We start from the raw sequence: 56,460 nt of genomic DNA, 5'->3' as shown, positions 1-56,460 counted from the left end.
CGGACACAGCCGTCAGCAAAAACACCGGCGCCACAGCCAGCTGTATGCCGTGCGTGACGGTCGAAAGGTCGGTCGCAAAAATCATCCCGGGCTCCCTTTTTGCATGTTCATCAGGCCGCTATTGTCATGCGGCACACAGGCTGGCCCGTAATGGCGGGTCGCCACTCTGTCGCCCCTGTCTGACACGGGCAAACCCTTTGGTGACCGGACAATCAAAAACATGCAGTCGGCAGCAGGCATTTAAAGCGCCTGTCAGCCCGTCCTGCCCTTTCGCCCTGACCCTGACCAACCCTCCAAAGGATTTCCCATGCTCCCAAACAAAGAAGGCCAGCAAGTTCCCGACGTGACATTCAAAACCCGCAAGGACGACCAGTGGGTAGATGTCAGCACGGCAGACCTGTTCAGCGGCAAGACAGTGGTGGTCTTTTCGCTGCCGGGCGCCTATACCCCGACCTGTTCGTCGACCCACCTGCCCCGCTTCAACGAACTGGCCAACACCTTCAAGGCCAACGGGGTTGATGACGTGGTCTGCATCTCGGTCAACGATGCCTTCGTCATGAACGAATGGGGCAAGGCGCAGGAGGCGGAAAACCTCACGCTGATCCCGGACGGCAACGGCAAGTTCTCAGAAGGCATGGGCATGCTGGTCGACAAAAGCAGCCTGGGTTTTGGCAAACGCTCATGGCGCTATTCGATGCTGGTGAAAGACGGCGTGGTGCAGAAGATGTTTATCGAACCCGAGCGCGATGGCGACCCGTTTGAAGTCTCGGACGCCGACACCATGCTTCAGTATGTGGCACCCAATGTGAAAGCGCCCCTGCCTGTGACCATCTTCACCAAGGCAGGCTGCCCTTTCTGCGCCCGGGCCAAAGCCATGCTGAACGACGCCGGGCTGCACTACGAGGAAGTTTTGCTCAGCCATGGCGTTACCTCGCGCACGCTGCAGGCCGTGGCCGGTGCGGGTACAGCGCCACAGGTATTTGTGGGCGGTGAAAAGATAGGCGGCTCTGAAGCGCTGGAAGCCTGGCTGGTCAAAAGCGGCAAGCGCCAGGCAGCCGTCGCAGCCTGAGGCAATAGCCGCCAGCCTTCAACTGAACTTTCTCGCAGCATCCAGCGCCAGCCCCGCGCCAATGCTGCCAAAGCGGTCGCCCTCCACGGCACGCGCACCCGGCAGCAAGGCGGCGATCCGCTCACGCAAGAGCGGCACGCCGCTTGAGCCGCCGGTAAAAAACACCGTGTTCACCGCATTCGCCGCAATGTCCGCATCGCGCAGCAACGTAATCACGGTGCCCTCAACCTTTGAGACCAGGCCATCAATCGCGGCATCGAAATCCGGCCGGTGCAGGGTCAGGAGTTCACCGGGCGCAATGCGGCCCAGGTCCATCACGGCTTCAGGTGCATCAGACAACGTAATCTTGGCCGCCTCAACCTGCATCGCCAGCCAGTGCCCTGCCCGTTCGCGCACCAGGTTTTGCAGGCGTTCGAGTTTGTCTTTTTCAAGCGCGCTGCGATGCAGCTCGCTCAACTGCGCCCAGGCTTTTTTGGTATAGGCCAGGTTGATCGTGTGCCAGGTCGCAAGGTTGAAGAACAGCGCCGACGGAATCTCCAGCCCGCCCTGCAAACGGCTGCCCAGGCCCAGCGTGGGCATGACGCTGGCCAGGCTCAGGTACTTGTCAAAGTCCGTGCCGCCTATATGCACGCCGCCGCTGGCCAGGATGTCATCGCGCCTGTCTGCCTTGCCTGCCAGCCCCGGGCCCAGCCGCACCAGCGCAAAGTCTGAGGTGCCGCCACCAATGTCAACCACCAGCACCAGCTCTTCACGCGCGCCGGGCGGAATCTGCGATTCATAGTCAAAGGCCGCTGCAATAGGTTCGTACTGGAAGGCGATGTCTTTCAGGCCCACCGAATGGGCGATGCCGGCCAGCGTGTCTTCGGCACGCTTGTCGGCTTTGCTGTCATCGTCGACAAAAAACACCGGGCGGCCCAGCACCGCGCGCGTGAACGGCTGGCCTGCAGATGTTTCAGCGCGTCGCTTGAGCTCGCCTATGAACTGCGCGAGCAACTCACGAAACTGCAGCGCGCGGCCGGCGACCTCAGTGTGCTCGTCCATCATCGAGGTGCCCAGCAGGCTTTTGAGTGAGCGCATGAGTCGCCCCTCATGGCCGGCAAGGTAGTCGGCCAGGCCTGCACGACCATAGCTCACATGGTCATGCCCCTCTTCAGGTTCTGCATGAAAGAAGACCACCGATGGCAGGGTCGGCTTGCCGTCTTCAAGCGGCAGCAACAGCGAGGAGCCAGCAGCCTGGCCGGGCCCGAGCCAGCCCGCCGTGGAGTTGGACGTGCCGAAGTCAATGCCGCATGCGGCGGCGTGCGTGCCCACCGCTTAACTGCGGTCAGCGGGTTTGGCAAAACCGCCTTCAGCCCAGGCGGTGGCGCTGGCGCGGCTCAGCTTGAAGGACGCCGCCACGCGCACCTGCGCAAGTTCTTCACCGGCCTCGTCCTGTGCAGTCAACAAGGCGTGAGGATTGTCTTCATCGGGCACGATATCGAGCGACACCGTGACGCGCGCCGAATGGGCTGTCACTTCAATACTCTGGTGCAGCGAGGCATGCAGTTGCTGCTCGTGACGGCGCACAAATTCAGAGGCAGTTTTGACCAGCGTGCTGAAGGCATTGCCATCGAGCGGTTTGGGGTTCTTTTTGTCGCGCCCCATGGTCCACGGGCCGACCAGCGCCGGCTCGGGTTCGCCATCCTTGATCATGGCGACCGCCCAGCCATCATCGTCTTCGTTCTTGATGACCTTGGCAGTCCAGCCATCGCCCGTCCACAGCCTGGGTTCCTGAATGGGGGTGTCGTCTGTGGCGATGTCTGAATCGGTCAAATGAAAATCTCTTTGCGGCTAGGGAGGCGAGATTCTAATCGCCGCCCTGCCGCCACTGGTTTATCCAGATTACAGCTCCAGATCGCTCAGGCCGGGGTGGTCGTCAGGCCGTCTGCCCAAGGGCCAGTGAAACTTGCGGTCAGCTTCCCTGATCGGCAGGTCATTGATGCTGGCGTGGCGCACGTCCATCAGGCCGTTGTCATCAAACTCCCAGTTTTCATTGCCGTATGAGCGGAACCAGTTGCCCGCATCGTCATGCCACTCGTAGGCAAAACGCACGGCAATGCGGTGGCTGGCAAAGGCCCAGATTTCCTTGATGAGCCGGTAATCAAGCTCGCGCGTCCATTTGCGGGTCAGCAGCCCTGCGATTTCTTCACGGCCGGTAACGAACTCGGCCCGGTTGCGCCAGCGGCTGCCCGGCGTGTAGGCCATGGACACACGCTGCGGCTCGCGTGTGTTCCAGCCATCTTCGGCGGCGCGGACTTTTTGTCTGGCTGTTTCAAGGCTGAAAGGGGGAAGCGGCGGACGGGTTTCCATGGTGGCTCCTGCTGGGGTGGGAAAGCTGTCAAAGTAGACAGATCTGTCTACATGCACAGATTCTGGCACAGGTAGACAGACCTGTCTACAATGCCTGCTATGGACGACACGACACTTTCCGCGCGTGACCGCATCCTCGTCACGGCGCACGACCTTTTCTACGCTGACGGCATCCGTGCGACGGGGGTGGACCGCATCATTGCCGAATCAGGCGTGGCCAAGCTCACTTTCTACCGGCACTTCCCCAGCAAGGATGAACTGGTCATGGCGTATTTGAACTACAGGCATGAACACTGGATGGCATGGTTTGTCGATGCCCTCGGGCGCCACGGCGCGACAGCGGGGGGTGGCCTGCAGCCACTTGTGAAAACAATGCAGGAATGGTTTGAGAACCCGGTGTTTCGCGGCTGTGCCTTCATCAATGTGGTGGCCGAGATGGGCGGCAGCCAGCCCGGCATGGTGGCCCTTGCCCAGGCTCACAAGGACGCCATGCTGCGCGTCATTGAAGGCCTGCTGCCTGACCGCGATGCGGCAATCGCCAGCGCAGCAGCCCTGGCGGTGGACGGGGCCATTGTGAGGGCACAGACAGACGCGGGAAGCGCCATGCTGACAGGCCAAAAAAAATCAGCACTTGACGGTTTGCGTCAGGTGCTGATGGCCCTGGAGAGAGCTTGAGAGAGCTTTAGAAAGGGCGTCCGGCACGCCCGCCTGAATAACCGGATCCGTTGCCGCGTCAGAAGACGCCAAGCAACATCAGAATAAGGACAACGCTGAGTGGCACACCGAGTAGCCAGGCAATGATGGGCATTAAGTTTCTCCGTTTGGAATGTTGAAGCCTTGAAGTTACCCAAACAAGGGCGCGGGCATTGCGGGATGACAACCCCATCAACGGTAAGGCTTGGCTTACATGCCCCATCAGCCAAATACCCAGCCCGGGCGCACCAGGAATCAGGTTAGAGTGACGGCCAGCACACGCTGCATCACCACCCATTCAAAACACAGGAGCACACATGATTCTCGAACTCGTTGACATCCGCATTCACCCCGGCCAGCAGGCGGCTTTTGATGAAGCACTGCAGCGCGGCATTCGCGAGGTCATCTCAAAGGCCAAAGGCTTCAGGGGGTTCAAAATCTACAAGGGCATTGAAAGCGCCGAGCGCTATGTGGTCAACATCTACTGGGACACGCTTGAAAACCACACGGTGGACTTCCGCGGTTCGCCGGCCTTTGCCGACTGGCGCGCCATCGTCGGACCGTTTTTCAACGGCGCACCCGCCGTCGAGCATTTCAATCTGCTGGTTGAATAGAGCCCCCACGCAGGTTATTGGGGTCAGACACCAATTTCACTGCGGTGCAACGCACCGCACCCGAAGGGCGAGCCAAAGGCTCGGTGAATTTGGGCTCTGACCCCAAAAACCTGCTGCCCCCCGAGGGGGCCGCCCGCCTATGGCCCGGCAAAGCCGGTTCAATGGCTTGAGCTCGCGAAGACCTCTCTTCGCTTGGCCACGCGGTGGCTCGCTACGTGTAGCTCTATGCGCCCTAAAAGGAGCGCCCCCTGTGGCCCGGCAAAGCCGTTTCCACGGCTCGGAATCGGTCTGAGCTGCTCAAAAGGACCGTCAGGCCTCGTCAGCCGCGCCCTGGTGCGCGGCGACGATCTTGCTTAACAGCAAGGACAGCTGCTCCTGTTCTGCAGGCTCCAGCGGGCTGACGATGCGCTGCTGGGCACGGCCCACGGCGCGCTTCATTTTCAGCGCGACCTCGGCGCCTTCTTCTGTCGCCCATAGCAGCTTGCGGCGTTTGTCGCCGGGGTCGGCAGCACGCCTGACCCAGCCCTTGGCCTCCAGCCGGCCAATGACAGAGCCGAACGTCGCCGGGTCAAACGCCACACGGCCCGACAGGGTGATCTGGTCTTCACCGGGGTCGTCCATCAAGGCGTTCAGAATGGCAAACTGCACCGGCGTGACATCGAAACCGGCGGTTTCTTCCATGAAGATGGCCACAGCCAGTTGCTGCGCGCGACGGATCAGGTGACCGGGGGCCTCAATGAAATTAAAACTTTTTGCCATGCGCGAAGTTTAAGTGAGGCCTGCCTCGCCCATCCCCATACATGGCGCAAACGCGGCACCGGCCCGCAAGTCAGGGTATGTACCAAGGTCAAATATAATAAGTATACTTATCATTAATCAACCGGTTACTGGCCGGGCATGACATTCACCAACCAGGACACAGAGACATGGCTGAAAAATCTCCCATCATCATCTCAGGCGGCGGCATAGGCGGGATGGCGGCGGCCATGGTGCTGGCCAAAGACGGGCATGCAGTGACGGTGCTTGAGCAGGCCACGGAGTTCGGCGAGATTGGCGCCGGCATACAGCTCGGCCCCAATATCTTCAAGATGTTTGAATACCTGGGCCTGACCGATGTCATCAACAAGGTGGTCTTCTTCCCCGAAGGCCTGGGCATGAACGACGTGCGCACCGGCGAGAAGGTCATACGCGTACCGCTGGGCGATGTGGCGCGTGCGGTCTACGGCTTTCCCTACGGCGTCATTTACCGTGCCGACCTGCACCAGGTGTTCCTCGATGCCTGCCGCGCACTGCCCAACGCCACGCTACGCACCAATGCCAGGGTCGAATCGTATGAACAGTCCGCCGATGGCGTGCGTGTGCACCTGGCGGGCGGTGAAGTGGTTGAAGGCCAGGCGCTGATCGCAGCCGACGGCATGTGGAGCAAGATCCGTGAAGCCGTGGTCGGTGACGGCAAGCCCCGCGTCTCTGGCCACATCGCCTACCGCGCGGTGCTCAAGCGCGAGGATGTGTCAGAACATTTGTGGAGCAATGACGTGACGCTGTGGGGCGGCGAAAAAACCCACCTCGTGCATTACCCGCTGCGGCGCGGTGAGCTGTTCAACATGGTTGCCGTCTTTCACAGCAACAAGTACGACGAAGGCTGGAACACCTTTGGCGACACCACCGAATTGAACGAACGTTTTGCCGAGGCCTGCCCCCAGGTCAAGGAGCTGCTCGCCAAAATCGAAACCTGGAAGATGTGGGTGCTGTGTGACCGTGAGCCGGTGAAGAACTGGACAGACCGCCGCGTCACCCTGCTGGGCGATGCCGCCCACCCGATGCTGCAGTACCTGGCACAGGGCGCCGGCCAGGCGATTGAAGACGCGGTCGTTTTGCGTGAGGCCCTGCGTTTTACCAAAGGCGATATCCAGGATGCCTTCCAGAAGTACCAGAAGGCGCGCTACCTGCGCACCGGCCGCGTGCAGCTGACCGCCCGTTTTTACGGTGATATTTACCATGCATCAGGCGTGCAGCGCGAGCTGCGCAACCTGATGTTCCAGGGCGGCAAGGAGAGCGCAGGTTTTGCCGGTTTGAAGTGGATGTACGACGGTATCGAGCCGTCAAAACTGTTCCAATAAGGGTTTTCGTACTTCGGAGACCTTCATGACAAAGACCACAAGCTCTTACCGCACGGCAAGGCGCAACGCCCTGGCACATGCCGCTTTTTTGATGGCTGCCTGCGCCCTGCCCTTTGGCGCTGCAGCGCAAAAAAACACAAAGGCGGCAGATGCCGCATGGCCGACAAAACCAGTTCACATCCTGGTCGGCTTTCCCGGCGGCTCCACACCTGACCTGGCAGCACGCACGATTGCAGAGCCGCTGTCGCGCGCACTCGGCCAGCCGGTCATCATCGACAACAAGCCCGGCGCTTCGGGCAACATCGCAGCAGACCAGGTCGCCAAGGCTACCGATGACCACACGCTGGGTGTCGTCATCAACGGCAACCTCACCTCGTCGAAGATGCTTTACTCGAAGCTGCCTTACGACCCGGCCAAAGACTTCACCCCCATCACGCTGATTGCCACTGCACCGCTGGTGCTGGTCGCACCCACCAACCTGCCAGCAGGCACTGCCTTCTTCACCGCCGCACGCAATGGCGGCGACAAATGGAACTACGGCTCGGTCGGCAATGGTTCTGTCGGCCACCTGGGCATGGAGCTGCTCAAGTCCAAGGTCGGCGACATGTCTGCCGTGCACGTGCCCTACGCCGGCAACCCGCAGGTCGTGACCGCACTGCTGGGTGGTCAGATACAGATGGCGCTGATACCGCCTGGCATTGCGTTGCCACAGGTCAAGGCCGGCAAGCTGCAGGCGATTGGCCTGACCAGCAGCCGCAGCTCTCTCGCACCCGAAACCCCATCGCTGTCAGATGCGGGGGTGCGTGACTTCAACCTCGAAGTCTGGACCGCACTGGTCGGCCCGGCCAATTTGTCGAAAGCCGCACGCGCCCGCCTGGACACCGAGATCTACAAGATCATGCGTGATCAGGACACGCGCCAGAAATTGTTCAACCAGGGCTGGGCGCCCGTGGGCACGTCAGCCGACGGCCTGCTGAGCCGCATACGCAGCGAGACCGCCATCATGGGCGGGATCATCCGCATGCGCAATATAAAAATAGAGTGACCGTCTGAGGAACACCTTGACCACGAACAGACCCCCATCCATCACCGAGCCATCGCGCCAGCTCTCCGTTTACGGTGAGTTCGACGTGGTCGTGGTTGGCGGCGGGCCTTCGGGCCTGGCAGCCAGCGTCAGTGCGGCAAAGCACGGCGCAAAGGTGTTGCTGGTTGAGCGTTATGGCTTTCTGGGCGGCATGGGCACTGCGGGCGGCGTGACGAACTTTGCAGGCCTCTATGGCCGCAAGAACGGCGAGATGCAGCAGGTGGTGCATGGCGTGGTCGATGAGTTGCTGGCGCGCATGGAGGCCCTTGGTGGCGTCAATGCGCCGCAGGACGGAATGCAGGGGCGCATCCGCGTGCGCTCTTACGATGTGTCTGCCCTCAAATGTGCCGCTGACCAGTTGCTGCTGGCGTCCGGCGTCGGGATTTTGTTTCATGCCCTCGCCGCTTCCGTCATCATGCAAGGCAGCCACATTGAAGCGCTGGTGATTGAAACCAAATCCGGCAGACAAGCAATACGGGCCCGCAGCTTTATCGACTGCTCGGGCGATGCTGATGTAGCCGCATTTGCAGGCGCGCCCTTCGAGCTGGGCGACGGCCATGGCAGCGGGCTGTTCCCGACCACCATGTTCCGCGTCGGCCACGTTGATGCGCCCAATGCGCTGGCCGCTGTGGGCGAGTTCAAGGCCATCAACACCTTTATGGAAGCCAGCCAGGCACGCGAGCCCGGCCGCTACACCTTTCCGCGCGCAGGTGCCATCCTGCGGCCGCAGAAGAACCCGACTGAATGGCGCGCCAACGTGACTCAGGTAGCCAATGCCGGCGGCACCGCGATGGACGCCACCGATGCAAAGCAGCTCAGCGATGGCGAGATCGAAGGCCGACGCCAGATCACCGAATATTTCAGCTTTCTGCGCAACGAAGTGCCCGGCTTTAAAGACTCGGCGATTGTTGATATTGCCGCGCAGATCGGCATACGCGAAACCCGCCGCATCATGGGCGACTATGTGTTGACGGGCGAAGACATCCTTTCATCAGCCCGCTTCGACGACGCCATAGGCATCAACGCCTGGCCCATGGAGCTGCACGCCGCTGGCCGCATCGACTGGCAGTTTCCGCGCAACTGGGACTCAAGCACGGGCCGCGTCTACAACGACCTGCCCTGGCGCATGCTGGTGCCCAAGGGCGTCGGCAACCTGCTGGTCGCGGGCCGCTGTGCCTCGATGACGCATGAAGGCCAGTCGGCTGCGCGTGTAAGCGGCGGCTGTTTTGTGATGGGCCAGGCTGCGGGCACTGCCGCAGCGGCGCTGTCAGCCGGGCAGACATTTGCCGACACCGACATCAAAAAGCTGCAAAAAAATCTGCGCCAGGACGGCGCGTATTTCGACGATGAACTATGAAGCCCCCACGCTTGTCACTTCGTGTACTGCGCTGCCCCCCGAGGGGGCTGCACTTGCCTGGGGCGGCCCGGCGCTGCGTGCTTTCCCATAAGGAGTTCCCATGGACATGACACCCCCCCCCCCCGCCGGCCAAGCCCCGGCACCGACCGACAGAGCAGCGCGCAAGGCCTTCTACAACGACATCTCAGCCTTCAGCATGTCCCCGCTGTGGGAAGTCCTGCACGCCCTGGTGCCAACATCGCCCAACACGCCCTGCGTACCCGGCCTCTGGAGATACGCCGACGTCTACCCTTACCTGATGAAGTCGGGCCAGCTCATCACGGCCGAAGAAGCCGTACGGCGCGTGCTGATTCTTGAAAATCCCGCGCTGCGCGGCCAGTCATGCATCACGCAGTCGCTGTACGCCGGCCTGCAGGTCATCATGCCCGGAGAGATCGCCCCCAGCCACCGCCATACACAAAGCGCGCTGCGTTTCGTCGTTGAAGGCCATGGCGCCTACACCGCCGTCGATGGCGAACGCACGCACATGAAGCCGGGCGACTTCATCATCACGCCGAGCTGGACTTTCCATGACCACGGCCACGAAGGCCGCGTCGAAGCAGACGCCCCCGTGGTGTGGCTCGACGGCCTCGACATCCCGATGCTGAAGTTCTTCGATGCAGGTTTTGCAGAAAACCACGCCGAAAAATCACAGCCCGTGACCAAGCCCGAGGGCATGACCAACTACAAGTACGGCGCCAACATGCTGCCGGTGCGCGGCGCCTCGCCCTTCGGCCAGACCTCGCCCATCTTCAGCTACCCCTACGACCGCACGCGCGAAGCGCTGCATGAACTTGAGAACCATGCCGACATCGACGCCTGGGACGGCGTGAAGCTGCGCTACGTCAATCCGATCACCGGCGGCTCGCCCATGCCAACAATGGCCACCTTCATGCAGCGCCTGCCTGCCGGCTTCAAGGGCAAGCCTTACCGCCAGACCGATGGCGCGGTCTACAGCGTGGTCGAAGGCCACGGCAGCGTGGACATCGAATTCAATGGCAAGGTCACGACGTTTACGTTCGGGCCGAAAGACCATTTTGTGATTCCGTCGTGGCACACCGCCACATGGAATAGCGCGCCCGGCAGCGTGCTGTTCAGTTTTTCAGACCGCCCGGTGCATCAGGCACTGGGCATACACAGAGAAGAGAGGTTGTGATGAGTTTTGTATTTACCCCACCGGCAACGGTGTCAGTGCCCGTCGTAGGCTCGAAAGACCGTTTCCCGGTTCACCGCGTTTACTGCGTGGGCCGCAACTACGAAGAACACGCCAAAGAGATGGGCTTCACCGGCCGCGAGCCACCCTTCTTCTTTTTGAAACCCGCTGACGCCATCGTCGTGGTCGATGCCGGCACCACAGGCACCATCCCCTACCCCAGCCTGACCAAAAACCTGCACCACGAAATCGAACTCGTCGTGGCCATCGGCACCGGCGGCAAGAACATCAAGGCGGCAGATGCGCACAAGCACATCTTCGGCTACGCGACTGGCCTGGACATGACGCGCCGCGACCTGCAGAACGACATGAAGAAGCAGGGCCGCCCCTGGTGCATAGGCAAGGCCTATGACCACTCCGCGCCCATCGGCCCCATCACACCCGCAGCACAGGCAGGCGACATCAACAACGCCGAGCTGTATGTGCAGGTCGACGGCAAGGACCGCCAGCGCAGCACGGTGGCCAAGCTGATCTGGAACATCGCCGAAACCATCGAGCACCTGTCAGCCGCATGGGAACTGCAACCCGGCGACCTGATTTACACCGGCACGCCTGAAGGTGTGGCCGCTGTCGTCTCTGGCGACACCATGGTCGGCGAGGTCAAGGGCCTGGGTACGCTGACGGTCAAGGTTGCCTGAGCTTAGTTCGTCATCATCCCGAAGAAGCCGGCTCAGCGCCGGCTTTTTTATGCCCGAATCGCTTGAGCCGGAAATGGAACCGACCGCTACACTCAAACCGTCCATCCCCCTGTCATGGGTTGAAAAAAACAACGGAGACCATTTTTATGACATACGCAACCCGCCAGGCCTGCCTGCGCATCTTCTCAACGCGAACGCCCATCGCCCTCATCGCCGTACTTGCAGCAGCCGCATTTTCAAGCGCAACCCTCGCGCAAACCTACCCGACCAAACCTGTGACGCTGGTGGTGCCCAATCCCCCTGGCGGCTTTGTCGATGCATCGGCACGCATCCTTTCCGATTCACTCGCCAAAATAACCAGCCAGCCGGTGGTGGTCGACAACCGCGGCGGCGGCAGCGGCAATGTGGCCTACCAGTTTGTCGCCCGCGCCACCCCTGACGGCTATACGCTGCTCAACTCCTATTCGGCCTACCACGTCGGCAACCCCAACCTCACACCAAAACTGCCGTGGGCGCAAAAGGACTTTGTGCCGGTCGCGCTCATCACCGTGGCCACCAACGTGATTGCCGTTCATCCGTCGATTCCTGCCAAAGACCTCCGCGAATTTATCGCTTACCTCAAGGCCAATCCCGGCAAGGTCAGCTATGCATCGCAGGGCAACGGCTCGCTGTCGCACATCGGTACGGAAATGTTCAAGGCACAGACCCAAACCAGCATGGTGCACATCCCCTACCGCGGTTCCGGCCCGGCCTTGCAGGACGTGCTCTCAGGCCAGGTACAGGTTTTCATCACCACGCCGCCGTCCGTGATGGGCCAGGTGCAGGTGGGCAAACTAAAAGGTCTGGCAGTCGCCGGCAAAAGCCGCCACCCGGGATTGCCATCGGTGCCGACAACCGCCGAGGCCGGACTCAAGGGCTTTGAGCTGGAAGCCTGGGTCGGCATTTTTGCGCCGGCCGGCACGCCGCCAGATATCGTGAGCAGGCTGAGCGGGCAAATCAAGGCAGCACTGGAATTGCCCGAAACAAAAACCCGCGCCGATGCAGCCGGTATCGAGCTGCGTTACCTGTCGCCTGCTGCACTGGATGAGCTGGTCAAAAAGGACACCGACTTCTGGGCCAAAACCATCAAAACCGCTGGCATCAAGGCTGAATGAGCTATTTCCATCCTTGCTGACAAGCCGGCGTTCTTGAGCCAGGCGTGGCGGGCACGCCGGGCGCGGGGTTTTGCGGTCCGCAGGCGACAGCCGCAAATACCAGCGGCTACACTCAAATAATGCATCGCCCTCCCCTCAATCACTGCCGGGTTTGCGGCACTTCCGTGGTGTACCGGCTGCCCGACGACGGCGATACCAAAAAGCGCGCAGTCTGCCCTTCATGCAACAACGTGCACTACGAGAACCCCCTCAATGTGGTCGGCACCGTGCCGGTCTGGGGTGAAGACGGCGGCCATGTGCTGCTCTGCAAACGCAACATCGAGCCCCGCAAGGGCTTCTGGACGCTGCCGGCAGGTTTCATGGAACTCGGCGAAACAACAGCACAGGGCGCAGCCCGCGAGACCGTCGAAGAAGCCGGTGCCCAATTTGAAATGCAGCCCATTTTCACCATCATGAACGTCGTGCGCGCCGGCCAGGTTCATATCTTTTACCGCGCCCAGCTGCTCAGCACAGAGTTCGATCCCGGCCACGAAACCATGGAAGCACGCCTCTTCACCGAGTCGGAAATCCCCTGGGACGACATCGCCTTCCGCACCGTCAAGGAAACGCTCAGGCTGTATTTCGCCAACCGCAAGGCTGGCGACTTCGGGTTTCACACTGTGGATATCGAGTAGGCCGCGGGCAGGCGGATAGCGCAGCACCCACCTGTGAAAACCCCCATCGCATCCATCGTGCATCAGGCCCCCCTCATTCAGCGCGTAGAGGCCTACTTCTCTGCCGTCGACCGCAAAGACCTTGACGCAGCACTCTCGTTCTTTACACCCGATGCGGTCTTCACCATCGCAACCTACAACACCGTCTACCAGGGGCGCGATACGGAGATCAAGGGCATGTTCGAGCGGCTTTTCGGGCGGTACACCCACATCTGGCATGGCGACTTCCACCACGTTCTGCAACTGCCCGACCGCATAGCGACCCGATTCAAGGTCGCCAACGGCACCCCGGGCCAGGCCGTCATTCACAAGAACAACTGCAACTTCTTTCATGCAAGCGGTGAGCTGTTTGACGAAGTCTTCGTCTACATGAGCGGGGACAACGCGCTTCGTTGACAGGGCCAAATCAGGCCGGTGGCGGCGTGCAGGCAGAAAATTTAACGTACACGTTAAATTTTTGACGTGTACGGCAAAACTCCGGCTTTCCATGCATCAAAAAGCGCTCTGAGCAACGCAAAACAGCCTCAAAAGTGCCGTTTTTTAGCATCAAATCGGCTGTAGCCCTTTAAATACGCACGTGAGCAGCTATTAATTATGTAGCATCACCTATTCTCGAGGCAACGGTGCGCGCGGCGCCAAGACGCTAACTGGTGGCACGCTCCGGGCATGACGGCACTGATGTTTTTCGCAATTGCGGATCACCCTGGCGGACGCGACACGAAAAAAAAAAACGCTGCCCCGTCAAGGACCAACCCATTGCATACCTGTGAACACGTTTCAATGAAAACCTGGACCTCCATGCATCCTGAAATTGAAGGCGTCGACGTACCGTTTATTGGCCTGTGACGTCTCTGTAACTCAATCTCTGGCAATACGGCCTGGAGGTGGAGCAACATCATCGCCCCACTTCTCGCTGGCATGTTGGACAAGCCGGTCATGCCGTCAGTCACCAAATAGTCATTTGCCAGGATCAGACCGGCTCAAATTACCGGAAAGTCCTTTTCCGACTTCAATAGAACCGAACTCTGACAGATGCAATTCGTCCCGATAAAGCGTATCGCCACCTTTCATCGAACGGCAAAACTGGCCGTCGCAGAGCGTTGGTTTCGGATCCCACACGATGATATTTGGGCGTTTGTTAAAGAAACTATCAAAGCTTGACTTGTATTGATCCAGATAACGATCAACACGAGCCACTGGCGTTAAACATTGGGGATTTCTGGCCGCAAGCGAAAACGGACGGGGCGGAAGGCATATTGAAGGCAAGTAATTCAACTCGGGAATCTGCTTGATGACTATCAGCTTCTTTCCTGCCTCCTGAAGCTTCTCCACTGTTTTGGCCATTTGGATCGCAAAAACTGCGTTGTTATTTTCAACAAGTGGCGCATCGGTACTGCGTATTTCCCAGAGCGGCCACGTTTTGGACTCATCGCTGAACCTTGTTCCCTGCAGATACAGATGCCAGTTGGCGGCCAGGATTACCGTATGTATTCCGGGGTCCTTGACAACCATATCAACCACCAAATCCATGGTCTGCATTGCAATGGGTGTCTTTCCCCTATATCTGCTGGTTGTACCGATGAGAGGGGGGCATGCCCCGCAGCCCAGATTAACCAGGTTTTCACCGACGTCCAGATACTGCGCCGCAAGTCCGGGGAAAAAATGATTTGCCTGGCTGTCGCCAATCAATGCAACAGTGGCGGGAGCATCTTTCGCAAGTGTGCAATAGCCACTCCCCTTGAACCTTTTAATGCATGTCGCTTCGAAGTTGTTGTGCCCCGGCCAGCTTAACGATGCTCGGGCAGCGTTAAATCCCCTGATCGTTGCGCGCGATTCGAAGCCGTCTCCTTTTTCTGTGACGAGCCCCACAAAAAACATTCCAGACATCAACACACAAAGAAGCAGTGCGAGCCTGCCATGTCGTGCAAACCTTAAAGGCCTTTCTACAAAGACGTATGTCAACCATGCAAGTACCCCCGCAAGCACAACTGCCAGCAAGCGCCACATTCCATTGCCAGCATTCAGGATGTGCAGAAACGACAGCAATGGCCAATGCCACAGATACAGCGGGAAACTGATCAGCCCGACCCACACGAGAAGGCGGTTGGATAGCAACACCCTGTTTATCCATGCCGCACGGCCTGCCGAAATAATCAGCACTGTTCCCAGGACGGGCAACAAGGCCAACCAGCCCGGAAAAGCCTTGTGCTCTGAAATCACAACGAATCCACCGGCCATCAACAAACTGCCTAGCGCAGCCTGCATGTTTTTGACTTGAGGCGAGGAAAAGACAAAGCGGACAAAGTGCTCGCTGTTGAAAAACGCAGGGCAAATTGACCGGGCTTTCAACGGAGTTCCCGCCTGTCCATGGTGGACGTATGCAAGAAGGCCTCCAGCAAGCAACTCCCAGAATCTCGTAAGCGGAGAATAGAACGTCGTCGTCTGGGCATCACGCACGCCGGCCAGATTCAGGGCGAACGACACCAATGCCAAAACGGCAGCGCACACAAAGACGTTAAAACGGGCTTTCCAAAAGACCCAGAGCAAAAACGGCCAAAAAATATAAAACTGCTCTTCGATGCCTAAAGACCAAAGATGCAGAAGCGGCTTTGTCTGCGCCGAGGTATCAAAATACCCGCTTTCATACAGCAGGACGATGTTTGAAACAAATGCGGCTCCAGCTGCCATATGTTTGCCCAAACGCGCAAACTCATCAGGGAACAGGACGAACCATGAAAACAGGTAGCAGGAAAGCAGCACGCACAAAAGGGCTGGAAATATCCTTTTGATGCGCCGCTTGTAAAAATCCAGGACGTTGAACGAGCCTTTTTTGAGACTGTCAAAGAGGATTGAAGAGATCAGAAAACCGGATATGACAAAGAATATGTCTACTCCGATAAAGCCACCCGGAAAATAGCCTGGAAAAGCATGAAAGGCCACAACGGATAAAACCGCTACAGCTCTTAATCCGTCAATGTCTGCCCGATAGGACGAAGGATTCAACTAGGGACTTGATGAAATTGCTCATACCAAAGCAATCGTCAACAAGGCCCCATGCCCGATTATTGTCCCAGGAATGACCCATCGTAACTCAATGGACATCCATCGTTGCAGCACTCCGCCGCACGTGCATCGGGCCTCGCCGCCATCACGTCACGAAATAGTCAATCTCCGGCTCATAACCTGGCGTCGTCAGGTATTGGTCGAAAGAAGTCATGCCCGCGCCGCGAAGCACCTCTTCATCGAGAAAGAACCTGCCGTTGTTGCTGCCCGCCGCCTGGCTGAAGATCCAGTGGGCCGCGTCGGCCATGATGTCGGGCTTGCGCGAGCGATCCACCATGCCGGGCGCCGCCAGCCGCAAGGCCGACGTTCCGATCAAGGTTCGTGGCCACAGCCCGTTGCACGAAATCCTGCCTTCACCATATTCAGCGGCGATGCCCAGGGCGACCATGCTCATTGCATACTTTGACGCGGTGTAGGCCGGGTGGGCCTTGAACCACCCCGGGCTGAGATCTATGGGCGGCGACAGCGTCAGGATGTGCGGGTTCACCGAATCGAGCAGGTAGGGCATGCACGCCTGGCTGCAAAGGTAGGTGCCCCGGACATTGATATCCATCATGAGGTCGTACTTCTTGACCGGCGTGTCCAGAAGGCCATGGGGATGAATCGCACTCGCGTTGTTGACAAGGATATCGATCCCGCCGAAGCGCTCGGCCGCCTGCCTGACGGCACTGGCCACCTGCGCCTCGTCACGAATGTCGAGCACCACCGCCAGTGGCCTGCCACCGGCCGCTTCCACCTCGGCTGCGACCGAATGAATGGTGCCCGGGAGCCGGTCGTCCTGCACGGTTGTTTTCGCTGCGATCACCACGTTGGCGCCGTCCGCCGCGGCGCGCAGCGCGATGGCTCTGCCAATGCCACGGCTGGCGCCGGTGATGAAGAGGGTTTTGTTCTTCAGGGGAGCGTCCGGTTTCGTCGTGTTCACACCGTATCTCCATGCACACTGTATGGCGGGACTTTCATTTTTCTTCTCCTTCATGCTGCGATGACGCGTTGGTAAATGCCGGGGCAATGTGTCTGTGCGCAATGCGCCAGTGGCCGTCATCGCCCCTGCGCAGCCGGTCGGCGATATCGAAAATGGCCACCGGGGGCACATGCCCGTCGGGCCGCTCCGTCCGGTAAAGGGAAAGCGTGTGATGCATCACCACGGTGTGGCTGTTGTCCCAAACCGGCCGGAAGTTGGTATGCACATGCCGCGAAGCGATCCGCGCCCTGGCGCGAAGAACCATCGCCTCCCTGATCGCATCGATACCCGTTCGCGCAGGCAGCACGCCATCGATCACCGCATCTGCCGTAAAGAAACGCGGCGTCTCGTCGGCCCGGCCGTGATCGATGAGCCATGCAATCTCGTTGAGCAGGCGCACCATGCGCGCCTCCCCGGCAATCTCGTCATCCGTCAAATTCATGTTCAGTGCTGCTCAGCGCACCTTGATCGAGTCCAGCCCGCGCGCACCGCTGTCAGGCCTGAGCTTGATGGAGGCCTCGTCTTCGCCGGAATGAAAGCGCCGCGCCAGTTCGGCCGGGTCAAAGTCCACCCCGATGGGGTTGGTTGCGAATGCAGGGCTGTAGAAGAACCAGCCGGCCTCTTCTACCGTGTCGTAGTTGTCCACCTGCAGTTCAATCAGGTTGCCGTCCGGGTCGGCGTAGTACATCGATGTTGTCGGCCCGTGGTTGACGCACATGGCCGGCTCCATACCCACCTTGCCCAACCGTTCCCAGGTGGCCACAAGGTCGCCCAGCGATGCGTAGGTAAAGGCAACGTGGTGCATGCCCACCGTAGCCTGCGTCTGCGGCTGCAGGCCGGGAACCTTGAGCACGGCAATGCGGTGGTGCTCCTCGTCGTAGGTCATGAAGGCCAGCTCGCTGTTTGCAAAGGCAATCGTCGCTCCCAGCACCGTGCAATACCACTCCACCAGCGCGTCAAGCTGCGAGGTGCGCAGCACCACATGGGCGAGCCGCGCCGGAGAGACGGCGGCAGACGCGGGAACAAGCTGCGGACGTGATTCAAGAACCTGACTCATGGACTGTCTCCTCTTGTGGTTGGGAATCTTTTGGGTGGGTGTTCAAGGCGGCAACCGGCAACTGCCCGGTCGCCATGGAAAACACATCCAGCTCGTGCGTGTCGGGCCAGGTGTCGCTCGCCCACGCAATGTGCTGGTCTGGCCGGACAAGCGTCAGGCGGCGCCTGTACAAACCCGTCACCGCCGGGTTGTCTGACTTGCACACTGTGCAAGGCACGCCCCACCGGTGCGCGTCCCGCATTGCCTGCTGAATTGACGCGTCGGACGCACCCGGCAATGCCAGCAGGGTGAAGCCCTGGCCGAAGTGGTCATACAGTGAACTCCCGTCGTGCAGCCACGCGTGGGGCGCCCGCCCGCCAGGGGCCGAGCTGGGCAGGTAGTTGAGAAAATCGCGCGGCGCATCCGTAGTACCTCCGCCCTGCTGCACCACGGGCGAGGCGCTGTAACGGTCACCCAGTATGGTGCCCAGGGTGTAGAACTCCGACAGCTTCTCAGCCTGTATGCGCCTGCCAACCCGCACGCGCGTCGCAGCGCCTTCGGGGGTGCCGGCTTCAATGCCCTCTTCAAACAGGGCGTTGCTGAACCTGGCGTGGTTGCCGGCGGCCTCCGCCAGCACGTGCAGATGCACGGGCCGGCGTTCGCATTCATAGCTGTCAAGAAGCGCAGCGCCACCCCAACCCTGCAGGGTGGCGGCCAGCTTCCAGCCCAGGTCCACCGCGTCGCTCACACCCATGTTCATGCCGAAGCCGCCGTAGGGTGGGTGCAGGTGGCAGGCGTCCCCGGCGAGAAACACCCGGCGGTCACGGTAGCTGCTGGCGACCACCCTGTGCGCCACCCATTCGTCAATGCTGAGGACTTCATACGGCAGGTCAATGCCCGTGGCGCGGCGAATCAGCGCGGCGGCGGTGTCAAGGCTGACCTGCACATCTGGCGCCAGCCCGGTAGGCATAAAGAACCAGCGGTCGCCAGTGTCCATGGGGCCTATCAGGCTGGGCACATCATCATTGATCTGCCAGTACATGATGGCCTTGCCATGCGCATGTGCCTCTGCAAGGCCAGGCGCACGAAAAATAATGTTGTAGTTTCTCGAAAGCCCGAAGTTGCCCTCCATATGAATACCCAGTGCTTCGCGCACCAGGCTGCGCCCGCCGTCACACCCGGCGAGGTACAGGCACTGCACGGTGTGCTCGGCCCCGGTGTCCAGGTTACGCAGCAAGGCCACCACGCCGTCATCGCCCTGCGTGAAGCTGATGAGTTCGGTGTTCAATTCAACCTGAACGCTGGGCAGCGATTCCAGGTGCTGGCGCATCACACGCTCAACCGTGTACTGGGGAATCCACTGACCATGCTCTGCGTAAAGCGGGTTTCGGCCCGGCGCACAGTACCCGGCGTTATGAAACCGGGTGAGCTCGTGGCCCGACAGGCGCGTGGTGAACACCACGGTTGAAGGGTAGTCCACCCCGAAAGGCGCCGCGTCGCGCAGTGCATCGGCAATGCCCCAGCGCCTGAAGTGTTCGCGCGTGCGCACGTTGGTGGTCTTGGCTCGCGGGGCCACGCCTATGCGCGGGTTTTTGTCGATGATGAGACAGTCAACGCCCCGGTGCCCCAGCTCGATGGCCAGGGCCTGGCCTGCGGGCCCTGCACCCACGATTAGCACCTGTGTACTGGTTTTCATGACAAGCCTCCAGCGTCAGTCAACCGAAGCACCGGTGCGCTTCACCATCGCGGCATAGAACACGGCTTCACTGTCAATCAGGCTGGCCAGTGCTGCGGGAGTCATGAGAAAGGGAACAAAGCCCAGCCCTGTGAACTTTTCAGCCACCTCGGGCAGCGCCAGCGCATCGTTCAGGCTTTTGTTGAGAAAGGCGACCCTGGCCGCCGGCGTGCCCCGGGGCGCCAGCACGGCAATCCAGCTACGCACCACCACGCCCCTGGGCCCGCCCGACTCTTCAATCGTCGGCACATTGGGCATGACAGCAGAGCGCACGCTGTCGCCGACTGCAAGCAGCCTCACCTTGCCCGCCTTGAGCAGCGGCCCGGCACTGGCCAGCGTGCCAATGGCCCAGTCCACCTCCCCCGTGGATACCGCCAGATAGAGCTGGGCGGTTTCCTTGTAGGGCACATGAACCATTTTTGCGCCCGAAGCCGCCTCTACCTGCGCCGCACCCAGGTGCAGGGGGCCACCCACCGAGTTGGAACCGTAGGTCACCTTGCCCGGGTTGGCGACGGCCGCCGCCACCAGGTCTTTCATCGACTGGTAGGGGCTGTTGGTGCCCACCACCACAAAAAGTGACCCGCGAAAAAGCCCGCCCACAGGCACATAGTCACGCTTGGGGTCGTAGGGCAGCTTCCTGAACAGCGACTGGCTGATGGACAGGTGGCCCACGTCGGCAATCAGCAGCTGGTAGCCCGTGGGTGCGGCAGTCTTGCCTGCGATCATGGCGATGAAACCATTGGCGCCAGGTTTGGACTCGATGACCACCGGCTGCTTCCAGGCCGCGCCCATGCGTTCACCGACGACGCGCACCATCACATCCGGCCCGCTGCCTGAGGGGAAAGGCGAGGTGATGTGGACGGGCTGCGCGGGGAAGGTCTGCGCCATGCAAATGCTGCCCACGCTTGCCGCCATCAGGAAACCGGCAAGCAGTGCGCGCGCCAGAAATGGCGTCTTTTGTTGTTTCATGTTGTCTCCAGTGTTTTTAGCGAACTACCGGGCGAATGCTAGGCGCTGCAGCCACGCGGGGGCAGACCGCAAATCCGGCTTGCTGATCACAATCCAGCATCGCCCCGCGCAGCCGCCAGGTATGCGCATCCATCACCAGCGATGAACAAGGACTACCAAGGATTGCCCGGGTATCTCTGGCGCCAAACATGGGTAATAATTTTTGACTGCCCATGTCCGACGACCATCACCCCCCTTTTCTGCCCGCACCCGCCCCATGAAGCTCAGCGCCCTGCAGGACTTCGTGGCCGTTGCCGAAAGGGGCAGCCTGCGCGCCGCCGCGCGCCACACCGGCAGCAAGCAGTCGGCCATCAGCCGCAGCATTCAGGAGCTTGAACGTGAACTGGGCGTGGTGCTGTTCGAGCGGCTGTCGACCGGCGTTCGCCTCACGCCCATTGGCGTGGTGTTTCTGCGCCGCGCCAGTACCGTGGGCAATGAAGTCCGGCTGGCGCAGGAAGAGGTCAACCAGATCCGCGGTGAAACGCATGGCCAGTTGACGGTGGCCCTTTCAAGCCTGGCGCACATCGCATTGCTGCCCGACGCCTTTGCGCCTTTCAGAGCCAGTTACCCCCATGTGCGCATACACATCATTGACGCCGGCTACCCCACCATAGAGGCTGACCTCAAGGAAAGCCGCATCGACTGCTACATCGGCCCCATGCCCGAGGAAGTCCCGCCGGAGCTGCACATGGAAACGCTGTTTCACAGCACCCGCATCATCGTCGGCCGCAAGAACCACCCCCTGGCGCAGTCGCGTTCACTGCGCGACCTGGTAGACGCCGAGTGGATCACCGCCTCTCTCACCCACAAGGCCGAAGAAGAGCTCGGCCCCCTGTTTGCGTACCATGAATTACCACCGCCCAAACTGGTGCTGCAGGGCCATTCGATGTTGACCTACCTGTCAGCCCTGGTTCACTCCGACCTGCTGATGATGGTGCCCCGGCACTGGACCCAATCGCCGCTTCTGCGCGACTTCATTCAGGCCATCCCGGTGCGCGAAACCCTGCCCGCTCCGCCCGTCTGCCTGGTCAGGCGCAACGGCCTGCAACTGACCCCCGCCGCCGAATATTTCTGCGACATGATGCGGCGCGCCATTCCCTACATCGACACAGTCAGCGCACGAAACGGCTGAAGGAGCCGGGGCATCCACGCAACCTTGGCCAGCGTGATTTTTTAACGTACACATTAAATTTTTGCCGTATACAGCAAAATTCTGATCCAGCAGTGCCTGAAGGCCCGGAAACAGCCCGAAATGGCCCAAAAAATGCCAAAAAAGTGCCATTTTCAGGCATTAAATCGGCCGTAGCCCTTTAAATACGCACGTGAGCAGCTATTGAATTCATAGCAATTTGAAGCAAATAATCCCTTTGCCACCCTCTGCTACCTGAGCGAGGGCACGGGGGTCGCTCAGGCCAGAGCCTAGTCAGCCTTGATGTTGTGATCCTTGACGAACTTCGCGAACTTCACTTTCTCCTCAGCCACAAACTTCGCGAGTTCATCGGGCGTGCTCGCAATCACCACAGCGCCCTGATCAGCCAGGCGCTTTTTCATTTCCGGCGAATTGACGAACCTGACGCTTTCGGCGCGCAGTTTTTCGACGATGTCTTTGGGCAAGCCCTTGGGCGCATACAGTGCCTGCCACTGCCCCGCTACAAAACCGGGGAATCCTGATTCGGCAACCGTCGGCACATCCGGCAGAAAGCTGAGGCGCTCCTTGCTCATCACACCCACCAGCTTGAGTTTTCCGGATTTCACAAACGGGTAAGTCGAGAGCATTGCAATCGACAGCGCCTGGGCCTGCCCAGCCACCACGTCGGTCAAGGCAGGTGCCCCACCCTTGTAGGCGACGAAGGTAAACGGCACGTTGGCCCGGGTGGACAGTTCAAGGCCAGCCAGGTGAGATGCACTTCCGTTGCCAAGAATTGCGTAGTTGAACAGCTTGGGATTGGCTTTGGCGTAACTGATCAGCTCGGGCACCGAATTGACGGGCAGGCTGGGCGTGACGGCAAGTGCGTAGGGCGATCCGATCAGCAGGGTGATGGGGGTGAAATCCTTCAGCGGGTCGAAAGGCAGGTTCGGGTACAGGGCGGGGCCACTGGTGAAGGTGCCGAGATCCTGCAACAGCAAGGTGTATCCGTCGGGCGCAGCCTTGGCGACAAAATCGCTGCCGATATTGCCATTGGCGCCAACCTTGTTTTCCACAATAAAAGGCTGGCCCATCACCCCCTGAAGGTGGGTGGCCAGCTGCCTTGCAAACGAATCGGTGGCACCGCCTGCGGAGAATGCCACCACCACCTTGACGGGTTTGGCGGGGTAGGTTTGGGCCATCACCGCCTGGGCACAAAAAATTGCTGCTGCTGCGGTGACGATGCGTGAGAGTGTGAAGAGTCGCATTTGAAGTTCCTTATGCTGATTTAGTGACCAGAAAATCTCGGGGCGCGTTGTTCATGATGGGCGGCCATGCCCTCATCTACATCTGCGCTCCACTCCAGCGCCGTGCGCAGGGCATCAGACAGGCCTCGGGCGGCCGCAAAACCGGGCTCCTGCCGGGTATGGACGATGCGTTTCGCCCCTTTGACGGCAAGCGGGCCGCAACTGGCCATCCGGCGGGCGATCTCGCCCACGGATGCCGCCAGCGCCTCGGGCTTGAAAAGTTGCTGCACCAGGTCGATGCGCAGCAGCTCTGCGGCGCCTACCTCGCGGCCGGTGCAGATCATCTCCAGCGCCCTCGCCCGCCCCACCAGTTCCGGAAGCCTGACCGGGCCGCCCGCCCCTGGAAACCCGCCCCATGCCGCCTCGGGCATGCAGAGCACGGCCTCGTCCGAGGCATAACGGATATCGCAGGCCAGGCACAACTCCACAGCGCCGGCCATCACGCGCCCGTTAATCGCGGCAATGACAATCTGCGGCAGCGCCTCCACCGCATCAAAGCAGCGGTTGGCAAATCGCACCAGGTCAACCACCTCCTGCTTGCTGTAGCGTGCGCGAATTTCAGGGTTGAGGATGCCGGCCGAAAAAAGCTGCTGACCTGCCCCGGTAATCACCACCACATGCGCGCTGGCATCGTCCCTGAGTGATGCGGTGAGGTCCAGCAGGTAGCCCATCAGTTTCGGGCTCAGGCGGTTCTGTTCGTCAATGCGGTTGATGGTGAGCGTCACCACGCCCCCTTCCCTGTAAACATCCAGCCCCTGGCTGCTGGTCGTCAGGCCCTGGGCAATCGGTCGGTTTTGCTGGTTCATCGTTTGAAGGTGTCGAAAAATAAAAAAGGAGAAAAACCGGGTGCGCTACCAGGGCAAACTTTTGCCCGAATAGTCAAGAAACCGCCCGGTGGTATTTTTGTCGGCGTCGTGTATGACGCGGCGCATCTGGCCCACACTTTCTTCCTTTGAAAGTTCAGACTCAGGGCTGCCCATGGCGGTTCGAACGCGCCCCGGGTGCAGCACAAAAGAAATCACGTCAGGCTCGTCAATGGACAGTGTTTTCCACGTCGCATTCAGCGCTGCTTTAGAGGCGCGGTACATGATGGTCGAGCCGGTGACGTTGTTGCCTATCGATGCCCGGCCGCTGGACAAGGCCACAAGTTTTCCGTTGAAGCGGCGTTTGAGCGGTGTCACCAGTTGCCCGGCCCACAGCGCAGGCGCGATGCAGTTGACAAAAAAAGACTCTTGCCAGTCCCGAACGTGTATGTCTGCAAAACCCATGTCGCGCCCGCGCATGATCCCGGCGTTCAGTATGGCCAGGTCAAGCGTCCTGTCTAGCAGCAAAGCCGCCGTCTTTAATATGCCGGGCGCGTCCTGCATGTCGACGTTAAAACACTCGGCGCCTGCGTCACCGAGTTCAGCAAGATGAGCGTCCTGGCGGGCGGTACAGACGACAGTCCAGCCGTCAGCCAGGTACTGCTGCACGAACTCGCGCCCAATGCCGCTTCCTGCGCCTGTGATAAATACCGTCGACATCGTTTTTTTGTGCCTCTTCGTCGCGTCCGGAGGCTGGTGCTTTGCCGGCCGCGTTGTCTCTGTGTCATGTGAGGCGCCGAGTATGGCCCGAAACAAGCCACCACACGAGCAGCTTTATCGGACGCATGTACGGCAAAAAATCAGCCCTTGCCAGAGGGCATGCGCCCACGCTGGCTAACATCAGTTTTCAAAAGTTCGTGCGCCGCAAGGGTGCACCAGTCATCCATAAAAAGGCCGCAGCATGCCATTCAAAAATATCCGGGGCGTAGAGATTCACTATGAGGTTTTTGGCACTGACGGGCCCTGGGTAGCGCTGTCACCGGGCGGGCGGCGGTCGCTTGATGAACTCGTCAGCATCGCCACAAAACTCTCGCGCAGTGGCTACCGGGTGCTGCTGCACGACAGGCGGAACTGCGGGTTGTCGGAAGTCGAGATTTCAGGTTCAGACGCTGAATACGAGATCTGGGCCGACGACCTCCATGTGCTGCTGACAGGACTGGGGGCCCGGTCGGCCTGGGTTGGCGGAAGTTCTTCGGGCGGCCGGGTGGCACTCACTTATGCCTTGCGGCACCCCGAAGCGGTTAGCGGGCTTCTTCTGTGGCGCGTGACCGGCGGCGGCGTATTTTCTGAATGGCTCGCAAAGCAGTATTACACCCAGTACATCCCGGTCGCCGAAGCTGGCGGCATGCAGGCCATCTGCGAAACCGAAGAATTCGCCGCCCTGATCAGGGCACGCCCGGCCAACAGGCAAAAACTGATGGCGCTGTCTGCCGCGCAGTTCATTGAGGTCATGTCCAACTGGGCCAGCTACTTTTTGAAATCCGTTGACCTGCCAGTGGTGGGCGCGACAGTGCAAGACCTGGCAGGCATACGCAAGCCTATGCTGGTGGTGCCTGGTAACGACAACAGCCACCCCAGGGTTGCCGGCGAAAAACTGTCTACCCTGCTGCCGCAGGCAAGCCTGCGGCATCTGAATATCAAGGACCGGGATGTCGCGCTCAGCCCCAAATCGGATTGGGATGAATGCGAGGACGAGTTGCTGGGCTTCATCAGTGCGCAGCTGGCAGGCGAACAAGGCAAGGTGAGCACCGCCAGCTGACACGCCCGCGCCCGGCCACGCGGCTGCCCGGGCCATCATGAACACCCGGGCAGTATCATGGACAAGTTGCGCTGCGCCACGACCTTCCTCAATGCGGTCAGCAGCCAGAATCCGCAAGCACATCCATGAGCAAAGAAGAGAACATCGAAGAAGTATTGCGATGCGCCCAGGCCTTGTTCAGCAAACGGGGTTACGACAGCATTGCCCTTCGCGAGATTGCCGACGCGGCGCACCTGTCGCTCGGCACCGTCAGCTTTTATTTCAAGGCCAAGGAAGACATCTTCCAGACGCTGGTCCAGCGCGCGGTACGCACGATAGGCACGGAAAGACTGGCCCTGCTGGCGCAGTCGCCGCGCCAAGGCTTTACGCCGCTGGAGCACATCTTGTTTGCCATCATCTGGCCGGTGCTCCGCCGCCTGGAAGACCCGAACCCGATAGAGCAATCCATCCCGCGGCTGATCAGGTGGGCGCTGACGGGACCAGAACGCGTTGAACAAAGCCTTCGCAAGGAGTTTGACGCAACAGCCGCTGACCTGATACGGACCGTGCAAATCGCCTGCCCCCAGCTCAGCCGCACGCGGGCGATCTGGGCCTATTCATTCACCATTTCAATGCTGTATTCGCGGCAGGTTTTCGACAACCGTTACGCCGACCTGATGGAAGACCAGACCACAGACAGGTCACTGGAAGACCGCGCCATGCTGCTGGTCAGGTTTGCCAGCGCAGGTTTTTTGGGTCTGCGAAGTGGCGGTGAGAGCTGAGCCTGCTCGAGGTCAAGGCCATGGACTGGTCTTGCGGCGGCAGCAAATACCACCCCGGCGTTCTCACGCAAGACGCACCCACGTCGACAGCCTGCGAGAGCGCATAGACGTCATACGCGTACGCGGCTACTGAATTCATAGCGCCATACCACACCGCCCGCCTTCATGCGTCTGGCCAGGCTCACAACTCTTCCGAAACCACCTGCGGGCGCAACATCATCGCGGTCAGGGGTTGATCACTGGCCAGTGTCGGGAAAACATTCTCCGTGCGGTCAATCAGCAGGTCGACAAAAACCAGGCTGTCGGTGTGTGACATGGCTTGGGCAAGCACCCCCGGCAGGTCACGGCTGTTGTCGGCACGCAGGCCCTTGTGGCCATAGGCTTCGGCCAGGCCGACGAAATCCGGAAGTGAGTCCATGTAAGACTGCGAGCGCCGGTTTTCATGAAAGAACTCCTGCTGCTGCTTGACCATCCCCAGGAAGTTGTTGTTCAGGCAGATGATCTTGATGGGAAGCCGGTACTGCAGACAGGTTGACAACTCCTTCGTCGACATCTGTATGCTGCCGTCACCCGTGATGCAGATCACTGTTTTGCCCGGGTTGGCCATGGCTGCGCCCATCGCCGCAGGAAGCCCGAAGCCCATGGTGCCCAGGCCGCCCGAGTTGATCCAGTTGCGCGGTTTGGTGAATTTGAAATACTGCGCAGCCCACATCTGGTGCTGCCCGACATCCGAGGTGACGATGAAGTCCTGCGCCCCCCGCATGCGCGAGAGCAGTTCAATCGCGTGCTGCGGCTTGATTTTGTCCGAGCTGGCGTAGTCCAGGCAGCGCAGCCCCCGCCACTCGTCGATCTGCGCCAGCCAGGGCGCCAGGCGCGCCGGGTCCGGCGCGTGAACGGCCAGCTCCTCCGTCAGTCTTTCCAGGGCCTGGGCGCAATCGCCCACGATGGGAATCTGCACACTGACGCGTTTGGAAATCGACGACGGGTCTATGTCGATGTGAATGATTTTTCGCTGGGGCCGCATGAAGTCTTTGGGCGCGCCAATCACCCGGTCATCAAAGCGCGCACCCACGGCCACAAGAACGTCGCAATTCTGCATGGCCATATTGGCCTCATAAAGGCCGTGCATGCCCAGCATGCCAAGGTAGGCCGGATGGGTAGACGGGAAGGCGCCCAGCCCCATCAGGGTACTCGTCACCGGTGCACCGCTGGCCAGCGCCAGTTTGCCCAATGCTGCCGAAGCCCCGCCCTGCACGACGCCGCCCCCGTAATAAATCAGCGGCCTTTTGGCCTCTGAAAGGGCCAGGGCCGCACGCGCCACCTGCTTGTGGGGAATGCTGCTGCCACTGTTGTAGCCGCGAATTTTGACGTCACCGGGATAGGCAAAGGGGCGCGCCATGCGTGCAGCGCTGATGTCTCTTGGCAAATCGATCAGCACCGGGCCGGGCCGGCCGGTACGCGCCAGGAAAAATGCCTTTTTGACCGTCTCCTCAATTTTGTCGGGATCAGACAGGCGGAAGCTGTGCTTGACACAGGGCCGCGTGATGCCCAGCGCGTCAACCTCCTGGAAGGCGTCCTGGCCCAGCATGTGACTGGGCACCTGCCCCGTGAGCACCACCATGGGAATCGAATCCATGAAGGCGGTGGCAATGCCCGTGAGCGCATTGGTCACACCTGGCCCCGAAGACACAAGGCACACACCTACCCGGCCACTCGACCGCGAATAGCCGTCCGCCGCATGCGCCGCACTTTGTTCATGCCGCACCAGGATGTGCGTGACAGCGCTGTTTCTGTCCAGGGCGTCATACACAGGCAGGGCCGCACCGCCCGGGTAGCCGAATACATGGGTGACGCCCTCGGCCTGAAGTGACTGAACCAGGTAGTCGGCTGCGGTGCTTTGGGGAGGTGGATTGTTCATCGGTAGCGGGCCAGTGAAAGTGCAGGACCGCATCTGGCAGGCCTGGGCAAAGTTGTTTTTCTACTGATGACTATAGAAAAAACAGGCCGGAATTTGGATTTGAAATGTGGGCATCCATCTCAAATATTCGGCATTTAATGCCGTCGAATCAATTACGAGAGATATTTATCGCCCGCATTAAGCAGAAATGAAAAATATCATCAGTCATGTGCCCCGGCCAGGTCCACCTCTTCTGCAGCGCCCAGTTGCTCAGCACAGAATTCGACCCCGGCCACGAAACTATTGAAGCCAGCCTCTTCACCGAGGCAGAAAATCCCTGCGACGAGATCGCCTTTTGCATCGTGAAGGCATCTGGAACAGCGCCGCGGACGGATGGGCCCTCCGTTGGTTTTGACAGCCCTGCTTTTGCTTTTTGACTCAGTAGTAATCGTCTTCCAACTGGTGCCGCACCGCCAGTATGTTGACGGTGTCAGCGCCCGCAATCTCAAACAACGCCACATAGCCTGCGTTGCCGAACGGAATGATCAGCTCGCGCACAAATGCGCTGTCGCCCGCCTTGCGGTAAATGAACGGGGTACGGCTCAGGTGGCTTTGCACTGCGGTGCGTAGCGCGTCGATGGCGGCCTGCGCAGCGTCAAAGTCTTCAATGGTTTGCGCCCGCTCCAGCAAAAAGTCGAAAAGGCGCAGCAAATCTTCACGCGCCGCTTCGGTGTAACGGACTTCAAACTGCCCATTCAACCCAGCACCTGTTTGCGCCGGGCATCCAGCCGCTGGGCCAGTTCGTCGTGTACGGCCTCGGCTGCGTGGTAAATGCCGGTCTGTTTGGCGTTCTGGGCAGCCCGCAGCCCACGCGCCAGAAACTCGCCCTGCGTGCGCCGCCGCGCAATCGTCTCGCGCATGGCGGTTTCCATCAGGCTGGTCAGCGTCTCGCCCTCGCGCAGCACGCTTTCGGCTGCGGCGCGCAGCTGCGGTTCAACACGAAGTGAAGGCAGCGTGGCAGTTTTCATGGTGGCGGGTATTGCGTTGCAGTTGCGATGCAGTCAGTTTAACGGTTTTGCCGTGCAGCGCCACTCCTCCAGTTATGCCTCGGCGTTGCGAAGGTCCATCGGGCTCGGGGCTTCGGGTTCCAGGGCAGCGTGTTTGAAGGCGTGGCCTCGGTGTCATTCCCCTTGAGGTCCAGCGAAGACCACTGCATCGCCACCATCACGATAGAAGGCCCACGTTTTCAGTTTGATGTGGAGGACAACCCGCTGCTCGCGGATTGGATCAGCACGGTGGCGCTGCTGGAAGCTGAAGTGCAGAAAGACCCTGCGCGGTTTGCTTCGCCGTTTGCTGAGTTGGCGCCTTCGGGGTTGCGATTTCCTTGAGGCAGTGCCGCTCATGCGCTGCTCAGGCTATTTTAACGTACACGTTAATTTTTTAATGTATACGTTAAATTGTTGCCGTACACGGCAAAATCGATTTTCGCAAGCACTGGAAAGCTTCGAAAACGGTCCAAAATGGCCAAAAAAGTGCCGCTTTTAGGCATAAAACGGCTGCAGCCCTTTAGATACGAGCGTGACCAGCTATGAAATATGTAGCACATTTGACCAACTAAGGGCTGCAAGTGGATCTCGCTGTTACAGTGTGAAACAAGGGCAAACGTGACAGCACGCGACATTGTGAGGGGTTGTTCGACGATGAAACTAGAAATTGCAGTCGCAAACTCCATCAAGGAGCAGCCGCCGAGATGCATCACTGTCGATATCGAATCAGACGCGACTCTCGGCTACGCTTTAAAGATCCAGAGCCGCTCGAGATGCTGCAAAAAGGCGCCGCAGCCGCCAGCAACACCTCCGCCCGCAACAACGTGGCCAAGGAAGTGGAAAAACTCAATAAGAAACACGTAGAGCTACTGGCCTACGACGAGCACCTCCGCTACTACGCCGACATGCACATCACATTGAATCTGGATGATGGGTGAAGGCGAACTATGGCAAGTTCGGCGATTTGTTGGCGGAGGTTAAAGCTGAAACGGGAGGGACGGGGGATGAATAAACCACTTCATCTGCTGTGCAGCTCTAGCAACACAGTAAGTGATGCTGCGCCATTCGGTTGATCTAGATTCGGAGTCGATTGAAATCAATTTTCAAGAATTTAGGGATTTAAATAATGAAAATAACCTATCTATGTGCCGAGGGTGTTCTCGATGTTGAGCAGGGAGCATTTAGGGAGATTGAAAAAGGGTTGCCCGCGAACTGGTTCGGGTTTGCCGGATTCCAACTATTGCAGCGCGGTTCAACTGATCCCCGTGATTTAGACCTCGTAATTTTTGCAACCAACAGAATTTTTCTGGTGGAACTGAAGAACTGGCGTGACGAAATTGAATATTCCAATCGCCAGTGGTTGCACAAGGGGAAATTCAATAGGTCCCCTGTCGACAAGACGAGACAAACTGTAAAAGTGTTGGGAGAGTGCCTTAGGGCAAAGCTACAGAATACGTCCATCCCCTACATAGAGCACCTTGTAGTTCTCTGCCATCCGACATGTCGACTTAAGAATTTCCCAGACGAAGAGCGTCGTTTCGTAATGAATTTGCCGGATTTTGTAAAGACCCTTGGCAAAGTCGATGAATACCGAAAGAAGTTTCCTCAAATACCACTAACCTGGCAATACCCATCTGCAAACCCGTTGCCGGATCGAAACCGATATGAACTTTTCTTTTCACTGACAAATCCACAAATTCTTGAGCGAAAGACCGAATACCAAGGCTTTCTGCAAGTCACCAGCGTTGCGGATTACATTCATCCAAAAATAATTTGGTCGGAATTCAGAGCGGAGCATAGAGAAAATCGGCGATCAAGAGCGCTAATTCGGAAATGGAATTTTTCGAATTTGGCTGGTGGTAACTCGACGGCGGCTGAACGCGCATCCATCGGGCTTCGGGAACTTCGTCTAAACGAAATGCTGCGGACAGAAGCGCCAGACCTGCATGATGACCTGCTCGAACCAGTTGGATCGGCCACACCAGAGGATGTGACAACGAACTTTGTAGAGGCTTATCGATTACCGGCGCAGGTTGAACGGCTTGCTGAACTCATCTCCAGAAAGCCTGAGATGGATGACAGCGAGCGATGTGCATTGGTGAAAAGCGTGCTGGCAAGGTTCGCTAAGCTCCACTCACTAGGTATCGCTCACAGGGACATTACAACAAGGACTTTATGGGTGGTTGAACCCTCCCGAATTATTTTGTCCAGCTTTGCAGCGGCCAGAATTCCAGAGGGCCGCACCGTCGGTGCCAATCGAGTGGAACTGGAGACAGGATCAATCCGCCTGCCGGAAGACGATGGCAGTGCAGATAAGTCAGTTGCGCACTCTGCCTTTACTCGTGACGTGTTTCTGCTGGGCGTTCTCTCATTTGAAATCTTTGAAGGGACAAGACTGGAGGACCTAGATAGTGTGCCTCTTTACGACGAGAACAACGCCATTAGGTTTCCGGTGCTGAATATCTGGTTCCAGACTTGTATCAATTGGGATCCAGCGAAGCGCTATCAGTCTGCATCGGAGGCACTTGATGCATTGAACATCGCGCTTGCAAAAGATGTTGAAGCTAGTGTTTCAGAAGCAGACATCAGTGTCTACAAGACGGATGCCAGTCCGATGACATTGTTACCGACGGAAATCCTTCCTTCATTGCCTGGCAAGAATGTTTACATCTCTCAGAAGGAAGGTGAAAAGGTATTGGTGAAGTGTTGGCCCAATTTGAGGTTTGACATCAAACATCCAAGCCGGAACCGCAAGCTTCTGGAGTTTCTCCAAACAGCTCGTTCGCTCAGGCAATCAGCCTTCAATGCGGCCCCAGAGGTTGTAGATTTCGGAGTTAGCCCATTTGGCTTGATATTGGTCACCAAATGGGCACCAGGCGAAGATTTCCATAAGTGGTTAGAGGGATGCTCTTCAAAAAAGGCGCGTGCCGAAGTGGCGCTGTCGCTGCTAAATTCAGTTCGCCGTCTTCATGCAATCGGAATTACGCATGGCGACATTAAGGAGGCAAACATTGCGGTATCACAGTCGGACGATGGAAGCGTTCAGGTGGTACTTCTCGATGTCCTTGACCTTACCGCAGACGGTGATAGCTGCATAACCGTTGACGACCTGCCTATGCACTTGGAGGGGGGGTCCGCTTTGCAGAGAGACCTCTACTTAACCTTACTACTGACACTTAAGCTCCTATCAGATGTGGAGTTCCCCACGACCCATTCCGAAGCCAGTCGAGCAAAAGAACTCACGGAAATCAACATTCCAATTGATCTTCTGGCCGAAACCTTGCAGAAGGAACTGTATCCGCCGAAGGACATTCACCCAGCTTTTGTAATCAGCATTTGGCGGACAGTGTCGGAACAGGGGAAATTTCAAGAGTTAGAGGGTGATAACGGAATCTTCCCCGTTGGTGTCCAGCCAATTCCAGCGGAGAGACGCGTTATCTTCTTTGTGACAGGCTTGCGGCAGCAGGTTGTCATCAAGTACGACCTGCAAGCCGAACGGGTAATCGATATTTCCCTAAAGGAAATCGGACATGACCTCTATGTGTCCAACGCACGACGCTCGGTATTTCGGCTGCATGCCCACATTGGGATCGATTACGCCGCAGTGTCGGATGCACATGAATTGGTTGACTTGCTTTACGAGAGATACCGCTCTACGAGAGACGACCATGACTTAGAAGAGAGCTCCGCTACTGGGTCAGGTGCGAAAAACCCATACGACATTTCAGAGGCACATGAGGCTGGCGAAACTCTGATTTCCGCGAAGGCGCTTTGGCAAGCGTTAGCAGAATCTGACGAACTGAACGCTACAAGAATTACCGTTCGATCAGGCGCTCAAAGAGTACCTCATGAGCAGTATTCCTGGCTGGTGCCCTACGAGCTTGAGGAGGGGGTTCTCGACTTTTCAGAGGGTGAAAAGATTGAGCTGCACGAACGTGGGACCGACCCGATGAAAGGAACAGAAACCTGGTTTCGTGTGGGTCTGATTTCACCCGATATTGGTAAGGATGTTTTGCGCGTTTCTCCGACAAGCAATCGTCTAAAGATAACTGAGGGAAAAACATTCTTCGTCAGAGGTTCTTTTGAGACCAGCGCATCAGAACGTCGGGTAGCGGCAATGAGACGTGTCTTGGGCGGTGGTGCTTCAATTCTCAAACTGCATGAGTACTTTGACCCTCATCTTTCGATTCAGGCACACCAGTTTCCAATGACTGCGTTGGATTCAATCGGCAGCCTTGGTTTAAATGACCAACAAAGGGACGCACTGCTTCAGAGTTTCAGGAACGGTCCGATTTCGTTGCTACAGGGACCGCCTGGAACAGGAAAGACAAAATTCATATCGTCCTTCGTCCATTTGGCAATAAGCAGAGGACTTGCCAAAAACATATTGCTTGTAAGCCAGTCTCACGAGGCAGTGAACAATGCACTTGAAAAGGTATCGGACCTTGCTGTTTCCAACCAAGTAGCTCTGTCGATGGTGCGGGTCGGCTCGGCAACCATGGTTTCAAAGAAGCTGCGGCTAGTTCACGAAGACGCTAGGCGACAGATTTACCGTGAAAAATTTGACGCTGAGATACGTGAGCGAATAAGGGCGGTTGGATACCAACTTGGATTGCCTAGGCTGTATGTGGACGTAGCAAGTGATGTGTTCATGAGTCTAGGGCAACTGCTCGGTCGCATTGAGTTTTTGCAGAGTGCAGATTATTCGAACAGGGACATCGATGAAGGTAAGCAGAGCGCTCAGATTACGAGGCTAAAAACGCGGTTTTGTGAAATAGCACGTTCACGTTTTGACCTCGAGGTGAGCGAGGAATCTAACCTGCGTGATGTCATGGAAGGACTGCTGAGCAAGGTTACGGAGTCAAACGGGTCTCCAAGTCCAGAAAAGTGTCAAAAGCTCGAAAGATTATTTTGGCTTTCAAAAGAATTCTCAGATGTGCTCCGTAGCCCACATTCAAATTTCACTTCATTTTTGTCTCGTACTGCTCGAGTCGTTGCGGGAACATGTGTAGGAGTCGGGAAGCACATGCTCGGTATCGTCGATCACGTATACGACTGGGTCATCGTTGACGAAGCCGCCAGAGCGTCACCTATGGAACTTGTTGTCGCCATGCAGGCAGGTAGGCGAGTTCTTTTGGTTGGTGACCATCTTCAGCTGCCCCCGATGTACCCTAGGGCGGTGGAAGAAAAAACTTCACAACTCTTGGAAATCGGCAGGGCTAATTTCCGAAAGATGAATAACTTTCAAAGGGCATTTTCATCCGAATACGGACGATCAGTAGGACGCACTCTTTTGAAGCAATATCGGATGGCAAGTTCGATAAACCGAGTTGTCTCTAATTGTTTCTATGAGGGCGCTCTGACGGTTGATCGGGACGTTCCAATTGCCGCATATGAAAAGCTTCCACCCTATCTTTCCAAAGAAGTCGTATGGATTGATACGGCCGACCAGGGTCGAGCGAGTTTCCATAAGGACCTTTCAGCTGGGGATGGTGCGTTAGTCAATGAAGTTGAGGCAAACATCATCGTTTCTGTTGTACGTGAAATCGTATTGTCTAAAGAGTTCGTTGAAGCGATTCGAATTAAGGTGCATGAGTCCGACTCTGCGCCCATTGGAATTATCACGATGTACGCAGCCCAAAGGGATTTAATTCGACGCAAGCTGGACCAAGCGGACTGGGCGGGAGACTTTAGGGACCTATTTACAGTTGGCACGGTGGACAGTTATCAGGGTAAAGAGAACTGCATCATCATCGTGTCAGTGGTCAGAAATGACACTTCAAGTGTTGTCGGTTTCTTGTCCGAGCCCGAGCGTATTAATGTTGCTTTGTCCAGAGCCCAGGACCGATTGATTGTTGTTGGTTCAACGACGATGTGGTCTGGTCGTGCTGGAACTCCATTGAAAATGGTTTTGGACGAAGTGACTTTGATGGCGAAGGAAGGCCAAGCTCAACTCGTCCCATCGCGTACGGTTAAAGGAGGAGCTTGAAATGCTTGAGAAATTTAACTCGGTAGCCCTCGGTGTACCTGCGCAGCAATATTACGTGCGCTGTCACGTGTCGGTCGAGCGACAAGTTCCGGTCATGACGGACTTTGCAGTCCGACTTATTCACTTGGCAGAGAAAATCGAATTTGAAGTATTCAGGGAATATTTTGGACTTGCAGGACATGAGGCAAATGAACTTGTTGAAGTCCTCAAGTCCGAAGGATTAGCTCAAGACTCTGAGGGCGTCTTATCCCTTACCTCATACGCCCTGGCTCGATTTGTGGCGTCAAATGATGGGGTTCCCAGATTCACCAGAATCGTAGAGCGCCAAAGCCATCCGATTTTTAATTTGCTGACTTTTTCACCTTTAAAGCGGGCGCGAAATGGTGGATATTGGGACAACACCCTTGACCTGAATTGGGAGACTGCAGAAAACGGTTCCGCTCACACGCTAGACCATGCTTCTGAAGCCTTTCATCGACATTTCAATGACATTGAAAGGATTGATAAGGATGATGAAAATAAACGAGCCTTCAGCGTATACAAAATAGAAGAAATTTCCTCGGGAAAGCGATTTAACGTTCCCGTTCCGATGGATTTCTATATTGGTATGGACGGGAACATTGAGTATCAGCTCGAAGACAACGCACTATTGCCAGATGACCTGAAATCAAAATTGACCCAATTGACCGCCGACCGAGTTGGGAAAATGGTCACCCATCCGGACTTTTTTTCAGAATTTCCAGCAGTTTTTGATGACTCTGTTCTAAGGCGGTATATGCGCGAAGTCACTCAATCAGGTGCTTCAATAGGCGGCACCATGACGCTGAAGACATCAACACACCTTGAGTTTTCGTTCTCAACATATGTGAAAGAGGTACACGCAGAAGGCAATGGAGAGATATATGACGCCGGAAAAAGTCAGGCAGTGCTTGGCGCTTTGTACATGCCAAAAAACCTTGAAAAGCTTCTGAAAGGACTTGAAAAGGCTCTTCGGTACTTTGCAACCAACAGACCGCCAGAAACACCGTTCCCCACTGAGATGTTCTGGGTGATTCCGGAAAGCGAGCTGTGGGGGCGTACTGAGATGTTGAAAGATTCAGTGTTTGCGATCTCTAAGCTCATTGAGAAGGAGTGGGGTGAGGCTGTCGACATCGTCGCAGTGTGTAATGCTGGTCAATCTGACCGCAAAGATTCATTACTGAGCAAGGCGCGCCTTCTATTGAATGCCGGTTTCAATGACGTACTGTTGGGACCATCTCCAGCAATGTCCGAAAGATTCGAAATTTTGGTGCTACCTGGGGTGCATGTCTCAGCCTTGTATCAGTGGAAGACTCCTGCATCGGAGTTTCTTTGCGTGCCCATTGGATTCATCTCGGAGCACAACAAGAAGCTTGCCAAGTCACTTACTTTTTTGCGAAAGGTATGCACCTCCAAACTTTACCGAGCCTTTTGGGGAAATTCGGATGATGGGGATGGCAACCGTTTGATGCTCAACGATGTTTCACCTTCAGAATTCTTGTATCTGGATGGGTTCGTCAAGGTCGAGAACTAGGCTCTGGAGTCAATGCTTACCGCACCGTCGAACCGGAACCCAACATTCTCATGAGTACTCAAAGAAATACTGACAGCCTAGGTGTGGGGGGCAAAGTGAGGGCAATCCACTAATAAGTGATCAGAAAGAAGAAAGGACTTAGAGCATTTCCACTCTAAGTCCTTGATTCATTTGGTCGGTGTGAAAGGATTCGAACCTTCGACCCCTTGCACCCCATGCAAGTGCGCTACCAGGCTGCGCCACACACCGAAGCCTCAAATTATAGCTTGCGCCAAGCTGTGTTCTTAATAAGTGGCGCCGAGCAGATCACGAATTTCAAAGAGTTCGCGGCGTACCAGTTGCAGGCGTTGCTGGGCGAGGATGCCGCTGGGCAGGTCGGCTGCGTCGTTGCCGGGCTCGCTGTCTTCAAAATCGCCTGAGTCGGCAAAGTCACCCAGGCCTGAATCGGCACCGTCGATGATGTCTACGCCGTCAAGCATGACCTCGCCGTTGCGGCGCTTGTCGGCCTCGACCTGGACAATCTCATGCAATTTGTTGCGCGCACCGCTGATGGTGAAGCCCTGGTCGTAGAGCAGATCACGTATGCGGCGGATCATCAGCACCTCATGGTGCTGGTAGTAGCGGCGGTTGCCGCGCCTTTTCATCGGGCGCAGCTGCGTGAACTCTTGCTCCCAATAACGGAGCACGTGAGGTTTGACGCCGCACAAATCACTGACCTCACCGATGGTGAAGTAGCGTTTCGCGGGGATGGGAGGAAGGGATTTCTCCAATTAAATCAATGCGCTAAGGGGGAAACCTCCAAATCTACTCTAAGTCGAAACTTAGCGCAAAGAGTTGAAGATTTTTTTTGAAATGTGTTGCGCCGTCACACAATTAACATCTGCTGACAGATACCGCCGGCAAGAAAGCGGGCGGCTGGGGCTGGAAAACCCTGAATTTCAGCTGACCGACCATGCGGGTCTTTTAAGACGACCTATTCCGTCGGCGTTGCGCCGTTGCCCTGGATCTGGTCTTTGAGCTTGTGGCTGGCGTGGAAGGTGACCACGCGGCGGGCTTCGATGGGGATGGCTTCGCCGGTGCGGGGGTTGCGGCCTGGGCGCGGGGCTTTGGTGCGGATCTGGAAGTTGCCGAAGCCGGAGATCTTGACGTCGTTGCCATCGACCAGGCTGTCGGAAATCAGGTCAAAAAACGCGTCGATCATGTCCTTCGACTCACGTTTGTTGAGGCCAATTTGCTCAAACAACAATTCGGCCAGGTGCGCCTTGGTCAGCGCAGGCGTTTCCAGGCTTTCAATTGAAAATTCCACTTGAGCTCTCCTCCGGATGCTGTTTTTGTCTGGAATCACTGATGTGGGCGTTGCCCCATCAGGCCCTGAGTCGCGCCTGCAATTTGGCCTGCAGGTTGGCCAGTACCGCTTGTACCGCCGCCTCGATGTCTTCTTCGGTCAGTGTAGCGGCGTCGCTGGAAAGCACCAAACGCACGGCCAGGCTTTTCTCGCCCTGCTGCATGCTGGTGTTGGCGGCCTGTGGCCTGTACACGTCAAACAGCGTAGCGGCCTTGAGCAGGCCGCGTGTGTCGGCACCGCGGATGGCAGCCATCAGGGCCGCGTGCGTGACGCCCTCGGCCACGATGACGGCAATGTCGCGCTCAACGGGCTGCAGCTTGCTGACGACCTCAAATACCGGCACGGGGCGCTGCAGCACGGCGTCAAGGTCAAGCTCAAACAGCAGCGGTGCCTGGGCCAACTCGTAACCCTGCCGCCACTTGGGGTGCAACTCACCGACAAAACCGATCACCTTGCCGTTGACCGACACACTGGCGCAGCGGCCGGGGTGCATGGCGGGGTGTTCAGCCGGTGCAAACACGGCGGAGAGAGGTGCAAGCAAAGCCTCAACATCACCCTTGATGTCGAAGAAGTCAACGCTTTTGTCTGGCTGGCCCCAATGCAGGGCAGCACGCGGGCCGTAAGCCAGGCCCGCGACACGCATGGGCTGGTTAAAACCGGCGACGGTGGTGTCGGTGTTCTGGCTTTGCGCATCACGCAAAAAGACACGGCCAAGCTCAAACACATTGACGCGGGGCGCCTTGCGGTCGAGGTTGAACTTGAGCACCTGGAGCAGCGAACCCACCAGCGAAGAGCGCATGACGCTCATCTGGCTGGCGATGGGGTTGAGCAGCTTGATGGGGTCGGGGTTGCCGGCCAGCTCATGCTCCCAGCGTTCTTCGACAAAGCTGAAGTTGATGGTTTCCTGGTAGCCCAGCGACGCCAGCGCGCGGCGCACGGCAAACGGGCTGCGTTCAGCCTCTGCACGCAGCTTGGCCGTGATGGGCGCGAGCGGTGGTGTTTCAGGCAGGTTGTTGTAACCCACCATGCGCACGACCTCTTCGATGAGGTCTTCTTCAATCTGGATGTCAAAACGATAGGCTGGCGGCGTGACGGTGAGGGTGCCCTCCCCCTCCACCACTTCAAGGCCAAGGCGCTTGAGCGCATCAAGGCACTGCGCCTGCGTGAGCGGCATGCCAATGACCTTGGCGGCACGTGCCACACGCAAGGTGACCGGCTGCGCCTTGGGCACATTGGGTTGCTGGTCATCGATGGGGCCGCACACCGTATCGGGCGTGCCGCAGATATCGATGATGAGTTGCGTGATGCGTTCGATGTGCTCGACGGTCTGCGCTGGGTCTACGCCACGCTCGAAACGATGGCCTGCATCGGTTGAGAAATTGAAGCGGCGTGAACGGCCGGCAATCGCTTTGGGCCACCAGAAGGCGGCTTCAACGTAGACGTTTTGCGTGTCGTCAGAGACGGCAGTTGCGTCGCCGCCCATGATGCCAGCGAGCGACTCGACCTGAGCGTCGTCTGCAATGACACCGACTTTTTCATCGACGGTGACGGTATTGCCGTTGAGCAGCTTGAGCGATTCACCGGGCTTGCCCCAGCGGACATCGAGGCCGCCATGAATCTTGTCGAGGTCAAAAATGTGCGAAGGGCGGCCCAGCTCGAACATCACGTAGTTTGAAATGTCGACCAGCGCGGTGACGCTGCGCTGGCCACAACGGGCCAGGCGGTCGACCATCCAGCCGGGCGTGACAGCCTTGGTGTTGACCTTGCGCACCACACGGCCTGAAAAGCGGCCGCAGAGGTCTGGGGCGCTGATCTTGACGGGCAAACGGGTCGCGTCATTCACGGGCACGGCAGGAATGGCAGGCACCTTGAGCGGTGCGCCTGTCAGCGCGGCCAACTCGCGTGCGACGCCGTACACACTGAGGCAATGCGCAAGGTTGGGCGTGAGCTTGAGGGTGAACAGGGTGTCGTCGAGCTTGAGGTGCTCACGGATGTTTTGGCCCAGCGGCGCGTCTGCCGCCAGTTCAAGCAGGCCGCCGTGGTCTTCAGACAGCTTGAGCTCGCGTGCGGAGCACAACATGCCCTGGCTCTCAACACCGCGCAGCTTGCCGACCTTGATGAGGAAGGGTTTGCCGTCTTCACCCGGTGGAAGCTCTGCGCCGACAAGGGCAACAGGCACCCTGATGCCGACGCGGGCATTGGGCGCACCGCAAACGATATTGAGCAATGCGCCCTGCCCTGCATCGACCTGGCAGATACGCAGGCGATCAGCATCAGGGTGCTGCACGCACTCCTTGATCTCGCCGATGACGATTTTGGTGAACGGTGGCGCGACGGGTTTGAGCTCTTCAACCTCGAGCCCGGCCATGGTCAAAGTTTCGGCGAGCTGTTCGGTCGTCAGGGGCGGGTTGCAGAATTCGCGCAACCAGGATTCTGGGAATTGCATGTTCTTACCTTGTTGTTCTTATTTTTATGACTGAAACTGAGACAGGAAGCGGATATCGCCATCGAAGAACAGGCGCAGGTCATTGACGCCGTAACGCAGCATGGTCAGGCGGTCAGGGCCCATGCCGAAGGCGAAGCCGATGTACTTTTCAGGGTCCAGGCCCATGTTGCGCACCACATTCGGGTGCACCTGGCCTGAGCCGGCCACTTCAAGCCAGCGGCCAGACAGCGGGCCCGACTGGAACTGGATGTCGATCTCTGCGCTGGGCTCTGTGAACGGGAAAAAGCTGGGGCGGAAGCGCAACACGAGGTCGTCGCTTTCGAAGAAGGTGCGGCAGAAATCGGTGAAGACAAACTTCAAATCCTTGAAGCTGACGTTCTCGCCAATCCACAGGCCTTCGCATTGATGGAACATGGGCGAATGGGTGGCGTCGCTGTCGACGCGGTAGGTACGGCCAGGGGCGATGACACGAATCTCGGGCATGCGGCCGCCGGCATCGATCAGCGCGCGGTGTTTTTTGACGTGCTGGACCGCATAACGGATCTGCATCGGACTGGTGTGCGTGCGCAGCAGGTTGGGTGCCGCCTCTGTGCCGCCCTCAACATAAAACGTGTCGTGCATGGAGCGTGCGGGATGGTCCTCAGGCGTGTTGAGCGCGGTGAAATTGAACCAGTCGGTTTCGATCTCGGGGCCTTGGGCCACATCGAAACCCATGGAGCCGAAGATGGCTTCAATACGCTCCAGCGTGAGTGAGACAGGGTGCAGGCCGCCCTGGCTGCGTTGCCGGCCCGGCAGGCTGACGTCGAGTGCTTCGGCCTTGAGCTGCTTTTCAAGCTCGGCATCGGCCAGCGCCTGGCGGCGTGCATTGAGGGCCGCCTCAATCGCCTGCTTGGCGAGGTTGATGGCGGCGCCGCGGGATTTTTTCTCTTCGACGCTGAGTGCAGCCATGCCCTTCATCAACTCTGTGACGCGGCCGGACTTGCCGAGGAACAGCGCCTTGGCGTTCTCAAGGTCGGCCGGCGTGGCGGCTTGTTCAAAACTGGCTTTGGCGCTGTTGACCAGCTCGCCCAGGGCATCAGGTTGATTCATACATTCCCGGTTTCAACTTATATATGTGGCACAGGCGTTTTCAGCAATGCTCAGCGCGGCTGAGGCTTGTTGAAAAGACCATGAAAAAGGGCCAGAGCCTTTTCAAGCTCCAGCCCTTTGTCTTCAAGCGCAACCGGCTATTGATTCAATAGCCTGCTGCTTTGAAAATCAGGCAGCCAGCTTGGCCTTGACCTGCTCGACGATGGCGCCAAATGCAGCGCTGTCGTGAATGGCCATATCGGACAGAACCTTGCGGTCGATCTCGATGCCGGCTTTCTTCAGGCCGTTGGCGAACTGGCTGTATGTCATGCCGAATGAACGGCTTGCAGCATTGATACGGGCGATCCACAACTGGCGGAACACGCGTTTCTTGGTACGGCGGTCACGGTAGGCATATTGCCCGGCCTTCATTACCGCTTCTTTGGCGATCCGGAAGACATTACCGCGGCGACCGCGGAAACCTTTTGCAAGGGTGAGAACTTTTTTGTGGCGGGCGCGAGCCGTTACACCACGTTTGACGCGAGGCATGTGTTTACTCCTTGTTCGTCGTTAATTAAATGCCCTGGCCGGGAAGCATCTGCGACATGTGACCCATATTGGTCTCATGCACAGTCACTGCACCGCGCAACTGGCGTTTGTTTTTGGTGGTCTTCTTGGTCAGGATGTGACGTTTGAAGGCTTGACCGCGCTTGACGGTGCCACCTGGACGAACGCGAAAACGCTTTTTCGCGCTGCTCTTGGTCTTCATTTTGGGCATGTAAATGCTCCTTTTCATTTGTGCTCGTGAGGCGCTGCGAACCTACGCAGACTTGATGGCCCCGAGCCACTTGTTGTGGCGAGTTTTACCTCTCCACTTGTTGTGGCGAGTGTTTAATTCGCCACTTTTGGCGGTGAGATTTACCTCACTGCCTGCGCAGAAGATTTGACTCCCCTGCTTTCGCAAAACCGGCTTTCACCGCCTTTGCGGGAGCGCCCGAAAGCTGCCCCTTATTCATGCGCTACGGCTCAGGCCGTAGCAGTCGATGCCGGTGCAGCTTCTGCTGCCGGCTTGGCGTTTCCGCCGCCTGCCTTCTTGCGGCCCGGTGCAATCATCATGACCATCTGGCGGCCTTCGAGCTTGGGGAACTGCTCCACCACGATCAAATCTGCCAGCTCATCACGAATCCGCGCCAGCAGGGCCAGGCCCAGTTCCTGGTGCGTAATCTCACGACCGCGAAAGCGCAAGGTGATCTTGCACTTGTCGCCGTCTTCCAAAAAGCGCTTGATATTGCGCAATTTGATGTTGTAGTCGCCATCATCAGTGCCGGGACGGAATTTGATTTCCTTGATCTCGATCACTTTTTGCTTGGACTTCGCTTCCGCTGCCTTTTTCTGCTCGGCGTACTTGAACTTGCCGTAATCCATCAACCTGCACACGGGTGGAACCGCTGTGGGGGAGATTTCAACAAGATCGACATCTGCTTCACCGGCGAGGCGCAAGGCCTCCATGATGCTGACAATACCCAGGGGTTCATTGTCCGGCCCCGACAAACGGACTTCGGGGGCCATGATTTCACGGTTCAAGCGATGCTTGCGTTCTTCGCGCTGGCGGCGGTCACGAAATTCAGTAGCGATGGTTCTATCCTTTAACTTTTGCTATAAAAGCTATAGCGGCTTGCGCCCGCCCTGTAAGGACGACAGGCCAAGATCATCAACAAACGAGTCAAAAATCAGGCTTTTTGTGCAATGTCGGAAGCGATCATTTGAGAGAAGGCTTCGAGGGACATCACTCCAAGGTCTTTGTTACCCCGGGCGCGCACTGCGACGGCTTTGGCTTCTTTCTCCTTGTCGCCTACGACGAGGATGTATGGAAGCTTTTGCAACGAGTGCTCCCGTATTTTATACGTAATTTTCTCGTTGCGCAGGTCCAAATTGACCCTAAGCCCTTGATTTTGCAGTGTTTTAACAACTTCCCGGGCGTAATCTGACTGGGAATCGGTGATATTGAGCACCGAAACCTGCGCCGGGGCCAGCCAGGCGGGCATGGCGCCGGCGTGCTGTTCGATCAGAATGCCGATAAAACGCTCCAGGCTGCCCACAATCGCGCGGTGCAGCATGACCGGGCGATGGCGGTTGCCGTCTTCACCCACATATTCCGCATCCAGGCGCTCGGGCATCGAGAAGTCAACCTGGATGGTGCCGCACTGCCATTGCCGGCCGATGGCGTCTTTCAGCGTGTATTCAATTTTGGGGCCGTAAAAAGCGCCCTCGCCCGGTGATATCTGGAATTCGCAGCCCGATGCGCGCAGGCTTTCCATCAGCGCGTGCTCGGCCTTGTCCCAGCTTTCATCGGAGCCGATACGGGCATCCGGCCGCGTTGCCACCTTGTAGATGATGCTGTCACTCTGAAAACCAAAGTCGGCATACACCTTCTGCAGCAGCGTCGTGTAGTCAACGCACTCTTTCAGAATCTGGTCTTCGGTACAGAAGATGTGACCGTCGTCCTGCGTGAAGCCGCGCACGCGCATGATGCCGTGCAGGCCGCCCGAAGGCTCGTTGCGGTGGCACTGGCCGAACTCGCCGTAGCGTAGCGGCAGGTCGCGGTAGCTCTTGATGCCCTGCTTGAAGATCAGGATGTGGCCCGGGCAGTTCATGGGCTTGAGGGCGTACTCGCGCTTTTCACTCTCGGTCGTGAACATGTTGTCGCGGTACTTGTCCCAATGGCCGGTCTTTTCCCACAGCGTCTTGTCGATGATCTGTGGACCCTTGACTTCCTGGTAGCCGTTGTCCTGGTAAACCTTGCGCATGTACTGCTCAACGCCCTGCCAGATGGTCCAGCCCTTGGGGTGCCAGAACACCAGCCCGGGTGCGTGGTCATCGACATGGAACAGGTCAAGCTCACGGCCCAGCTTGCGGTGGTCGCGCTTTTCGGCTTCTTCAATCCGCTTGATATAGGCCTCAAGATCCTTTTTGTCAGCCCAGGCCGTGCCGTAAATACGCTGCAGCTGCTCGTTTTTGGCATCACCGCGCCAGTAGGCACCTGAGACCCGCGTGAGCTTGAATACTTTGAGGAAACGTGTATTTGGCACGTGGGGGCCGCGGCACATGTCGACGTATTCCTGGTGGTAATACAGGCCCATGGCTTTCTCATCGGGCATGTCCTCAACCAGGCGCAGTTTGTAGTCTTCGCCGCGGGATTTGAAGACTTCAATCACCTCGGCGCGCGGCGTCATTTTTTTCACAACGTCGTAGTCCTGCGCAATCAGTTCGCGCATGCGCGATTCGATGGCGGCCATGTCTTCGGGCGTGAACGGGCGCTCGTAGGCGATGTCGTAATAAAAACCTTCGTCGATCACCGGGCCGATCACCATCTTGGCGCTGGGGTAAAGCTGCTTGACGGCATGCCCCACCAGGTGGGCCGTCGAGTGGCGGATGATCTCAACGCCGTCATCATCCTTGGGCGTGATGATCTGCAGCTTTGCATCGTGGTCGATGCGGTCGCTGGCATCCACCAGCTTGCCGTCGACCTTGCCGGCGACAGTGACTTTGGCCAGGCCAGGGCCTATGGAAGCTGCGACCTCAGCCACAGTGACAGGACCGGAATATTCGCGTTTTGAACCGTCTGGAAGCGTGATGTGAATCATGAAAAATCTCTATCTAAAAATGGCAATAAAAAAGCGCGGTAAATGCCGCGCTTGATCAATATCCGGGAAGTTGGGGAGGTGGTGCTGGTATACAGCTGTCAACAGGGGTGCGGGCTAGCGCCCTGAATGACTCCAGGAAGAAGGCGAGGTCGTAGTTCGCGGTGTCATAACCCGGACTATCCTTCCTGTTTCAAGTTTGATTGATTGCATGGGCTTATTTTACGACACGATGGCAGCCCAGGGCGGCGAGGATTTTTTGGGCCTACTGGGACGAGACGGTTGGCATGAACCCCAAACCGCGACAGTTCTGGCATTCCATGATGACCGTCTGATTCTCGACTTCAAAGTTTTCGTTGATGTTTTCACTCTCAATGCGCAACTCCCCGGTACCGTTGCAATCGGGACAGGAAATACGCTTGAAACCCGTCGTCAGCTCAGACATCGCGGCCTCCTCCACCATTAATTGTCAGGTTTTAACCAGGGCAGGCTGCACTCTACGCGAAAACCGACCCGTAAAAAAGCCCGGGCAACCCTGTCAGGGAGGGCCCGGGCTTTCTGGTCAAACCCCGCTTTGCGGGGCCTGCCTGGCTTCAGGCAGAGATCAGTGGAACTGCTCTTCTTCGGTAGAGCCGGTCAGCGCCTTGACGCTGGACGAGCCACCCTGAATCACCGTGGTCACGTCGTCGAAGTAACCGGCGCCAACTTCCTGCTGGTGTGACACGAAGGTGTAGCCCTTGTCACGTGCTGCGAATTCAGGCTCCTGCACCATGTTGACGTAATGCTTCATGCCCTCGCCGTTGGCGTATGCATGTGCGAACTGGAAGGTGTTGAACCAGTTGATGTGGATACCGGCCAGCGTGATGAACTGGTACTTGTAGCCGAGTGCAGACAGGTCTTCCTGGAAGGACGCGATCTGCTTGTCGTTGAGGTTCTTCTTCCAGTTGAACGACGGCGAGCAGTTGTACGACAGCAGCTTGCCTGGGCAGGCAGCATGCACAGCTTGCGCGAACTCGCGGGCAAAGCCGATGTCAGGCACGCCGGTTTCGCACCAGACGAGGTCAGCGTAGGGGGCGTAGGCGACACCGCGGCTGATGGCTTGTTCCAGGCCGTTTTTGACGCGGTAGAAACCTTCCTGCGTACGCTCGCCGGTCAGGAAGGGCTTGTCATTTGCGTCATGATCAGAGGTGATCAGGTTGGCGGCTTCTGCATCGGTACGCGCCAGAACGATGGTGGACACGCCCATCACGTCGGCTGCAAAACGTGCGGAGATCAGTTTCTCGCAGGCTTCCTGCGTAGGAACCAGCACCTTGCCGCCCATGTGGCCGCATTTCTTGACGGCAGCCAGCTGGTCTTCAAAATGAACGCCTGCAGCGCCCGACTGGATCATGTTTTTCATCAGTTCGAAGGCATTCAGCACGCCGCCGAAGCCGGCTTCAGCATCGGCAACGATAGGCAGGAAGTAATCAATGAACTCTTTGTCGCCAGGGTTGATGCCGCGGCCCCACTGGATTTCATCAGCGCGCTTGAAGGTGTTGTTGATGCGGCGAACCATTGTGGGCACCGAGTCGTAGGCGTACAGCGACTGGTCGGGGTACATGGTTTCAGAGGTGTTGCCGTCAGCAGCGACTTGCCAGCCAGACAGATAGACAGCCTCAAGGCCCGCTTTGGCTTGCTGCATGGCCTGGCCAGCAGAAATCGCACCAAACGCGTTCACGTAGCCTTTTTTGGCGCCACCGTTGATTTTGTCCCAGAGCTTTTCAGCGCCACGCTTTGCAAGCGTGTGCTCAATCGGCAGCGAACCGCGCAGGCGAACCACGTCGGCAGCGCTGTAACCACGCTTGACGCCCTTCCAGCGGGGGTTGGTCGCCCAGTCTTTTTCAAGGGCTGAGATTTGCTGATCACGGCTGAGTTGTTCGGTCAGGGCTTGCGGCATGGTGGGCTCCAGAGGTTGAGGTGAATAAGAAAGAAACGGTTTGAAGAACTGACGTCAGTTTAAGTCTTCTACAAGACTTATTTATCTCTTATGTCTTATATAAGACAAAATTTAATCTCTTTTAAAATCAACGAGTTGCAAAAATATATCCACAATATGAAATTAAATTTCTTGTATTGAGAAATTATTTTGCAGTGCACCATTTTTAAATTTCACATCAAGAAAAGCACATGCTGAATTGTGAAATTTGCGCACCTGCCATCACCTGCCGTATGAACATGCATAAACCGAGCCATCTCAATCAGCCGTGAGCGTCCTCAGCTTTCTGTATTTCACCCAGTCCCCACTCTCAATCAATACCTTTCCCCGGGTTTGCGCCCCTGCGACTTCATAAACAAGGCACGATGCAGTGCGGCCATCACTATCCCCTCCTCCGTTCCGCTGCAGCCGGACCAGCACTTCGCGTTTCGCATACTCACCAGTCTGCTGGGGCCAGACCTCCTCAATTTCGTCCAGCTTGGTCTCAAGCTCCGCGCTGATTCGATACACCTCACCGCGCACGGTACCCTGCCCGCCGAGCACGATGCCTGGATAGCTTCCAAGGTCGTAAAGCGTGCCGGGTACGGAGCCCTCACCGATGTAACGGGGACGCGGATTCAGATTGTTGATGTCGCGCTGCTCCCCGCTGCACAGAGTGCCATAGACAAAAACGTGGCGGGTTTCCGGAGGCATATTTTTCAGATTTCAAAGTGATGCATTATTGAAACCAAAATGGCACAAACTGCATAGTCATGAACCGCATTCTGGCCTACGCCTGTCTTGCCCTGAGCATGTCGCTCGTGGGCAGCTATGTCGCGCTCTCCAAACCGCTTGTTGCCGCCCTGCCTGTTTTTCTTCTGGCCTGGCTGCGATTTGGTATTGGGGGCGCAGCGATGCTTCACTGGCTGAAAAAGCCTGCGGGTGAGGAGGCCACGAACAAGCAGACCAGACGCCTGCTGTTTCTGGAATCCTTCCTGGGCAACTTCCTGTTTTCGGTCTGCATGCTGTTTGGCGTAAGCATGACAAGCGCCGTTGCGGTGGGCGTCATCATGGCGTCCATCCCGGCGACGGTAGCGCTATTGAGCTGGTTATTTTTACGTGAACGTATCACCCTTCGCACCGGACTCGCGATTGCATGCGCAGTCGCAGGCGTCGTGCTTGTGTCGGTCTCAAAGCACGACCCCACACCCCACGTTGCGGAGAATCTGGAGCCAGGCTTATCGGCAAAAAATGCCTGGCTGGGCAATCTGCTGCTGGTGGGGGCTGTCATATGTGAAGCGGCATATGCCGTCATAGGGAAAAAACTGACAGGGGTTTTGAGCCCGAAACGAATCACCGCGCTGATCAATCTGTGGGGGTTTGCGCTGGTGACGCCCCTGGGCCTGTGGGCGGCATGGCGCTTTGACTTCGCCTCGGTCAGCAGTTCGAGCTGGATGTTGCTTCTGTTTTATTCCATGGCGGCAAGCGTCTGGACTGTCTGGCTCTGGATGACCGGGCTGAAAACAGTGCCGGCGAGCCAGGCCGGCGTGTTCACCGTGCTTTTGCCCATCAGCGCTGCAGCTGTTGGTGTGCTGTTCCTCGGTGAAAAACTGGGCGGCGCACAAATCGGCGCCTTTGGCATTGCGATGATTGGCGTTGTGCTGGCTACGCTGCCGCAGTGGAACGCACCGCCGCATTGATCTCGCGGTCCAGGCGTTTTTGCCGCCGCATCATGAAGATGCTGTAGGCAATGATGCCCAGCGACACTGCAGCGATCAGCAGGGTGGCTGCAGCGTAAATGGACGGGTTCACCCCGCGCCTGGCGTAGTTGAAGATGACTTGCGGCAAGGTCGTGACACCGGGGCCTGACAAAAACTCGGAGATCACCACATCATCAAATGACAAGGTGAAGGTCAACAGCCATGCAGATACAAGCGCGGGCGCAATGTTGGGCAGCGTGACGAGAAAAAACACCTGCATGGGGCGGCAGCCCAGATCCATGGCAGCCTCTTCTATTGACCTGTCCATCTCACTCAGGCGTGACTGGATGACCACCGTCGCGTAAGCCATGCCCAGGAGCGTATGGCCCAGGACGATGGTGACAAAGCCACGCTCGGGAAAACCAAGTGTTCGTTGCACGGCAACCATGAGCAACAACAATGACAGCCCGATGATGACTTCAGGCATGACCAGAGGCGCGTTCACCAGCCCATAGAACAGTGTTCGACCTGAAAACCGCTTGTAGCGCACCAGAACAAACGCCGCAAAGCTGCCCAGCACAACAGACAGCGTGCCGGTGATCAGCGCCACCTTCAATGACAGAAAGAAGCCTTCCACCAGGCGGGGATCATCTACCAATGCCTGGTACCAGCGCAGGGAAAAACCGGTAAAGATGCCGTCCTGCCGCGTACTGTTGAAGGAAAAGACGATTAAAAAAATCAGCGGGATGTAGAGAAAAAGATACACCAGCGCCAGCCACAGACGGCCGAGGTGTTTTTCACCCAGACGTTTGCCGGCTCCTGCATTGCCTGCCATGTCAGCGCCCTGTTCCCGAAGCTGCATCGCTGGACCTGTAATACCAGGCCAGAGGCACCAGGATGGCAACGATCATCACGACCGACAAGGCGGCTGCACGCGGCCAGTTGTTGCTGCTGAACATTTCGTCCCAGACGACACGGCCAATCATGATGTTCTCCGCACCGCCAAGCAAGGAGGGGATCACGAACTCTCCCACTGCGGGAATGAAGACGAGCATTGAGCCAGCGATGATGCCCGACTTGCTGAGCGGCACGGTGATCAGCCAGAAGGCTTTCCACGCACTGGCACCCAGATCGTGCGCAGCCTCAATCAGGCGCAAATCCATCTTCACCAGGTTGGCGTAGAGCGGCAGGATCATGAAGGGGCAATAGACATAGGTCATGCCCACCAGCATCGACACATCGGTGTAAAGCATGACCAGTGGCTCATGGATGATGCCCAAGCCCAGAAGAAGGTTGTTGAGCACGCCCTGATCAGCCAGGATTCCTTTCCAGGCATAAACGCGCAACAGGAACGATGTCCAGAATGGCAGCATCACCAGCATCAGCAACGCCGGGCGAACGGAGGCCCTTGCACGTGCCATGAAGTAGGCAAACGGATACCCTATCAGCAGGCAGCAAAGCGTCGTCAGGAAAGCGTACTTGAGCGAGGTCCTGTAGGCATCCACATAGATAGTGCCCCCTGCACCTGTGCCGTCGCTGAAGATGGACAGGTAGTTGTCATGCTTGAGCATGATGCGGCCGCTGTCAATGAGCGGCGTGAAGGGATCGACCCCGCTGCCCATGTCCGTGACGCTGATGCGCAGCAGGATGAGGAAAGGCAGAACAAAAAATACCAGCAACCAGCCGTAGGGCACGGCAATCACGAACCGCCTGCCCAGACTGATTCGGAAAGTTCCCGGTTTTTTCATGCGCGGCAACAAGCTTATTGGGTCAGCACGACAGGCGCAATGTCGTCCCACCAGAAGAACACGTCGTCCTCCCAGGTGATGGCGCTGCCTTCATGCCGGGTCGTATTCGTTTCGGTGATCTTGATGCGGCGGCCACCCTGCATCTCGACGATGAAGGTGTTGTAGCTGCCGAAATAGGCAATTTCTTTCACCCGGCCGGTGAACAGATTGACCGCTACATCTTCGGGACGTGACTTCGAGATGTGGATCTTCTCTGGCCGTACTGCCACAGCAGCGGCCATACCCAGTGAACCGCTGATGCCGTGGCCCACATTGACCACCCCCTGGGAAATGGTGACCTCACACCGGTCGACCTCATCTACCGTCAGTTCACCTTCGAACAGATTGACGTTTCCGATGAAGTCAGCCACAAAGCGGCAATTCGGATGTTCGTAAATCTCGCGCGGCGTGCCTACCTGAAGCACGCGGCCATGGCTCATCACGGCAATGCGCGAGGCCATGGCCATGGCCTCTTCCTGATCGTGCGTCACCATCACGCAGGTCACGCCTACCGACTCCAGGATGTTCACGAGTTCAAACTGCGTGCGCTCCCTGAGCTTTTTATCCAGCGCACCCAGGGGTTCATCAAGCAAGAGCAGTTTCGGTTTCTTGGCCAGGCTGCGCGCCAATGCCACCCGCTGCTGCTGCCCACCGGACAGCTGGTGCGGCTTGCGTTTGGCAAATGTCTCCAGCTGGACGAGCTTGAGCATCTCTTCAACCCGCGCAGCAATCTGGTCCTTTGGCATGCCCTCGCGTTTAAGGCCAAAAGCAATGTTGTCCCAGATATTGAGATGCGGAAACAGCGCATACGACTGGAACATCATGTTGATGGGGCGTTCGTACGGAGGCATGGAGGCGATGTCAACGCCACCCAGCACCACGGCCCCGGACGTAGGTGTCTCGAAACCGGCCAGCATGCGCAGCAAGGTCGACTTGCCGCAGCCCGAACTGCCCAGCAGCGCGAAGATTTCGCCCTTGTTGATGGACAGTGAGACGTCATCTACTGCAACAACACCGTCAAAACGCTTGACCAGCTGGTCGGTCCGCAAAAAGCCTTCCGACAGATTTACCCCGGCCACTCAGGAGCCTTTTTTGAACAGGGTAAAGACGTTGCTCATGGACTGTCGGGCTTCGTTGCTGAAGCTCGACGGCGACACCATCTTCTGCAGGTTGGCCGCATCCGGGAACACGGCCGGGTCTTTGGCGAGTTCGGGCTTGACGTTGGCAAGGCTGGCCTTGTTGGCCGTGGCGTAACCCAACTCATTGGTCAGCGATGCAGACACTTCCGGCTTGAGGAAATAGTTGATGAACGCCAGCGCATTGTTGGGGTGCTTCGCATCCTTGGGAATGGCCAGGTTGTCAAAGAAAATCAAGCCGCCGGTGCTGGGCAACAGTGCTTCGACCTCATTGCCGTTCTTGTTTTCGAGAGCGCGGCCACGTGCAATGTTGATGTCACCAGCCCAGCCCAGCGCCACACACGCCTTGCCTGCCGCGAGATCATCAATCATGGTGCTGGAAAACAGACGGACATGTGGCCTGACCTTGGCCAGCATCTCGCCTGCGGCTTTGTGGTCAGCTGCGTCATTGGAATAGGCATTTTTACCAAGGAAATGCATTGCAGGCGGAATCACCTCTGTCGGAGAATCAAGGAAAGCGATGCCGCAGGACTTGAGCTTGGCGGTGTAGACCGGGTTAAACACCAGTTCCCATGCGTTCTCGGGCATCGGGGTGCCGCCCAGCGCCTTGGTGACCTTGGCCTTGTTGATGCCGACGGTTGTAAAGCTCCAGGCCCAGGGCACGAGGTAGGCGTTACCGGTATCGATCTTGTCCAGTTTGGACATGATGGCCGGATCCAGATTGCCGTAATTGGCGATTTTTGCCTTGTCCAGCTTTTGAAGCAGCCCGCCATCTATCTGGCCCTTGGCAAACACAGCGCCGGGCACAACGATGTCGTAGCCGGTGTTGCCAGCCACGAGCTTGGCCTGTAGCGCTTCATTGTTCTCGAAGGTCTGGTAGTTGACCTTGATGCCGGACTCCTTTTCGAAGTTCGCCACCATGTCCTTGGCAATGTAATCAGGCCAGTTGTAGATATTGAGGACTTTTTCCTCGGTGCTGACAACTGCGGCCGGTGCGCTGCTGGCAGCGGCAGGCACTGTCGGTGCAGCGGGAGGATCTTCTTTTTTACCGCAAGCCGAAAGTGCGAGGGTCAGGACTGCGAACGACAACAACTGCTTTTTTGGCATGACTCTTGATCCGTCGGTATTCTGGTTGAGTTGACTGAAAACCCGCGCCTGCAGGGCGTGGCTGCGCCTGAAAACCAGAATTGTAAGAGCTAATTTTATTTTTTCGGCTGACTTCGTGTGTGCCGTCCAGGCACGCAATAGGTGCACCCTAAGGCGCCAAACACCATGGGGCGGTGTCGTGCACAAGCCCCATCCACAAGGCAAAGACCGACGTCACCAGCAAGGCCAGACCCGCCAGCCGAATGGCCCACTGGCCCGAGCCCTGCCTGCGCAAACGCAACCACAGCCATGGACCAGCCATCAGCGAGACGCTGCTTCCCAGCGCAAACAAGGCCATCACGGCTGCGCCCTCAACCATGCTGCTGGTCAGCGCCGCGACGAGCAAGGCGGAATACAGCAGGCCGCAGGGCAGCAGCGACCAGACAACGCCCAGGAGGAGCGCGCCAGCCCCCGGCCGCCCACCTGATCCACCCGTGACAGCCCTCACCCGCATCCAGACATGGCGCGCGGAATCCTCAAGCCACACTGGCTGGCGCGCCCGCCACAGCAGCATCAAACCCATGAATGCTGCTGCTACATGAAAAAGGCTCCACACCGGCCTCAGCGCTGCCGAATGGATGCTGAGCCAGCCAAGGCCCTGCATGGATGCCGCAGCCAGCGCGCCCATCAGGGAATAACCCGCTACCCGGCCTGCCTGGAATGTCCACATTGACCGCGTGTTGCGGCCATCGCCGGAACGGCCTATGGCCGCACAAGCTGCACCGCACATGGCCACGCAGTGCGGCCCACCTGCAAGACCCATGAACAGGGCCGTCAAGGCAAGCGTGGTTTGCATCAGGGCGTACTGATCATGAACGGGTGGGCATTGACCCTAGATGATGCGCGAAAATTTGGCACGGGTGTGATCAGCCTGCAGATATCGGTCAAACACCATGGCCACTGCCCGGATAAAAAACCAGCCATCCGCAGTGACCTTGATACCAGTAGGACCCACAACAACCAGCCCCTGGCCAGCAAGCACGGAAAGCGCCTCCATTTCGGCCCCAAAATAGTGGCGAAAATCAATCAGGTAGGCCAGCTCGATGGACTCAAACTGGAGTTCGCCCTGGCACATCAAGGCCATGATGACCGCCCGCCTGACCAGATCATCCCTGGACAAGGCCAGACCACGGACCACAGGAAGCCGCCCCTGGTCAAGATGGTCGTAATACTCCTCAAGGGTCTTTGCATTCTGGCTGTAGATGGCCCCCACCCTCCCGATCGCAGAAACCCCCAGAGCAATCAGATCGCAATCCGGCTGGGTGCTGTAACCCTGAAAATTACGATGCAGTCGTCCCTGCCGCTTGGCTACAGCCAGAGCGTCACCAGGGAGGGCAAAGTGATCCATGCCTACATACACATAGCCCGCCGCATCAAACGCAGCCAGCGATTGCGAAAGCATGGCGATCTTGCTGGATGCCGGGGGTAGCTCGGCCGCAGCGATACGCCTTTGGGGTTTGAACCGTTCCGGCAAATGGGCGTATGCATACAACGCAACCCGGTCAGGCCGGAGTGCCGCAACCTGTGCAAGGGTGCGATCGAAAGATTCGGGTGTTTGCTGGGGCAAACCATAAATCAGGTCCACATTGACCGACTCAAAACCCTGCGTCCGTGCGGCCTCAACCAGAGCAAAAACCTGCTCCACAGGCTGAACACGGTGCACCGCTTTCTGGACAGCGGGGTCAAAATCCTGCACACCGAAACTCAAGCGGTTGAATCCCAGCTCCGCCAGCACGGCAAGCCGGTTGACGTCAACCGTGCGCGGGTCAACCTCAATTGAATACTCGCCGCCTGGCGCAAAAGTAAAACTGCGATGCAGCATGGCCATCAATGCGCGAAGCTGCAAATCGCTCATGAAGGTAGGCGTGCCTCCACCGAGATGCAACTGGGTCAGCACCTGGCCGAGACCGAGATGCGCCGTGTGCAGGTTGATTTCCCTGTCGAGGTAGCGAAGATACTCGTCGGCCTTGCCGTGGTGTTTTGTAATGATCTTGTTACAGGCGCAGTAGTAACAAAGGGATTCGCAGAAGGGGATGTGCACATAGAGGGACAGCGGCAAGGCCATCGCGGCCGCCCCTGTACGACGCTGCTCGAGCGCCTGAATGTAGTCATCGGCGACAAATGCCTCCACAAACCTGTCCGCGGTGGGATAAGAGGTGTAGCGCGGGCCGTTCCCGTCAAATCGGCGAAGCAAATCAGGCGAAACAACGCTCATGAACAAGGATCCTCAGGGTTAGCGCATACTTTGCCGCTAAACTGTGCAGAAGACCTTGACATGGATCAATCGTCAACACGCACAACAAAACCAGTGACCTGGATAAAATAGCGCCTGCTGCCTCTTCTGTGAACTACCGATTCATGCCTTGCAAAATGGGCCTCCTTTCATGGACTCAAAAAAAGCAATTGAATGATTAAAGAAACCATCAAAGTAGCCTGTTCGAGTTGCAACCTGCGTGAGCTCTGCCTGCCAATGGGGCTGGACAAGGAGGAGTTGCGCAAGGTAGATGAACTGGTGGCGACAAGGCGAATGGTCAAGCGCGGCGCCTCGCTGTTCCATACCGGTGACAAATTCACCTCGCTGTATGCCATTCGCAGCGGCTTCTTCAAAACCTGCGTGACCACAGAAGATGGTCGCGACCAGGTCACGGGTTTCCAGATGGCCGGGGAAATAATTGGTCTTGATGGCATCGTGAACGACGTCCACACATGCGATGCGATCGCACTTGAAGATGCCGAAGCCTGTGTGATGCCCTTTAACCGGATTGAAGAAATCTCGAGGGAAGTGAACTCCCTGCAGCACCATGTGCACAAAATCATGAGTCGCGAGATCGTACGCGATCATGGTGTGATGCTCCTGCTGGGAAGCATGCGCGCCGAAGAGCGCCTCGCCGCCTTTCTGCTCAACCTTGTCCAGCGCCTCCAGGCACGCGGCTTCTCGAAATCCGAACTGTGGACTTGACCCGTTTTCGTAGACACATTTCAGCTTCCAGTACGAAGCTGCTCGAATGCCAGCGGGCTCAGAAGGTCAAGATGACTGTGCCTGCGGACTCGATTGTAGAAACCCTCGATGTAATCGAACACGTCTGACCTG

The 56,460-nt window shown here is 57.8% G+C and carries 55 protein-coding genes, 1 tRNA gene and 2 pseudogenes (1 of these 58 only partly in view); 22 read left to right on the top strand and 36 right to left on the bottom strand.

Annotation, left to right across the window (positions count from 1 at the left end):
* Window positions 1–85, bottom strand: the 5' end (the start) of a protein-coding gene (locus tag HYX42_RS12920) for a DUF2721 domain-containing protein (protein ID WP_293403613.1). 380 nt of this gene lie to the left of the window's left edge; only the first 85 of its 465 coding nucleotides appear in the window; the start codon lies at window positions 83–85; the stop codon falls past the left edge of the window.
* Between the two features lie 222 nt (window positions 86–307).
* Here HYX42_RS12920 and HYX42_RS12915 point away from each other — a divergent pair, with 222 nt between their 5' ends.
* Entirely contained in the window at window positions 308–1,069 is a 762-nt protein-coding gene (locus tag HYX42_RS12915) for a glutathione peroxidase (RefSeq protein WP_293403612.1), read from the top strand.
* An 18-nt stretch (window positions 1,070–1,087) separates the two neighbouring features.
* On the opposite strand, the gene HYX42_RS12910 is transcribed toward HYX42_RS12915, so the two are convergent.
* The 3 genes from HYX42_RS12910 to HYX42_RS12900 all read right to left on the bottom strand — a co-directional run bounded on the left by HYX42_RS12910 (window position 1,088) and on the right by HYX42_RS12900 (window position 3,418).
* Window positions 1,088–2,380 (bottom strand): Hsp70 family protein, encoded by a 1,293-nt coding sequence (locus tag HYX42_RS12910; protein WP_293403610.1) that lies wholly within the window; start codon window positions 2,378–2,380, stop codon window positions 1,088–1,090.
* A gap of 3 nt (window positions 2,381–2,383) precedes the next feature.
* Window positions 2,384–2,881: a hypothetical protein gene (locus HYX42_RS12905; RefSeq protein ID WP_293403608.1), complete on the bottom strand. Its 498-nt coding sequence runs from the start codon at window positions 2,879–2,881 to the stop codon at window positions 2,384–2,386.
* A gap of 69 nt (window positions 2,882–2,950) precedes the next feature.
* On the bottom strand, window positions 2,951–3,418 hold the full coding sequence (locus HYX42_RS12900; RefSeq protein WP_293403606.1) for a nuclear transport factor 2 family protein: 468 nt from the start codon (window positions 3,416–3,418) through the stop codon (window positions 2,951–2,953).
* A gap of 99 nt (window positions 3,419–3,517) precedes the next feature.
* Here HYX42_RS12900 and HYX42_RS12895 point away from each other — a divergent pair, with 99 nt between their 5' ends.
* Both HYX42_RS12895 and HYX42_RS12890 read left to right on the top strand, forming a co-directional pair.
* Window positions 3,518–4,093 (top strand): TetR/AcrR family transcriptional regulator, encoded by a 576-nt coding sequence (locus tag HYX42_RS12895; protein WP_293403604.1) that lies wholly within the window; start codon window positions 3,518–3,520, stop codon window positions 4,091–4,093.
* 335 nt (window positions 4,094–4,428) lie between these two features.
* Window positions 4,429–4,725 carry an antibiotic biosynthesis monooxygenase family protein gene (locus HYX42_RS12890; RefSeq protein ID WP_293403602.1) on the top strand — a complete coding sequence of 99 codons (297 nt, stop codon included), beginning with the start codon at window positions 4,429–4,431 and terminating at the stop codon, window positions 4,723–4,725.
* Between the two features lie 309 nt (window positions 4,726–5,034).
* Here the strand turns inward: HYX42_RS12890 and HYX42_RS12885 are convergent, their stop codons facing one another.
* A complete protein-coding gene (locus HYX42_RS12885; RefSeq protein ID WP_293403600.1) occupies window positions 5,035–5,484 on the bottom strand; it encodes a MarR family transcriptional regulator in 450 nt (149 codons plus the stop codon).
* Between the two features lie 167 nt (window positions 5,485–5,651).
* Between HYX42_RS12885 and HYX42_RS12880 the strand changes: the two genes are divergently transcribed.
* The 9 genes from HYX42_RS12880 to HYX42_RS12840 all read left to right on the top strand — a co-directional run bounded on the left by HYX42_RS12880 (window position 5,652) and on the right by HYX42_RS12840 (window position 13,889).
* The gene (locus HYX42_RS12880; RefSeq protein ID WP_293403598.1) at window positions 5,652–6,845 is read left to right on the top strand and encodes a 3-hydroxybenzoate 6-monooxygenase; all 1,194 of its coding nucleotides are present in this window, start codon (window positions 5,652–5,654) and stop codon (window positions 6,843–6,845) included.
* A 91-nt stretch (window positions 6,846–6,936) separates the two neighbouring features.
* Window positions 6,937–7,890 carry a tripartite tricarboxylate transporter substrate binding protein gene (locus tag HYX42_RS12875; protein WP_293403637.1) on the top strand — a complete coding sequence of 318 codons (954 nt, stop codon included), beginning with the start codon at window positions 6,937–6,939 and terminating at the stop codon, window positions 7,888–7,890.
* 16 nt (window positions 7,891–7,906) lie between these two features.
* Window positions 7,907–9,286, top strand: a complete 1,380-nt coding sequence (locus HYX42_RS12870) for an FAD-dependent oxidoreductase (RefSeq protein ID WP_293403596.1) — start codon at window positions 7,907–7,909, stop codon at window positions 9,284–9,286.
* A 100-nt stretch (window positions 9,287–9,386) separates the two neighbouring features.
* Entirely contained in the window at window positions 9,387–10,481 is a 1,095-nt protein-coding gene (gene gtdA / locus HYX42_RS12865) for a gentisate 1,2-dioxygenase (RefSeq protein WP_293403594.1), read from the top strand.
* A complete protein-coding gene (locus HYX42_RS12860; RefSeq protein WP_293403592.1) occupies window positions 10,481–11,176 on the top strand; it encodes a fumarylacetoacetate hydrolase family protein in 696 nt (231 codons plus the stop codon). Before gtdA ends, HYX42_RS12860 begins: the two co-directional genes overlap by 1 nt.
* A 146-nt stretch (window positions 11,177–11,322) precedes the next feature.
* Window positions 11,323–12,330: a tripartite tricarboxylate transporter substrate binding protein gene (locus tag HYX42_RS12855; RefSeq protein ID WP_293403590.1), complete on the top strand. Its 1,008-nt coding sequence runs from the start codon at window positions 11,323–11,325 to the stop codon at window positions 12,328–12,330.
* A gap of 119 nt (window positions 12,331–12,449) precedes the next feature.
* Window positions 12,450–13,004: an NUDIX hydrolase gene (locus HYX42_RS12850; protein ID WP_293403588.1), complete on the top strand. Its 555-nt coding sequence runs from the start codon at window positions 12,450–12,452 to the stop codon at window positions 13,002–13,004.
* A 33-nt stretch (window positions 13,005–13,037) separates the two neighbouring features.
* Window positions 13,038–13,439, top strand: a complete 402-nt coding sequence (locus HYX42_RS12845; protein WP_293403586.1) for a nuclear transport factor 2 family protein — start codon at window positions 13,038–13,040, stop codon at window positions 13,437–13,439.
* A gap of 270 nt (window positions 13,440–13,709) precedes the next feature.
* On the top strand, window positions 13,710–13,889 hold the full coding sequence (locus tag HYX42_RS12840; protein WP_293403584.1) for a hypothetical protein: 180 nt from the start codon (window positions 13,710–13,712) through the stop codon (window positions 13,887–13,889).
* Between the two features lie 111 nt (window positions 13,890–14,000).
* Here HYX42_RS12840 and HYX42_RS12835 read toward each other — a convergent pair whose 3' ends face one another.
* From HYX42_RS12835 to HYX42_RS12810, 6 genes are all read right to left on the bottom strand, one after another.
* The gene (locus tag HYX42_RS12835; protein ID WP_293403582.1) at window positions 14,001–16,046 is read right to left on the bottom strand and encodes an acyltransferase family protein; all 2,046 of its coding nucleotides are present in this window, start codon (window positions 16,044–16,046) and stop codon (window positions 14,001–14,003) included.
* 145 nt (window positions 16,047–16,191) lie between these two features.
* Entirely contained in the window at window positions 16,192–17,028 is an 837-nt protein-coding gene (locus tag HYX42_RS12830; protein ID WP_293403580.1) for an NAD(P)-dependent oxidoreductase, read from the bottom strand.
* Window positions 17,029–17,062: 34 nt separating this feature from the next.
* A complete protein-coding gene (locus tag HYX42_RS12825) occupies window positions 17,063–17,509 on the bottom strand; it encodes a nuclear transport factor 2 family protein (protein ID WP_293403578.1) in 447 nt (148 codons plus the stop codon).
* 12 nt (window positions 17,510–17,521) lie between these two features.
* Window positions 17,522–18,124 (bottom strand): VOC family protein, encoded by a 603-nt coding sequence (locus tag HYX42_RS12820; RefSeq protein WP_293403576.1) that lies wholly within the window; start codon window positions 18,122–18,124, stop codon window positions 17,522–17,524.
* On the bottom strand, window positions 18,108–19,799 hold the full coding sequence (locus HYX42_RS12815) for an FAD-dependent monooxygenase (RefSeq protein WP_293403574.1): 1,692 nt from the start codon (window positions 19,797–19,799) through the stop codon (window positions 18,108–18,110). The genes HYX42_RS12820 and HYX42_RS12815 overlap by 17 nt, the downstream gene beginning before the upstream one ends.
* A gap of 15 nt (window positions 19,800–19,814) precedes the next feature.
* Window positions 19,815–20,807: a tripartite tricarboxylate transporter substrate binding protein gene (locus HYX42_RS12810; protein ID WP_293403572.1), complete on the bottom strand. Its 993-nt coding sequence runs from the start codon at window positions 20,805–20,807 to the stop codon at window positions 19,815–19,817.
* A 256-nt stretch (window positions 20,808–21,063) separates the two neighbouring features.
* Between HYX42_RS12810 and HYX42_RS12805 the strand changes: the two genes are divergently transcribed.
* Window positions 21,064–21,978 (top strand): LysR family transcriptional regulator, encoded by a 915-nt coding sequence (locus HYX42_RS12805; RefSeq protein WP_293403571.1) that lies wholly within the window; start codon window positions 21,064–21,066, stop codon window positions 21,976–21,978.
* Between the two features lie 287 nt (window positions 21,979–22,265).
* Here HYX42_RS12805 and HYX42_RS12800 read toward each other — a convergent pair whose 3' ends face one another.
* Genes HYX42_RS12800 through HYX42_RS12790 form a run of 3 tightly spaced genes read right to left on the bottom strand, consistent with a single transcriptional unit; the run spans window position 22,266 to window position 24,802 of the window.
* On the bottom strand, window positions 22,266–23,240 hold the full coding sequence (locus tag HYX42_RS12800) for a tripartite tricarboxylate transporter substrate binding protein (RefSeq protein ID WP_293403570.1): 975 nt from the start codon (window positions 23,238–23,240) through the stop codon (window positions 22,266–22,268).
* Window positions 23,241–23,260: 20 nt separating this feature from the next.
* Complete coding sequence (locus HYX42_RS12795; protein WP_293403568.1) at window positions 23,261–24,085, bottom strand: enoyl-CoA hydratase-related protein; 825 nt, start codon at window positions 24,083–24,085, stop codon at window positions 23,261–23,263.
* A gap of 45 nt (window positions 24,086–24,130) precedes the next feature.
* Entirely contained in the window at window positions 24,131–24,802 is a 672-nt protein-coding gene (locus HYX42_RS12790; protein WP_293403566.1) for an SDR family NAD(P)-dependent oxidoreductase, read from the bottom strand.
* A gap of 241 nt (window positions 24,803–25,043) precedes the next feature.
* Between HYX42_RS12790 and HYX42_RS12785 the strand changes: the two genes are divergently transcribed.
* Both HYX42_RS12785 and HYX42_RS12780 read left to right on the top strand, forming a co-directional pair.
* On the top strand, window positions 25,044–25,901 hold the full coding sequence (locus HYX42_RS12785; protein ID WP_293403564.1) for an alpha/beta hydrolase: 858 nt from the start codon (window positions 25,044–25,046) through the stop codon (window positions 25,899–25,901).
* A gap of 125 nt (window positions 25,902–26,026) precedes the next feature.
* A complete protein-coding gene (locus HYX42_RS12780; protein WP_293403562.1) occupies window positions 26,027–26,662 on the top strand; it encodes a TetR family transcriptional regulator in 636 nt (211 codons plus the stop codon).
* Window positions 26,663–26,843: 181 nt separating this feature from the next.
* On the opposite strand, the gene ilvB is transcribed toward HYX42_RS12780, so the two are convergent.
* Entirely contained in the window at window positions 26,844–28,580 is a 1,737-nt protein-coding gene (gene ilvB / locus HYX42_RS12775) for a biosynthetic-type acetolactate synthase large subunit (protein WP_293403560.1), read from the bottom strand.
* A gap of 215 nt (window positions 28,581–28,795) precedes the next feature.
* Here ilvB and HYX42_RS12770 point away from each other — a divergent pair.
* Window positions 28,796–28,933 (top strand): annotated as a pseudogene (locus HYX42_RS12770) (NUDIX hydrolase); the annotation flags it as partial.
* Between the two features lie 64 nt (window positions 28,934–28,997).
* On the opposite strand, the gene HYX42_RS12765 reads toward HYX42_RS12770, so the two are convergent.
* The gene (locus HYX42_RS12765; RefSeq protein WP_293403558.1) at window positions 28,998–29,318 is read right to left on the bottom strand and encodes a type II toxin-antitoxin system RelE/ParE family toxin; all 321 of its coding nucleotides are present in this window, start codon (window positions 29,316–29,318) and stop codon (window positions 28,998–29,000) included.
* Window positions 29,315–29,587, bottom strand: coding sequence for a YlcI/YnfO family protein (locus HYX42_RS12760; RefSeq protein WP_293403556.1), 273 nt, complete (start codon window positions 29,585–29,587; stop codon window positions 29,315–29,317). The genes HYX42_RS12765 and HYX42_RS12760 overlap by 4 nt, the downstream gene beginning before the upstream one ends.
* A gap of 129 nt (window positions 29,588–29,716) precedes the next feature.
* Here HYX42_RS12760 and HYX42_RS12755 point away from each other — a divergent pair, with 129 nt between their 5' ends.
* The 4 genes from HYX42_RS12755 (at window position 29,717) to HYX42_RS12740 (ending at window position 37,146) form a co-directional block, all read left to right on the top strand.
* Window positions 29,717–29,947: a hypothetical protein gene (locus HYX42_RS12755; protein ID WP_293403554.1), complete on the top strand. Its 231-nt coding sequence runs from the start codon at window positions 29,717–29,719 to the stop codon at window positions 29,945–29,947.
* A 431-nt stretch (window positions 29,948–30,378) separates the two neighbouring features.
* Window positions 30,379–30,543, top strand: a complete 165-nt coding sequence (locus HYX42_RS12750) for a hypothetical protein (protein ID WP_293403552.1) — start codon at window positions 30,379–30,381, stop codon at window positions 30,541–30,543.
* Between the two features lie 188 nt (window positions 30,544–30,731).
* Window positions 30,732–35,594, top strand: coding sequence for an AAA domain-containing protein (locus HYX42_RS12745; protein WP_293403550.1), 4,863 nt, complete (start codon window positions 30,732–30,734; stop codon window positions 35,592–35,594).
* 1 nt (window position 35,595) lies between these two features.
* Entirely contained in the window at window positions 35,596–37,146 is a 1,551-nt protein-coding gene (locus HYX42_RS12740) for a hypothetical protein (protein ID WP_293403548.1), read from the top strand.
* Between the two features lie 172 nt (window positions 37,147–37,318).
* On the opposite strand, the gene HYX42_RS12735 is transcribed toward HYX42_RS12740, so the two are convergent.
* The 12 genes from HYX42_RS12735 to HYX42_RS12680 all read right to left on the bottom strand — a co-directional run bounded on the left by HYX42_RS12735 (window position 37,319) and on the right by HYX42_RS12680 (window position 48,314).
* A tRNA-Pro gene (locus HYX42_RS12735) sits at window positions 37,319–37,395 on the bottom strand.
* A 35-nt stretch (window positions 37,396–37,430) separates the two neighbouring features.
* Window positions 37,431–37,916 (bottom strand): MerR family transcriptional regulator, encoded by a 486-nt coding sequence (locus tag HYX42_RS12730; RefSeq protein ID WP_293403546.1) that lies wholly within the window; start codon window positions 37,914–37,916, stop codon window positions 37,431–37,433.
* 203 nt (window positions 37,917–38,119) lie between these two features.
* Entirely contained in the window at window positions 38,120–38,452 is a 333-nt protein-coding gene (locus HYX42_RS12725; protein ID WP_293403544.1) for an integration host factor subunit alpha, read from the bottom strand.
* 58 nt (window positions 38,453–38,510) lie between these two features.
* Window positions 38,511–40,937, bottom strand: coding sequence for a phenylalanine--tRNA ligase subunit beta (gene pheT / locus HYX42_RS12720; RefSeq protein WP_293403542.1), 2,427 nt, complete (start codon window positions 40,935–40,937; stop codon window positions 38,511–38,513).
* Window positions 40,938–40,961: 24 nt separating this feature from the next.
* Window positions 40,962–42,026: a phenylalanine--tRNA ligase subunit alpha gene (gene pheS / locus HYX42_RS12715; RefSeq protein ID WP_293403540.1), complete on the bottom strand. Its 1,065-nt coding sequence runs from the start codon at window positions 42,024–42,026 to the stop codon at window positions 40,962–40,964.
* Between the two features lie 168 nt (window positions 42,027–42,194).
* Window positions 42,195–42,554, bottom strand: coding sequence for a 50S ribosomal protein L20 (gene rplT, locus HYX42_RS12710; protein ID WP_293403538.1), 360 nt, complete (start codon window positions 42,552–42,554; stop codon window positions 42,195–42,197).
* A 25-nt stretch (window positions 42,555–42,579) separates the two neighbouring features.
* Window positions 42,580–42,783 carry a 50S ribosomal protein L35 gene (gene rpmI, locus HYX42_RS12705; RefSeq protein ID WP_293403536.1) on the bottom strand — a complete coding sequence of 68 codons (204 nt, stop codon included), beginning with the start codon at window positions 42,781–42,783 and terminating at the stop codon, window positions 42,580–42,582.
* A 248-nt stretch (window positions 42,784–43,031) separates the two neighbouring features.
* Window positions 43,032–43,640, bottom strand: coding sequence for a translation initiation factor IF-3 (infC, locus tag HYX42_RS12700; RefSeq protein ID WP_293403636.1), 609 nt, complete (start codon window positions 43,638–43,640; stop codon window positions 43,032–43,034).
* A 95-nt stretch (window positions 43,641–43,735) separates the two neighbouring features.
* Window positions 43,736–45,649 (bottom strand): threonine--tRNA ligase, encoded by a 1,914-nt coding sequence (gene thrS / locus HYX42_RS12695; RefSeq protein WP_293403534.1) that lies wholly within the window; start codon window positions 45,647–45,649, stop codon window positions 43,736–43,738.
* 262 nt (window positions 45,650–45,911) lie between these two features.
* Window positions 45,912–46,091 carry a hypothetical protein gene (locus HYX42_RS12690; protein WP_293403532.1) on the bottom strand — a complete coding sequence of 60 codons (180 nt, stop codon included), beginning with the start codon at window positions 46,089–46,091 and terminating at the stop codon, window positions 45,912–45,914.
* Between the two features lie 159 nt (window positions 46,092–46,250).
* Complete coding sequence (gene aceA / locus HYX42_RS12685; protein WP_293403530.1) at window positions 46,251–47,582, bottom strand: isocitrate lyase; 1,332 nt, start codon at window positions 47,580–47,582, stop codon at window positions 46,251–46,253.
* A 297-nt stretch (window positions 47,583–47,879) separates the two neighbouring features.
* Window positions 47,880–48,314, bottom strand: a complete 435-nt coding sequence (locus HYX42_RS12680) for a gamma-glutamylcyclotransferase (protein WP_293403528.1) — start codon at window positions 48,312–48,314, stop codon at window positions 47,880–47,882.
* 59 nt (window positions 48,315–48,373) lie between these two features.
* Between HYX42_RS12680 and HYX42_RS12675 the strand changes: the two genes are divergently transcribed.
* Window positions 48,374–49,300 carry a DMT family transporter gene (locus HYX42_RS12675; protein ID WP_293403526.1) on the top strand — a complete coding sequence of 309 codons (927 nt, stop codon included), beginning with the start codon at window positions 48,374–48,376 and terminating at the stop codon, window positions 49,298–49,300.
* Here the strand turns inward: HYX42_RS12675 and HYX42_RS12670 are convergent.
* From HYX42_RS12670 to hemN, 6 genes are all read right to left on the bottom strand, one after another.
* Complete coding sequence (locus HYX42_RS12670; RefSeq protein ID WP_293403635.1) at window positions 49,266–50,135, bottom strand: ABC transporter permease; 870 nt, start codon at window positions 50,133–50,135, stop codon at window positions 49,266–49,268. The genes HYX42_RS12675 and HYX42_RS12670 overlap by 35 nt on opposite strands.
* A gap of 1 nt (window position 50,136) precedes the next feature.
* Entirely contained in the window at window positions 50,137–51,048 is a 912-nt protein-coding gene (locus HYX42_RS12665; RefSeq protein ID WP_293403524.1) for an ABC transporter permease, read from the bottom strand.
* A gap of 14 nt (window positions 51,049–51,062) precedes the next feature.
* The gene (gene potA, locus HYX42_RS12660) at window positions 51,063–52,166 is read right to left on the bottom strand and encodes a polyamine ABC transporter ATP-binding protein (protein ID WP_293403522.1); all 1,104 of its coding nucleotides are present in this window, start codon (window positions 52,164–52,166) and stop codon (window positions 51,063–51,065) included.
* Window positions 52,167–53,330 (bottom strand): extracellular solute-binding protein, encoded by a 1,164-nt coding sequence (locus HYX42_RS12655; protein WP_293403520.1) that lies wholly within the window; start codon window positions 53,328–53,330, stop codon window positions 52,167–52,169.
* Window positions 53,331–53,478: 148 nt separating this feature from the next.
* Complete coding sequence (locus tag HYX42_RS12650; protein WP_293403518.1) at window positions 53,479–54,165, bottom strand: sulfite exporter TauE/SafE family protein; 687 nt, start codon at window positions 54,163–54,165, stop codon at window positions 53,479–53,481.
* A gap of 36 nt (window positions 54,166–54,201) precedes the next feature.
* Window positions 54,202–55,584 (bottom strand): oxygen-independent coproporphyrinogen III oxidase, encoded by a 1,383-nt coding sequence (gene hemN / locus HYX42_RS12645; protein ID WP_293403516.1) that lies wholly within the window; start codon window positions 55,582–55,584, stop codon window positions 54,202–54,204.
* A gap of 192 nt (window positions 55,585–55,776) precedes the next feature.
* On the opposite strand from hemN, the pseudogene HYX42_RS12640 reads away from it, so the two are divergent.
* Window positions 55,777–56,319: pseudogene (locus tag HYX42_RS12640) on the top strand (cyclic nucleotide-binding domain-containing protein); the annotation flags it as partial.
* Between the two features lie 29 nt (window positions 56,320–56,348).
* On the opposite strand, the gene HYX42_RS23230 reads toward HYX42_RS12640, so the two are convergent.
* A partial coding sequence (locus tag HYX42_RS23230) for an IS3 family transposase (protein WP_366931151.1) occupies window positions 56,349–56,460 on the bottom strand: 112 nt, incomplete at its 5' end.

This window comes from Polaromonas sp., from assembly GCF_016185115.1.
Taxonomy (GTDB): Bacteria; Pseudomonadota; Gammaproteobacteria; order Burkholderiales; family Burkholderiaceae_C; genus Polaromonas.
The sequence above is the reverse complement of the archived record's forward strand: the minus strand, read 5'-3'. Positions and strand labels throughout refer to the sequence as shown.

What these genes read in the sequence shown, in the direction of transcription:
- HYX42_RS12745 (WP_293403550.1), top strand. Translation starts at nt 30,732, where the DNA reads ATGAAAATAACCTATCTATGTGCCGAGGGTGTTCTCGATGTTGAGCAG.
- hemN (WP_293403516.1), bottom strand. Translation starts at nt 55,584, where the DNA reads ATGAGCGTTGTTTCGCCTGATTTGCTTCGCCGATTTGACGGGAACGGC.
- HYX42_RS12915 (WP_293403612.1), top strand. Translation starts at nt 308, where the DNA reads ATGCTCCCAAACAAAGAAGGCCAGCAAGTTCCCGACGTGACATTCAAA.
- HYX42_RS12810 (WP_293403572.1), bottom strand. Translation starts at nt 20,807, where the DNA reads ATGAAACAACAAAAGACGCCATTTCTGGCGCGCGCACTGCTTGCCGGT.
- HYX42_RS12780 (WP_293403562.1), top strand. Translation starts at nt 26,027, where the DNA reads ATGAGCAAAGAAGAGAACATCGAAGAAGTATTGCGATGCGCCCAGGCC.
- HYX42_RS12875 (WP_293403637.1), top strand. Translation starts at nt 6,937, where the DNA reads ATGGCTGCCTGCGCCCTGCCCTTTGGCGCTGCAGCGCAAAAAAACACA.
- gtdA (WP_293403594.1), top strand. Translation starts at nt 9,387, where the DNA reads ATGGACATGACACCCCCCCCCCCCGCCGGCCAAGCCCCGGCACCGACC.
- aceA (WP_293403530.1), bottom strand. Translation starts at nt 47,582, where the DNA reads ATGCCGCAAGCCCTGACCGAACAACTCAGCCGTGATCAGCAAATCTCA.
- HYX42_RS12760 (WP_293403556.1), bottom strand. Translation starts at nt 29,587, where the DNA reads ATGAAAACTGCCACGCTGCCTTCACTTCGTGTTGAACCGCAGCTGCGC.
- HYX42_RS12895 (WP_293403604.1), top strand. Translation starts at nt 3,518, where the DNA reads ATGGACGACACGACACTTTCCGCGCGTGACCGCATCCTCGTCACGGCG.
- HYX42_RS12680 (WP_293403528.1), bottom strand. Translation starts at nt 48,314, where the DNA reads ATGCCTCCGGAAACCCGCCACGTTTTTGTCTATGGCACTCTGTGCAGC.
- pheT (WP_293403542.1), bottom strand. Translation starts at nt 40,937, where the DNA reads ATGCAATTCCCAGAATCCTGGTTGCGCGAATTCTGCAACCCGCCCCTG.
- HYX42_RS12690 (WP_293403532.1), bottom strand. Translation starts at nt 46,091, where the DNA reads ATGTCTGAGCTGACGACGGGTTTCAAGCGTATTTCCTGTCCCGATTGC.
- HYX42_RS12885 (WP_293403600.1), bottom strand. Translation starts at nt 5,484, where the DNA reads ATGGCAAAAAGTTTTAATTTCATTGAGGCCCCCGGTCACCTGATCCGT.
- HYX42_RS12675 (WP_293403526.1), top strand. Translation starts at nt 48,374, where the DNA reads ATGAACCGCATTCTGGCCTACGCCTGTCTTGCCCTGAGCATGTCGCTC.
- HYX42_RS12815 (WP_293403574.1), bottom strand. Translation starts at nt 19,799, where the DNA reads ATGAAAACCAGTACACAGGTGCTAATCGTGGGTGCAGGGCCCGCAGGC.
- HYX42_RS12795 (WP_293403568.1), bottom strand. Translation starts at nt 24,085, where the DNA reads ATGAACCAGCAAAACCGACCGATTGCCCAGGGCCTGACGACCAGCAGC.
- HYX42_RS12800 (WP_293403570.1), bottom strand. Translation starts at nt 23,240, where the DNA reads ATGCGACTCTTCACACTCTCACGCATCGTCACCGCAGCAGCAGCAATT.
- HYX42_RS12750 (WP_293403552.1), top strand. Translation starts at nt 30,379, where the DNA reads ATGCTGCAAAAAGGCGCCGCAGCCGCCAGCAACACCTCCGCCCGCAAC.
- HYX42_RS12850 (WP_293403588.1), top strand. Translation starts at nt 12,450, where the DNA reads ATGCATCGCCCTCCCCTCAATCACTGCCGGGTTTGCGGCACTTCCGTG.
- HYX42_RS12855 (WP_293403590.1), top strand. Translation starts at nt 11,323, where the DNA reads ATGACATACGCAACCCGCCAGGCCTGCCTGCGCATCTTCTCAACGCGA.
- HYX42_RS12655 (WP_293403520.1), bottom strand. Translation starts at nt 53,330, where the DNA reads ATGCCAAAAAAGCAGTTGTTGTCGTTCGCAGTCCTGACCCTCGCACTT.
- HYX42_RS12805 (WP_293403571.1), top strand. Translation starts at nt 21,064, where the DNA reads ATGAAGCTCAGCGCCCTGCAGGACTTCGTGGCCGTTGCCGAAAGGGGC.
- thrS (WP_293403534.1), bottom strand. Translation starts at nt 45,649, where the DNA reads ATGATTCACATCACGCTTCCAGACGGTTCAAAACGCGAATATTCCGGT.
- HYX42_RS12740 (WP_293403548.1), top strand. Translation starts at nt 35,596, where the DNA reads ATGCTTGAGAAATTTAACTCGGTAGCCCTCGGTGTACCTGCGCAGCAA.
- pheS (WP_293403540.1), bottom strand. Translation starts at nt 42,026, where the DNA reads ATGAATCAACCTGATGCCCTGGGCGAGCTGGTCAACAGCGCCAAAGCC.
- HYX42_RS12670 (WP_293403635.1), bottom strand. Translation starts at nt 50,135, where the DNA reads ATGGCAGGCAATGCAGGAGCCGGCAAACGTCTGGGTGAAAAACACCTC.
- HYX42_RS12820 (WP_293403576.1), bottom strand. Translation starts at nt 18,124, where the DNA reads ATGAGTCAGGTTCTTGAATCACGTCCGCAGCTTGTTCCCGCGTCTGCC.
- HYX42_RS12665 (WP_293403524.1), bottom strand. Translation starts at nt 51,048, where the DNA reads ATGAAAAAACCGGGAACTTTCCGAATCAGTCTGGGCAGGCGGTTCGTG.
- ilvB (WP_293403560.1), bottom strand. Translation starts at nt 28,580, where the DNA reads ATGAACAATCCACCTCCCCAAAGCACCGCAGCCGACTACCTGGTTCAG.
- HYX42_RS12785 (WP_293403564.1), top strand. Translation starts at nt 25,044, where the DNA reads ATGCCATTCAAAAATATCCGGGGCGTAGAGATTCACTATGAGGTTTTT.
- HYX42_RS12825 (WP_293403578.1), bottom strand. Translation starts at nt 17,509, where the DNA reads ATGAATTTGACGGATGACGAGATTGCCGGGGAGGCGCGCATGGTGCGC.
- HYX42_RS12890 (WP_293403602.1), top strand. Translation starts at nt 4,429, where the DNA reads ATGATTCTCGAACTCGTTGACATCCGCATTCACCCCGGCCAGCAGGCG.
- rplT (WP_293403538.1), bottom strand. Translation starts at nt 42,554, where the DNA reads ATGCCTCGCGTCAAACGTGGTGTAACGGCTCGCGCCCGCCACAAAAAA.
- HYX42_RS12860 (WP_293403592.1), top strand. Translation starts at nt 10,481, where the DNA reads ATGAGTTTTGTATTTACCCCACCGGCAACGGTGTCAGTGCCCGTCGTA.
- HYX42_RS12840 (WP_293403584.1), top strand. Translation starts at nt 13,710, where the DNA reads ATGACGGCACTGATGTTTTTCGCAATTGCGGATCACCCTGGCGGACGC.
- HYX42_RS12880 (WP_293403598.1), top strand. Translation starts at nt 5,652, where the DNA reads ATGGCTGAAAAATCTCCCATCATCATCTCAGGCGGCGGCATAGGCGGG.
- rpmI (WP_293403536.1), bottom strand. Translation starts at nt 42,783, where the DNA reads ATGCCCAAAATGAAGACCAAGAGCAGCGCGAAAAAGCGTTTTCGCGTT.
- HYX42_RS12650 (WP_293403518.1), bottom strand. Translation starts at nt 54,165, where the DNA reads ATGCAAACCACGCTTGCCTTGACGGCCCTGTTCATGGGTCTTGCAGGT.
- HYX42_RS12900 (WP_293403606.1), bottom strand. Translation starts at nt 3,418, where the DNA reads ATGGAAACCCGTCCGCCGCTTCCCCCTTTCAGCCTTGAAACAGCCAGA.
- HYX42_RS12790 (WP_293403566.1), bottom strand. Translation starts at nt 24,802, where the DNA reads ATGTCGACGGTATTTATCACAGGCGCAGGAAGCGGCATTGGGCGCGAG.